This is a genomic window from Streptomyces sp. CB01373, assembly GCF_002803075.1.
GTDB lineage: Bacteria > Actinomycetota > Actinomycetes > Streptomycetales > Streptomycetaceae > Streptomyces.
Map to the genome: position 1 here is coordinate 1 of NZ_NNBK01000026.1, position 57,671 is coordinate 57,671.

At 72.0% G+C, this 57,671-nt stretch carries 49 protein-coding genes, 1 pseudogene and 1 riboswitch (1 of these 51 running past the window's edge); of the genes and pseudogenes, 31 read left to right on the plus strand and 19 right to left on the minus strand.

Annotated features, from left to right (window positions below):
- The 3 genes from CG719_RS32435 to CG719_RS32445 all read right to left on the minus strand — a co-directional run.
- The coding region (locus tag CG719_RS32435; RefSeq protein ID WP_324839245.1) for a biotin/lipoyl-containing protein at positions 1 to 358 on the minus strand (358 nt) is incomplete at its 3' end.
- Between the two features lie 62 nt (positions 359 to 420).
- Positions 421 to 1,809: a dihydrolipoyl dehydrogenase gene (gene lpdA / locus CG719_RS32440; protein WP_100572276.1), complete on the minus strand. Its 1,389-nt coding sequence runs from the start codon at positions 1,807 to 1,809 to the stop codon at positions 421 to 423.
- A gap of 350 nt (positions 1,810 to 2,159) precedes the next feature.
- The gene (locus CG719_RS32445) at positions 2,160 to 3,698 is read right to left on the minus strand and encodes a leucyl aminopeptidase (protein ID WP_100572277.1); all 1,539 of its coding nucleotides are present in this window, start codon (positions 3,696 to 3,698) and stop codon (positions 2,160 to 2,162) included.
- A gap of 339 nt (positions 3,699 to 4,037) precedes the next feature.
- Between CG719_RS32445 and CG719_RS32450 the strand changes: the two genes are divergently transcribed.
- Positions 4,038 to 4,853: an endo alpha-1,4 polygalactosaminidase gene (locus CG719_RS32450; RefSeq protein WP_442802762.1), complete on the plus strand. Its 816-nt coding sequence runs from the start codon at positions 4,038 to 4,040 to the stop codon at positions 4,851 to 4,853.
- A gap of 10 nt (positions 4,854 to 4,863) precedes the next feature.
- Here the strand turns inward: CG719_RS32450 and CG719_RS32455 are convergent, their stop codons facing one another.
- Positions 4,864 to 5,646, minus strand: a complete 783-nt coding sequence (locus tag CG719_RS32455) for an adenosylcobinamide-GDP ribazoletransferase (RefSeq protein ID WP_100572278.1) — start codon at positions 5,644 to 5,646, stop codon at positions 4,864 to 4,866.
- A 75-nt stretch (positions 5,647 to 5,721) separates the two neighbouring features.
- Between CG719_RS32455 and CG719_RS32460 the strand changes: the two genes are divergently transcribed.
- Complete coding sequence (locus tag CG719_RS32460) at positions 5,722 to 6,489, plus strand: hypothetical protein (RefSeq protein WP_100572279.1); 768 nt, start codon at positions 5,722 to 5,724, stop codon at positions 6,487 to 6,489.
- A 51-nt stretch (positions 6,490 to 6,540) separates the two neighbouring features.
- On the opposite strand, the pseudogene CG719_RS36910 reads toward CG719_RS32460, so the two are convergent.
- The 3 genes and pseudogenes from CG719_RS36910 to cobT form a co-directional block, all read right to left on the minus strand.
- Positions 6,541 to 7,215: pseudogene (locus CG719_RS36910) on the minus strand (hypothetical protein); the annotation flags it as partial.
- On the minus strand, positions 7,212 to 9,008 hold the full coding sequence (locus tag CG719_RS32470) for a phosphatidylglycerol lysyltransferase domain-containing protein (RefSeq protein ID WP_100572280.1): 1,797 nt from the start codon (positions 9,006 to 9,008) through the stop codon (positions 7,212 to 7,214). The pseudogene CG719_RS36910 and the gene CG719_RS32470, both read right to left, overlap by 4 nt.
- Positions 9,009 to 9,356: 348 nt before the next feature.
- The gene (cobT, locus tag CG719_RS32475; RefSeq protein ID WP_234375872.1) at positions 9,357 to 10,490 is read right to left on the minus strand and encodes a nicotinate-nucleotide--dimethylbenzimidazole phosphoribosyltransferase; all 1,134 of its coding nucleotides are present in this window, start codon (positions 10,488 to 10,490) and stop codon (positions 9,357 to 9,359) included.
- A 143-nt stretch (positions 10,491 to 10,633) separates the two neighbouring features.
- Between cobT and CG719_RS32480 the strand changes: the two genes are divergently transcribed.
- Positions 10,634 to 11,725 carry a class I SAM-dependent methyltransferase gene (locus CG719_RS32480; protein ID WP_100572281.1) on the plus strand — a complete coding sequence of 364 codons (1,092 nt, stop codon included), beginning with the start codon at positions 10,634 to 10,636 and terminating at the stop codon, positions 11,723 to 11,725.
- Positions 11,726 to 11,765: 40 nt separating this feature from the next.
- On the opposite strand, the gene CG719_RS32485 is transcribed toward CG719_RS32480, so the two are convergent.
- Positions 11,766 to 12,971, minus strand: a complete 1,206-nt coding sequence (locus CG719_RS32485) for a bifunctional adenosylcobinamide kinase/adenosylcobinamide-phosphate guanylyltransferase (RefSeq protein ID WP_199836871.1) — start codon at positions 12,969 to 12,971, stop codon at positions 11,766 to 11,768.
- Positions 12,972 to 13,219: 248 nt separating this feature from the next.
- Here CG719_RS32485 and CG719_RS32490 point away from each other — a divergent pair, with 248 nt between their 5' ends.
- Positions 13,220 to 13,438: a hypothetical protein gene (locus CG719_RS32490; protein ID WP_100572282.1), complete on the plus strand. Its 219-nt coding sequence runs from the start codon at positions 13,220 to 13,222 to the stop codon at positions 13,436 to 13,438.
- A gap of 42 nt (positions 13,439 to 13,480) precedes the next feature.
- Here CG719_RS32490 and CG719_RS32495 read toward each other — a convergent pair whose 3' ends face one another.
- The 3 genes from CG719_RS32495 to CG719_RS32505 all read right to left on the minus strand — a co-directional run bounded on the left by CG719_RS32495 (position 13,481) and on the right by CG719_RS32505 (position 16,093).
- On the minus strand, positions 13,481 to 14,608 hold the full coding sequence (locus CG719_RS32495; RefSeq protein WP_100572283.1) for a S1C family serine protease: 1,128 nt from the start codon (positions 14,606 to 14,608) through the stop codon (positions 13,481 to 13,483).
- 91 nt (positions 14,609 to 14,699) lie between these two features.
- The gene (locus CG719_RS32500; RefSeq protein WP_100572284.1) at positions 14,700 to 15,410 is read right to left on the minus strand and encodes a class I SAM-dependent methyltransferase; all 711 of its coding nucleotides are present in this window, start codon (positions 15,408 to 15,410) and stop codon (positions 14,700 to 14,702) included.
- Positions 15,411 to 15,493: 83 nt separating this feature from the next.
- Entirely contained in the window at positions 15,494 to 16,093 is a 600-nt protein-coding gene (locus CG719_RS32505) for a DUF3043 domain-containing protein (protein ID WP_100572351.1), read from the minus strand.
- A 295-nt stretch (positions 16,094 to 16,388) separates the two neighbouring features.
- Here CG719_RS32505 and CG719_RS32510 point away from each other — a divergent pair, with 295 nt between their 5' ends.
- The 5 genes from CG719_RS32510 to CG719_RS32530 all read left to right on the plus strand — a co-directional run bounded on the left by CG719_RS32510 (position 16,389) and on the right by CG719_RS32530 (position 23,330).
- Entirely contained in the window at positions 16,389 to 17,204 is an 816-nt protein-coding gene (locus CG719_RS32510; protein WP_234375873.1) for a PspA/IM30 family protein, read from the plus strand.
- Between the two features lie 54 nt (positions 17,205 to 17,258).
- Positions 17,259 to 17,537 carry a PspA-associated protein PspAA gene (gene pspAA, locus CG719_RS32515; protein ID WP_100572286.1) on the plus strand — a complete coding sequence of 93 codons (279 nt, stop codon included), beginning with the start codon at positions 17,259 to 17,261 and terminating at the stop codon, positions 17,535 to 17,537.
- Positions 17,538 to 18,119: 582 nt separating this feature from the next.
- Positions 18,120 to 19,340, plus strand: coding sequence for a sensor histidine kinase (locus tag CG719_RS32520; protein WP_100572287.1), 1,221 nt, complete (start codon positions 18,120 to 18,122; stop codon positions 19,338 to 19,340).
- Positions 19,337 to 20,020 (plus strand): response regulator transcription factor, encoded by a 684-nt coding sequence (locus tag CG719_RS32525; RefSeq protein ID WP_100572288.1) that lies wholly within the window; start codon positions 19,337 to 19,339, stop codon positions 20,018 to 20,020. The genes CG719_RS32520 and CG719_RS32525 overlap by 4 nt, the downstream gene beginning before the upstream one ends.
- A gap of 202 nt (positions 20,021 to 20,222) precedes the next feature.
- Positions 20,223 to 23,330, plus strand: coding sequence for an efflux RND transporter permease subunit (locus tag CG719_RS32530; RefSeq protein ID WP_100572289.1), 3,108 nt, complete (start codon positions 20,223 to 20,225; stop codon positions 23,328 to 23,330).
- Positions 23,331 to 23,421: 91 nt separating this feature from the next.
- Here the strand turns inward: CG719_RS32530 and nadA are convergent, their stop codons facing one another.
- Complete coding sequence (gene nadA / locus CG719_RS32535; RefSeq protein WP_100572290.1) at positions 23,422 to 24,627, minus strand: quinolinate synthase NadA; 1,206 nt, start codon at positions 24,625 to 24,627, stop codon at positions 23,422 to 23,424.
- A 242-nt stretch (positions 24,628 to 24,869) separates the two neighbouring features.
- Between nadA and erpA the strand changes: the two genes are divergently transcribed.
- Positions 24,870 to 25,226: an iron-sulfur cluster insertion protein ErpA gene (gene erpA, locus CG719_RS32540; protein ID WP_100572291.1), complete on the plus strand. Its 357-nt coding sequence runs from the start codon at positions 24,870 to 24,872 to the stop codon at positions 25,224 to 25,226.
- Positions 25,227 to 25,318: 92 nt separating this feature from the next.
- Here the strand turns inward: erpA and CG719_RS32545 are convergent, their stop codons facing one another.
- Positions 25,319 to 26,737 (minus strand): hypothetical protein, encoded by a 1,419-nt coding sequence (locus tag CG719_RS32545; protein WP_324839256.1) that lies wholly within the window; start codon positions 26,735 to 26,737, stop codon positions 25,319 to 25,321.
- A gap of 1,422 nt (positions 26,738 to 28,159) precedes the next feature.
- Here CG719_RS32545 and CG719_RS32550 point away from each other — a divergent pair.
- Positions 28,160 to 29,134, plus strand: a complete 975-nt coding sequence (locus CG719_RS32550) for a carbohydrate kinase family protein (protein WP_100572292.1) — start codon at positions 28,160 to 28,162, stop codon at positions 29,132 to 29,134.
- A gap of 7 nt (positions 29,135 to 29,141) precedes the next feature.
- Here CG719_RS32550 and CG719_RS32555 read toward each other — a convergent pair whose 3' ends face one another.
- A complete protein-coding gene (locus CG719_RS32555; RefSeq protein WP_100572293.1) occupies positions 29,142 to 30,524 on the minus strand; it encodes a cysteine desulfurase/sulfurtransferase TusA family protein in 1,383 nt (460 codons plus the stop codon).
- Between the two features lie 285 nt (positions 30,525 to 30,809).
- On the opposite strand from CG719_RS32555, the gene ctaC reads away from it, so the two are divergent.
- The 4 genes from ctaC to CG719_RS32575 all read left to right on the plus strand — a co-directional run bounded on the left by ctaC (position 30,810) and on the right by CG719_RS32575 (position 35,293).
- Entirely contained in the window at positions 30,810 to 31,769 is a 960-nt protein-coding gene (gene ctaC / locus CG719_RS32560) for an aa3-type cytochrome oxidase subunit II (protein WP_100572294.1), read from the plus strand.
- Complete coding sequence (gene ctaD, locus CG719_RS32565) at positions 31,766 to 33,502, plus strand: aa3-type cytochrome oxidase subunit I (RefSeq protein ID WP_100572295.1); 1,737 nt, start codon at positions 31,766 to 31,768, stop codon at positions 33,500 to 33,502. Before ctaC ends, ctaD begins: the two co-directional genes overlap by 4 nt.
- The gene (locus tag CG719_RS32570; protein WP_100572296.1) at positions 33,499 to 33,897 is read left to right on the plus strand and encodes a cytochrome c oxidase subunit 4; all 399 of its coding nucleotides are present in this window, start codon (positions 33,499 to 33,501) and stop codon (positions 33,895 to 33,897) included. Before ctaD ends, CG719_RS32570 begins: the two co-directional genes overlap by 4 nt.
- A 139-nt stretch (positions 33,898 to 34,036) precedes the next feature.
- On the plus strand, positions 34,037 to 35,293 hold the full coding sequence (locus CG719_RS32575; protein WP_100572297.1) for a L,D-transpeptidase: 1,257 nt from the start codon (positions 34,037 to 34,039) through the stop codon (positions 35,291 to 35,293).
- A gap of 78 nt (positions 35,294 to 35,371) precedes the next feature.
- Here the strand turns inward: CG719_RS32575 and CG719_RS32580 are convergent, their stop codons facing one another.
- The gene (locus tag CG719_RS32580; RefSeq protein WP_100572298.1) at positions 35,372 to 35,773 is read right to left on the minus strand and encodes a response regulator transcription factor; all 402 of its coding nucleotides are present in this window, start codon (positions 35,771 to 35,773) and stop codon (positions 35,372 to 35,374) included.
- A 212-nt stretch (positions 35,774 to 35,985) separates the two neighbouring features.
- Here CG719_RS32580 and ctaE point away from each other — a divergent pair, with 212 nt between their 5' ends.
- The 6 genes from ctaE to CG719_RS32610 all read left to right on the plus strand — a co-directional run bounded on the left by ctaE (position 35,986) and on the right by CG719_RS32610 (position 43,128).
- A complete protein-coding gene (gene ctaE, locus CG719_RS32585) occupies positions 35,986 to 36,597 on the plus strand; it encodes an aa3-type cytochrome oxidase subunit III (RefSeq protein WP_100572299.1) in 612 nt (203 codons plus the stop codon).
- A gap of 62 nt (positions 36,598 to 36,659) precedes the next feature.
- Complete coding sequence (gene qcrC, locus CG719_RS32590) at positions 36,660 to 37,469, plus strand: cytochrome bc1 complex diheme cytochrome c subunit (protein ID WP_100572300.1); 810 nt, start codon at positions 36,660 to 36,662, stop codon at positions 37,467 to 37,469.
- Positions 37,466 to 38,527: a cytochrome bc1 complex Rieske iron-sulfur subunit gene (gene qcrA, locus CG719_RS32595; protein ID WP_100572301.1), complete on the plus strand. Its 1,062-nt coding sequence runs from the start codon at positions 37,466 to 37,468 to the stop codon at positions 38,525 to 38,527. The genes qcrC and qcrA overlap by 4 nt, the downstream gene beginning before the upstream one ends.
- On the plus strand, positions 38,524 to 40,164 hold the full coding sequence (gene qcrB, locus CG719_RS32600) for a cytochrome bc1 complex cytochrome b subunit (protein ID WP_100572302.1): 1,641 nt from the start codon (positions 38,524 to 38,526) through the stop codon (positions 40,162 to 40,164). The genes qcrA and qcrB overlap by 4 nt, the downstream gene beginning before the upstream one ends.
- Before the next feature lie 148 nt (positions 40,165 to 40,312).
- On the plus strand, positions 40,313 to 41,377 hold the full coding sequence (gene trpD, locus CG719_RS32605) for an anthranilate phosphoribosyltransferase (RefSeq protein ID WP_100572303.1): 1,065 nt from the start codon (positions 40,313 to 40,315) through the stop codon (positions 41,375 to 41,377).
- 85 nt (positions 41,378 to 41,462) lie between these two features.
- Positions 41,463 to 41,579: riboswitch (SAM riboswitch) on the plus strand.
- Positions 41,580 to 41,742: 163 nt separating this feature from the next.
- Positions 41,743 to 43,128 (plus strand): aminotransferase class V-fold PLP-dependent enzyme, encoded by a 1,386-nt coding sequence (locus CG719_RS32610; protein WP_234375874.1) that lies wholly within the window; start codon positions 41,743 to 41,745, stop codon positions 43,126 to 43,128.
- A 111-nt stretch (positions 43,129 to 43,239) separates the two neighbouring features.
- On the opposite strand, the gene CG719_RS32615 is transcribed toward CG719_RS32610, so the two are convergent.
- Positions 43,240 to 43,521: an Lrp/AsnC family transcriptional regulator gene (locus CG719_RS32615; protein ID WP_100572304.1), complete on the minus strand. Its 282-nt coding sequence runs from the start codon at positions 43,519 to 43,521 to the stop codon at positions 43,240 to 43,242.
- Positions 43,518 to 44,270, minus strand: a complete 753-nt coding sequence (locus CG719_RS32620; RefSeq protein ID WP_100572305.1) for a rhomboid family intramembrane serine protease — start codon at positions 44,268 to 44,270, stop codon at positions 43,518 to 43,520. Before CG719_RS32620 ends, CG719_RS32615 begins: the two co-directional genes overlap by 4 nt.
- Before the next feature lie 155 nt (positions 44,271 to 44,425).
- On the opposite strand from CG719_RS32620, the gene CG719_RS32625 reads away from it, so the two are divergent.
- The 5 genes from CG719_RS32625 to CG719_RS32645 all read left to right on the plus strand — a co-directional run bounded on the left by CG719_RS32625 (position 44,426) and on the right by CG719_RS32645 (position 49,859).
- Positions 44,426 to 44,665 (plus strand): hypothetical protein, encoded by a 240-nt coding sequence (locus CG719_RS32625; protein ID WP_100572306.1) that lies wholly within the window; start codon positions 44,426 to 44,428, stop codon positions 44,663 to 44,665.
- 74 nt (positions 44,666 to 44,739) lie between these two features.
- The gene (locus CG719_RS32630; RefSeq protein ID WP_100572307.1) at positions 44,740 to 46,089 is read left to right on the plus strand and encodes an NYN domain-containing protein; all 1,350 of its coding nucleotides are present in this window, start codon (positions 44,740 to 44,742) and stop codon (positions 46,087 to 46,089) included.
- Between the two features lie 238 nt (positions 46,090 to 46,327).
- Positions 46,328 to 47,368 (plus strand): C40 family peptidase, encoded by a 1,041-nt coding sequence (locus CG719_RS32635; RefSeq protein WP_100572354.1) that lies wholly within the window; start codon positions 46,328 to 46,330, stop codon positions 47,366 to 47,368.
- A gap of 245 nt (positions 47,369 to 47,613) precedes the next feature.
- Positions 47,614 to 48,636 carry a C40 family peptidase gene (locus tag CG719_RS32640; protein WP_100572308.1) on the plus strand — a complete coding sequence of 341 codons (1,023 nt, stop codon included), beginning with the start codon at positions 47,614 to 47,616 and terminating at the stop codon, positions 48,634 to 48,636.
- Positions 48,637 to 48,668: 32 nt separating this feature from the next.
- Positions 48,669 to 49,859, plus strand: coding sequence for a hypothetical protein (locus CG719_RS32645; RefSeq protein ID WP_100572309.1), 1,191 nt, complete (start codon positions 48,669 to 48,671; stop codon positions 49,857 to 49,859).
- Here the strand turns inward: CG719_RS32645 and CG719_RS32650 are convergent.
- Positions 49,847 to 51,097, minus strand: a complete 1,251-nt coding sequence (locus CG719_RS32650) for a glycosyltransferase 87 family protein (protein ID WP_234375875.1) — start codon at positions 51,095 to 51,097, stop codon at positions 49,847 to 49,849. The genes CG719_RS32645 and CG719_RS32650 overlap by 13 nt on opposite strands.
- Positions 51,098 to 51,260: 163 nt before the next feature.
- Between CG719_RS32650 and CG719_RS32655 the strand changes: the two genes are divergently transcribed.
- Positions 51,261 to 52,403, plus strand: coding sequence for a glycosyltransferase family 4 protein (locus CG719_RS32655; protein ID WP_100572311.1), 1,143 nt, complete (start codon positions 51,261 to 51,263; stop codon positions 52,401 to 52,403).
- 9 nt (positions 52,404 to 52,412) lie between these two features.
- Here CG719_RS32655 and CG719_RS32660 read toward each other — a convergent pair whose 3' ends face one another.
- The gene (locus CG719_RS32660; RefSeq protein WP_100572312.1) at positions 52,413 to 54,209 is read right to left on the minus strand and encodes an AMP-dependent synthetase/ligase; all 1,797 of its coding nucleotides are present in this window, start codon (positions 54,207 to 54,209) and stop codon (positions 52,413 to 52,415) included.
- A 283-nt stretch (positions 54,210 to 54,492) separates the two neighbouring features.
- On the opposite strand from CG719_RS32660, the gene CG719_RS32665 reads away from it, so the two are divergent.
- The 4 genes from CG719_RS32665 to CG719_RS32680 all read left to right on the plus strand — a co-directional run.
- Positions 54,493 to 55,248, plus strand: coding sequence for a metallophosphoesterase family protein (locus CG719_RS32665; protein WP_199836875.1), 756 nt, complete (start codon positions 54,493 to 54,495; stop codon positions 55,246 to 55,248).
- Positions 55,249 to 55,393: 145 nt separating this feature from the next.
- On the plus strand, positions 55,394 to 55,837 hold the full coding sequence (locus CG719_RS32670; RefSeq protein WP_100572314.1) for an SRPBCC family protein: 444 nt from the start codon (positions 55,394 to 55,396) through the stop codon (positions 55,835 to 55,837).
- Positions 55,838 to 55,970: 133 nt separating this feature from the next.
- On the plus strand, positions 55,971 to 57,140 hold the full coding sequence (locus CG719_RS32675) for an ArsA family ATPase (RefSeq protein WP_100572315.1): 1,170 nt from the start codon (positions 55,971 to 55,973) through the stop codon (positions 57,138 to 57,140).
- Between the two features lie 57 nt (positions 57,141 to 57,197).
- On the plus strand, positions 57,198 to 57,671 hold the 5' portion of the coding sequence (locus CG719_RS32680; RefSeq protein WP_100572316.1) for a DUF5304 domain-containing protein. Its footprint extends 108 nt past the window's final position; the window shows 474 of its 582 coding nt (coding positions 1-474); the start codon lies at positions 57,198 to 57,200; its stop codon lies off the right edge, out of view.

Genomic DNA, 57,671 nt, shown 5'->3' on the forward strand with positions numbered 1-57,671 from the left:
CGGCCGGAGCGGCGGGGGCGGGGGCGGCCGGGGCCTCGGCCACCGGGGCCGGGGCGGGCTCGGCGGCGGGGGCCGGAGCCTCGGCGGCGGCCGGGGCGGGGGCCGCCACGGGGGCGCCGGAGCCGTCGTCGATGACGGCCAGCTCGGCGCCGACCTCGACGGTCTCGTCCTCGGCGACCTTGATGGAGGCCAGCACGCCGGCGGCGGGCGAGGGGATCTCGGTGTCGACCTTGTCGGTCGAGACCTCGAGCAGCGGCTCGTCGGCCTCGACGCGCTCGCCCTCGGCCTTCAGCCAGCGGGTGACAGTGCCCTCGGTGACGCTCTCGCCGAGCGCCGGAAGGGTTACGGAAACCGCCATGGTTTCGGTTGCTCCTAACGAATTACGGAAGTCTGTGTCGTCGCGCCCGATGACGTGAGGCGTCAGTCGTGGGAGTGCAGCGGCTTGCCGGCCAGGGCCAGGTGGGCCTCGCCGAGCGCCTCGTTCTGGGTCGGGTGGGCGTGGATGAGCTGGGCCACCTCGGCCGGCAGCGCCTCCCAGTTGTAGATCAGCTGGGCCTCGCCGACCTGCTCGCCCATGCGGTCGCCGACCATGTGGACGCCGACCACGGCACCGTCCTTGACCTGGACGAGCTTGATCTCGCCCGCGGTCTTGAGGATCTTGCTCTTGCCGTTGCCCGCCAGGTTGTACTTCAGGGCGACGACCTTGTCCGCGCCGTAGATCTCCTTGGCCTTGGCCTCGGTGATGCCGACGGAGGCGACCTCCGGGTGGCAGTACGTCACCCGCGGAACACCGTCGTAGTCGATCGGAACGGTCTTCAGACCGGCCAGACGCTCCGCCACCAGGATGCCCTCGGCGAAGCCGACGTGCGCGAGCTGGAGCGTCGGGACCAGGTCACCGACGGCGGAGATGGTCGGGACGTTGGTGCGCATGTACTCGTCGACGAGGACGTAGCCGCGGTCCATGGCGACCCCGGCCTCCTCGTAGCCCAGGCCCTGGGAGACCGGGCCGCGGCCGATGGCGACGAGCAGGACCTCGGCCTCGAACTCCTTGCCGTCGGCCAGGGTGACCTTGACGCCGTCCTGGGTGTACTCGGCCTTCTGGAAGAAGGTGCCCAGGTTGAACTTGATCCCGCGCTTGCGGAAGGCGCGCTCCAGCAGCTTCGAGGAGTTCTCGTCCTCGACCGGGACGAGGTGCTTCAGGCCCTCGACGATCGTGACGTCGGTGCCGAAGGACTTCCACGCGGACGCGAACTCGACGCCGATGACACCGCCGCCCAGGATGATCGCGGACTTCGGCACGCGGTCCAGGACGAGGGCGTGGTCGGAGGAGATGATGCGGTTGCCGTCGATCTGCAGGCCCGGCAGGGACTTCGGCACGGAACCGGTCGCCAGGAGGACGTGGCGGCCCTGGACCCGCTGCCCGTTGACGTCGACGGAGGTCGGGGAGGACAGCCGTCCCTCGCCCTCGATGTAGGTCACCTTGCGGGAGGCGATGAGCCCCTGCAGGCCTTTGTACAGGCCCGAGATGACGTCGTCCTTGTACTTGTGGACGGCGGGCACGTCGATGCCCTCGAAGCTGGCCTTCACACCGAACTGCTCGCTCTCGCGGGCCTGGTCGGCGATCTCACCGGCGTGCAGCAGGGCCTTGGTGGGGATGCAACCCCGGTGCAGGCAGGTACCGCCGACCTTGTCCTTCTCGATCAGGGCGACGTCCAGACCCAGCTGCGCCCCGCGCAGGGCCGCGGCGTAACCACCGCTGCCACCGCCGAGGATCACTAGGTCGAAAACGGTGCTGGCGTCGTTCGCCACGTCACGTCCTCCATGCATGTGCGCCGTACGCCGGTCGTCGGTGACCGGCTGGCGGCTGGTGTCCGGCCGCTTGAGTTTCGGCCCTTCGGTGGGGGCCCTGTCCTGCCGACGCCCATCTTCGCACTTGTCGGGAGTGAACGAGACGCGGGGCTGGAGTGTGATACAGGCCACGTCCACGAGCCTCCGGGGGGACCGCCGGCCGAGGAGGAGGGGCGCGGTCACGGCCGCGCCGCGCGGGCGCGGCAGGCGCCCACACGGCAGGGCCGTCGTCCGGCGGACCGGACGACGGCCGTGAATCCGGCTCAGCCGAGGTCTGACTCAGCCGAGGTCTGACTCAGGCGAGGTCTGACTCAGCCGAGGTCGCCGGCGGCGGCGAGTTCGGCGAGACGCACCAGCGTCCGGACCGCCGACCCGGTGCCGCCCTTCGGCGTGTAGCCGAACGGAGCGCTCTCGTTGAAGGCCGGGCCCGCGATGTCGAGGTGCGCCCACGTGATGCCCTCGCCGACGAACTCGCGCAGGAACAGACCGGCGACAAGACCGCCGCCCATGCGCTCGCCCATGTTGGCCATGTCGGCGGTGGGGGAGTCCATCCCCTTGCGCAGGTGCTCCGGCAGGGGCATGGGCCACGCCTCCTCGCCGACCTCCTCCGCGGCCTCGTGGATGGCGGAGCGGAACGCGTCGTCGTTCGCCATGATCCCGAAGGTGCGGCTGCCGAGCGCCAGCACCATCGCGCCGGTCAGCGTGGCCACGTCGATGATCGCGTCCGGGTTCTCCTGCGAGGCGGCCCACAGCGCGTCCGCGAGGACGAGCCGGCCCTCGGCGTCGGTGTTGAGCACCTCGACCGTCTTGCCGCTGTACATGCGCAGCACGTCGCCGGGGCGGGTGGCGGAGCCGGAGGGCATGTTCTCGGCCAGCGCCAGCCAGCCGGTCACGTTGACCTCCAGGCCGAGCCGCGCGGCGGCGACGACGGCGGCGAACACGGCGGCGGCACCGCTCATGTCGCACTTCATCGTCTCGTTGTGGCCGGCCGGCTTGAGCGAGATGCCGCCCGAGTCGTAGGTGATGCCCTTGCCGACCAGGGCAAGGTGCTTCTTCGCCTTGGGGCTGGTGTACGACAGCTTGACCAGCCGCGGGGCCGACGCCGAGCCGGAGCCGACGCCCAGGATGCCGCCGTAGCCGCCCTCGGCGAGCGCCTTCTCGTCGAGCACCTGCACCTTCAGGCCGTGCTCCTTGGCCGCCTCCTCGGCGACGGCGGCGAAGGCGGCCGGGTTCAGGTCGTTCGGCGGGATGTTGATCAGGTCGCGGGCGCGGTTGAGCTCCTCGGACAGGGCGGTGGCGCGCTCGACGGCCGCCTTGAACGCCTTGTCGTCGGACGCGCCGCCGAGCAGCACGGCCTCGCCGAGCGGGGCCTTGCCGTTGCGGGCCCCGGCGTCCTTGCCGTTCTCCTTGTAGGCGTCGAAGGAGTACGCGCCGAGCAGCGCGCCCTCGCCGATCGCGGCGGCAGCGGCGGCGTCCGCCACCGGCAGCGCGAAGCCGGCCTTCTCCGTCCCGGCGAGCGCACGGGCGGCGGCACCGGCGGCCCGGCGCAGCGCCTCGGCGTCGTAGCCGGAGTCCTTCTCGGGGCGGGGGCCGAGGCCCACCGCGAGCACGAGCGGGGCCTTGAAGCCGGAGGGCGCGGGCAGCTTGGTCACCTCGCCCTCGGCACCGGAGGCGCCGAGGGTGCCCAGGACGTCGGCGAGCTTGCCGTCGTAGGCCTCGGCGACGGCCTCGGCGCCCGGGGCTACGACCAGGTCCCCGGACTGTGATCCGGAGTCCTTGGCGACACCGACGACGATCGCGTCGGCTTCCAGGCCGGGCGCCGCGGTGGTGCTGAGAGTGAGAGCAGTCACGGTGGTGAAATCTCGCTTCCCTGTGAAAGGTGGTTGGCCGAATTCGGGTGGGTCGACCGGGCCCGACCATAAGTCCTTCATACGGTGCGGTCTTCACCCGGGCAGGCAAACACCCGGCACGAGCCTACGCGCGTCACGGGATCGCACACTCCCGCGGGTGTTCACCCGAGGGAGGCGTCGCCGTCACATGCCGGTTCCGGCACCGTGGCCGGAACCGGCGCGTGACGGCCGCGGAGCGAGGCGCCGACCGCCCGCCGGGCGGGCAACCGACGTGCGCGGCAAGGCAATCGGAGAAGATCGTCGGACGTACGTCCGTCACGGCACCCAGGAGCCCGCCCGTTGAGAGCACTGATCCCGCGCGTCCTCGCGCCGACTGCCGCACTCCTGCTGCTCGCGGGCTGCGCCGCCCGCCCGGACGGCGACGGCGGCGGCGACGCCGCGGGCCGCCCGGCCGCCGCGCGCTGGCAGCCGCGTCCGGGCACGAGCTGGCAGTGGCAGCTCAGCGGCCGCCTCGACACCTCCGTACCGGCCGAGGTCTACGACATCGACGGCTTCGACCACCCGGCGGCCACGGTCGCCCGGCTGCACCGCGAGGGCCGCAAGGTGATCTGCTACGTCTCGACCGGCGCCTGGGAGGAGTTCCGCCCGGACGCGAAGAAGTTCCCGGCCTCCGTCCTCGGCCGGGGCAACGGCTGGAAGGGCGAGCGCTGGCTCGACATCCGCCGTACCGACGTCCTCGAACCGCTGATGGCGGCCCGGCTCGACATGTGCCGCGAGAAGGGCTTCGACGCGGTGGAGCCGGACAACATGGACGGCTACAAGAACCGCACCGGCTTTCCGCTGACCGCCGCCGACCAGCTCCGCTACAACCGCCTGGTGGCGAAGCTGGCCCACGACAGGGGCATGGCGGTGGGCCTGAAGAACGACCTGGACCAGATCCCTCAGCTGGTCGCCGACTTCGACTTCGCGGTCAACGAACAGTGCGCCCAGTACGGCGAGTGCACCGCGCTGAAGCCCTTCGTCGCGGCGGGCAAGGCGGTGTTCCACGCCGAGTACGAGCTGCCGACCAGCAGCTTCTGCGCGCAGTCGGGCCGGCTGAGGCTCAGCTCGCTGCTGAAGAAGTACGAACTGGGCGTGTGGCGCCGGACCTGCTGAGCCGGACCGCTCAGCGCAGGGCCAGGAAGACCAGCGCGGTGGTGGCGGCCGTCTCGGCGAGCGCGCCGAAGACGTCGCCCGTCACTCCGCCGAAGCGGCGCGTGCAGTGGCGCAGGAGGAGTTCGGAGGCGGCCAGGGCGGCGACCACCGCCAGCGCCGTGAGCACCCAGACGTGGGCGCCGAGGAACGCGCCCGCCGCCGTGGCGGCCGCCGTGACCACGAGGGCCGCGCCGATCGCGCCCGGCACCGGCACCACTCCCGCCACCGCGGCCCCCAGCCCGTCGGGGCGGGCGGCCGGCACCCCGGTGCGGGCGGCCAGCGTCAGGGCCAGCCGGGCGACCGTGGCCGAGACCACGGCGGCGAGCGCGCCGCGGGCCCAGGAGCCGTCGTAGGCCCGGCTCAGGGCGGCCGCCTGGGCGAGCAGCGCGAACACGAGCGTGATCACCCCGAAGGGGCCGATGTCCGACTGCTTCATGATCCGCAGCGCGTCCTCGGCGGGCTTGGCGCTGCCGAGCCCGTCCGCGGTGTCGGCGAGCCCGTCCAGGTGCAGACCGCGGGTCAGCGCCGCCGGTACGGCGACGGTGCCGACGGCGGCCAGCGGCGCGCCGGCGCCGGCGAGAAGGAGCAGCAGTCCCACGGCCGCCGCCGCGGCCCCGACCACGAGCCCGGCGAGCGGCGCGCAGAGCATCCCGCCGCGTGCCGCCCCGCGGTCCCAGCGGGTCACCCTGACCGGAAGGACGGTGAGGGTGCCGAAGGCGAACCGCGGCCCGTGCGACGTGGGGATCCTGAACACGCGGGCAGACTACGGGACCTGCGCGGGGCCGCCGGCGGGCGGGCGGGCGACCGGGGAAGGCGGCACACTGCATACATGGGTCACTGGCTGGAGCGGAACATCGTCGAACCCGGCAAGCTGCCCCTGCTCCTGGCCCTGGCCGCCTTCGTCCTGACCTTCGTGGTCACCCGGGTGATCACTCGCCTGATCCGTGCCGGCAAGGGCCCCTTCCGCAACGTCAAGGCCGGCGGGCTGCACATCCACCACGCCGTGCCCGGCGTCGTGCTGACCGTTTTCGGCGGTTTCGGCGTGGTGGCCAGCAGCGGCCGGCACCAGATCGGCACGGCGGCCTTCGCGGTCGTCTTCGGCGTCGGCGCGGGCCTCGTGCTGGACGAGTTCGCGCTGATCCTGCACCTGGACGACGTCTACTGGACCGAGTCGGGCCGCAAGAGCGTCGAGGTCGTGGTGCTCACCGCGGCGCTGGTCGGCCTGGTGCTCGCCGGTTTCTCCCCGTTCGGCGTCAACGATCTGTCGCAGGCCGAGCTGCAGGACCGCGGGGCGGTCATCACCAGCGTGGTCGTGAACTTCCTCTTCTCCCTCGTGGCCCTGAGCAAGGGCAAGGGCCGTATCGCGCTGTTCGGCGTGATCATTCCGTTCCTCGCGCTGTTCGGCGCGATCCGCCTGGCCCGCCCCGACTCCTACTGGGCCAGGCGCTTCTACCGCCGCCGCCCGCGCGCCCTGGCCCGGGCCGGCCGGCGCGCCGACCGGCACGACCGCCGCTGGTCGGGCCCCCGCCGGGCGTTCCAGGACTGGATCGCCGGCAAACCGGACCAGCAGCCGGCCCGCCTGCCCGGGCGCAGATGACACCTCGCCGGGCACGGGCGGCCCCTTCACCGGCGCGGACGGCGCCTTCACCGGCGCGGATGGTGCCCCGGCGTGCGGCGCCCGGCGTCGGGCCGCCGACAGCGCGCACAGGAGCAGCACCCCGGCGATCGCCGCCAGATGCTCCTTGCCGGCCAGGTTCTGCTTCAGGCCGACCTCCAGCGCCATGGCCGCGGCCACCGCGCCCGCCGTGACGTACGCGCCGTAGCGGCAGCCGACGTAGACCGCGAGACCCACCACGGCCGCCGAGGGGCCGGTGTCCACCACGTGCGCGTCCGTGCCGGGCAGGCCGAGCGGGTGGTCCGGGCCGAGGGCGACGCCCACGCGCGCGTACAGGGTTCCGGAGAGGGTGGCGACGTAGGCGACGGCGAGGGTACGCGGCCGGCCCAGGCAGATCTCGGCGATGCCGAACACGCCCAGGACCTGCGCCAGCGCCCCCCACACCGGCAGGTCGAGGGCCGGCACGAACAACGACAGGGGAGTGCGCAGCAGCGCGAGCCACAGCGGCTCCTCCGCCCGTACGGCCCCGAGGTGCTGCACCAGGCCGTAGCCCCAGGACTGGTTCTGCACCAGCTGGAGCACCGCCGTCAGGCTCACCGCCGCGGCGGTCATCGGGACGGCCCGCAGGCGCCGCCTCAGCAGCGGCTCGCGCACGGTGGCGTACAGCAGTCCCCATTCGGCGCGGGCCCGGCGGGCGAGTGCGGTCATCCGTGCGTCTCCAGGTGCCCTCGGTGCAGCCACTTCGGCGGTCGCGGCCCCTCCAGGAACCCTTCCGCGCGCGCCGCCGCGAGGCCGATGCGCAGCAGGTCCGCGCTCTTCTCGAAGAGCAGGAACCGCGGCTCCCAGATGGGCCGGTACTTGGCGTTCGCGCGGTACAGCGACTCGATCTGCCACCAGCGGGAGAACAGTCCGAGCAGCGATCGCCACAGCCTCAGCACCGGTCCCGCGCCGAGACGCGCCCCCCGTTCGAAGACCGAGCGGAAGACGGCGAAGTTGAGCGAGACCTGGGTGATCCCGAACTCGCGGGCCCGGCGCAGCAGGTCGAGGACCATGAACTCCATGAGTCCGTTGCCGGCGTGCCGGTCGCGCCGCATCACGTCCAGGGACAGCCCGTGCGGCCCCCACGGCACGAAGGACAGCAGCGCCCTGAGTTCGCCGCGGGCGTCATGGCACTCCAGCATCACGCACTGACCGTCCCGCGGGTCGCCGAGCCGGCCGAGCGCCATGCTGAAGCCGCGTTCGGTGGGGCCGTCCCGCCAGTCGTCCGCCCGGTCGGTCAGGTACGCCATCTCGTCCGCGGGGATGTCCTGGTGCCGCCGCACGCGCACCGAGTACCCGGCCCGTCCGACCCGGTTGTAGGCCTGCCGCACGGTGCGCATGGCCCGCCCCTCCAGGGTGAAGCCGTCGACCTCGACCACGGCTTCGTCGCCCAGTTCCAGGGCGTCCAGGCCGTGCCGCGCGTACACCGTGCCGGCCTCCTCGCTCGCGCCCATCACGGCCGGGATCCAGCCGTGCGCCCGCGCCTCGGCCAGCCATCCCTCGATGGCGCCGGGCCAGGCCTCCGGGTCGCCGATGGGGTCGCCGGAGGCGAGGCTGACCCCGCCGAGGACGCGGTAGGCGACGGCCGCCTTGCCGGTCGGCGACCAGATCGCGCTCTTGTCCCGGCGCAGCGCGAAGTAGCCGAGCGAGTCGCGCTCGCCGTGCCGGGCCAGCAGCTCCCGCAGCCGTCCGTCGTCGTCGGCGGTGAGCGGGTCGACGGCGCGGCGGGAGCGGAAGGCGGCGTACAGGACGGCGAGGACCAGGACGGTGGAGAGCACGTTGATCGACACGTTCACCCAGTTCGGGGTGTCGATGCCGGGGAAGCGGGCCTCGGAGGCGGCGACCGAGACCAGCCGCAGCGTGCCGTAGTGCCAGCGCTGGAGGTATGTCGAACGGGCCGCGTCCGGCGCCTGGTTGGTGACCGTCACCAGCAGCGTGGCGAGCAGCGAGGCGACCAGGAGTCCGCCGAGGCCGACGGCGGCGGCGAGCCGCGGGTTGGCGCGGTCGCCCTTGGCGTAGAACTCGCGGCGGCCGAGCAGCAGCGCGGCGACGAAGGCGGCGGTGAGGGCCAGGGAGATCCAGTTCTGCGCGGAGCCGCGGATCTCCGGGAAGGTCATGGTGAACGCGAACAGGACGAGGAACGCCCCGGACAGGGCCAGGTTCAGGATCCAGGCGGCCCGTTTGCGCCGCCGCATGGTGATGGCCAGGAAGGCGGCGAACACGCCGGAGGCGAAGCCGGCGGTCAGCAGGTACGGCGTGAAGAGGTCCTCCTGGTTGTGCCGCCGCACGTCCCGCTCCAGGGAGACCCACACCGCGCTGAGGAAGTTGACGAACGCGGCCGCCCGCAGGTACCAGACGGCGAACGCGGCCGCCCGCCGTGAGGTCCCGCCGCCCGGCCGTCCCGCCTCGGCCACGCGAACCGGCACCCGCTCCTCACGCACGGCAATTCGGGCATCTCCCATGAACAGTGATCATATGGGCGCCTCCTGGGTGACCCTCCCTTTTCACCCGCCGTCCGTGCGCGAGGAGACGCGCCGCCGGTTGGAGGCGCCCGCACTCGCGTGGCTGATCACCGTGTCCCCGCGCGACCGACGCGGATACGCCACGCGGGCCGCGCCCGGGGCGCGGCACAGGCCCCTGCCGTGCCCGTGCCGGGCCTGGCGGGGGCCTGTGCCGGCCGTGGCCGATGTCGGTGACCGGTGGGCCGGCGGCCTGCGCGGCGGTCGTGGCCGGCGGCCCCCCCCGGCCGTGTCGGCTGCCGTGCCGGCCGGGGGTTCCGGCGAGGGGAGGATGCGCCGGTTGGCCTGCGGCTACTCCTCGGTCGTCTTCTCCTCCGCCTGCCCGTCCTCGGTCGCTGCGGCCTCGGCCGGTCCGGGCTCCGGGGCGGCCGAGGGCTTCTCCGGGCGCTCGGGGAGTTCCGCGGCCAGGGCGGCGGCGCTCTGGACCAGGGGGAGGGCCAGCAGCGCGCCCGTGCCCTCGCCGACGCGCACGCCGTGGTCCACGAGCGGTTCCAGGGCCATCCGGTCCAGGGCCTTGGCCTGGCCCGGCTCGCCGCTGTCGTGGCCGGCCAGCCACCAGTCCGGCGCCCGGAACGCCACCCGCTGGGCCACCAGCGCGCACGCCGCCGACACCACGCCGTCCAGGATCACCGGCAGCTTCCGCACCGCGCACTGCAACAGGAAGCCCGTCATCGCGGCGAGATCGGCGCCGCCCACCGTGGCCAGCAGCTGCAACTGGTCGCCGAGCACGGGCCGGGCCCGGCGCAGCGCGTCCCGGATCGCCGCGCACTTGCGCATCCACGCCAGGTCGTCGATCGGCTCGCCGCCGCGCCCCGTCACCACCGACGCGTCCGTCCCGCACAGCGCGGCGATCAGCACGGCGGCCGGCGTGGTCCCGCCGACGCTGACATCGCCCAGCACCACCAGGTCCGTACCGGAGTCGGCCTCCTCGTCGGCCACCGCCACACCCGCCCGGAAGGCCGCCTCCGCCTCCTCCAGGGTCAGGGCGTCCTCGACGTCGACGCGCCCGCTGCCGCGCCGTACCCGGTGCCGTACGACATCCTCGGGCAGCGACTCGGGCGCGCAGTCCAGCGCCATGTCGACCACCCGCACCGGCACGCCGAGCCGCCGGGCCAGCACGGACACCGGCCGGCCGCCGTCCAGTACCGCCCGTACCAGCCGTTCGGCACTGCCCGCGGGGTGGACCGACACTCCCAGTTCCGCGACGCCGTGGTCGCCGGCGAACAGCACCGCCTTCGGCCGTTCGACCGGCCGCACCGCCACGGCGGCCTGCGCCGAGGCAAGCCACTCACCCAGGTCGTCAAGGCGGCCCAGCGCACCGGGCGGCACGATCTGACGCTCCCGGCGCGCCTCGGCGTCACGGCGCACGCCGCCGTCCGGGCGCTCGATCAGATCGGTGAAGTCGTCGAGATTCAGCGAGCTCATTCGCTGAACAGTACCGGCCCCGATTCCACCGGACGGCGCCACATCGCCACCACACCCGTACGGCGTCTTTCCGGCCAAGATCCGGATCCCATACGTTCCCTTTGCAGCGACTTGTTCTCACAGTGACCCACCGGGAGCCGCCCATGCCGCCCCTGCCGTACGCCCCGGGGTTCTACGACCCGCGCCGCCTCGCCTACGCCGCCGAACTCGCCCAGGGCACCGGCCGTTTCCAGGAGCCGCCGCGCCCGGACTGCCCCTGGTGCGGCTCCCGGCGGCTGCGCACCCGGCTGCGCGCGCCGGACCTGCTCCAGCACAAGCCGGGCACGTTCGCGGTCGACGAGTGCCGCGACTGCGGCCACGCCTTCCAGAACCCCCGGCTCACGGCGGCCGGACTGGCCTTCTACCACCGGGACTTCGACGAGGCCGGCCCAGAGAGCGTCGCGGGCCTCGCGGACCCGGTGCTCATGGCCCGCCGCGGCCGCCGCCGGCACCGCTCCGACGCCCGTCTGATGAGCCACCTGGGGGAGCCGGAGAGCTGGCTGGACGTCGGCACGGGCCACGGCCACTTCCCCGGCGCGGCGCAGGAGGTGTTCCCGTACACCGCCTTCGACGGCCTCGACCCCACCCAGCGTGTGGAGCGGGCCCGCGAGCGGGGGCGGGTCGAGGAGGCCCACGTCGGGCACCTGACCGACCCGCACATCGCGGAGCGGCTGCGCGGACGCTACGACGTGGTCAGCGTCTTCCACCATCTGGCCCATGTGCCGGACCCCCGAGCGGAGTTGCGGGGCGCCCTCACCGCGCTGCGCCCCGGCGGGCACCTGCTGATCGAACTGCCCGACCCGCACTGCCTGTCCGCACGGCTGCTGGGCCGGTGGTGGCTGCCGCACGGCCAGCCGCGCCATCTGCACCTGCTGCCGCTGGACAACCTCCGCGCGGAACTGGAGTCCCAGGGCTGCGCCGTCGTCGTCACCGACCGACGCGCCCCGCACCGGCCCAACGACCTCTCGGCGGCCGCCGCCCTGCTCCTCGCCCATGTGCTGCCCGCCGCCGACGCCCCCTGGCGCGACACCCCGCCCACCGGCCTCCAGCACAGCCTGCGCACCGCCCTGACCGCCCTCACCGGCCCCCTGGTGAAGGCGGTGGCGCTCCTGGACCTGCTCCTCTCGCCCCTCTTCCGCCGCGCCCCCGGCCTCTCCAACACCTACCGAGTCGTCGCCCGCCGGGCCCCGAGCTGACACCGGCCGGTCCTCCGTCCGGCCCGCCGCCCGGACCGGGTCAGCCGCGCAGCACCAGCGCCTGGCCGGCCACCACCAGCAGGACGTGTTCGCACTCGGCGGCGAACGCGGCGTTCAGGCGGCCGAGTTCGTCGCGGTAGCGGCGGCCGGAGGCGGTGGCGGGGACGATTCCGGAGCCGACCTCGTTGGAGACCGCCACCACGGTGCGCCGGGTGGCGCGCAGGGCGCCGGTCAGGGCGGTCACCCGTTCGCGCAGGGCGCGTTCGCCGCCGCCCGCCCACTCGGCGTCGTCCCAGGCGCCGACGGAGTCCATCGCGTCCGTCAGCCACAGCGACAGGCAGTCGACGAGCAGCGGCGGGCCGTCCTGCGCGAGCAGCGGCACCAGGTCGCACGTCTCGGTCGTGCGCCACGAACCCGGCCGCCGCTCCCGGTGCGCCGCCACCCGGTCCGCCCACTCGGTGTCCCCGCCGCGGGTGCCGCCGGTGGCCACGTACAGCACGCCGGGGAAGCTCTCCAACCGCCGCTCGGCCTCCACCGACTTGCCCGAACGCGCCCCGCCGAGCACCAGCGTGCGCCGGGGAACGTCCGGTACGTCCGATTCACGCGCCCCGACCGTCAGCGTCGTACCGTCCGGCACGGCCCGCGCCCCCGCCGCCGCGAGCCGCCGGCGCAGCTCGTCACCCGGCGGCACGTCGTGGTCGAGGTGGACCGCGACGACGTCCGTGGCCGGCCCCACCGCGCCGACCGCCCGCAGCCTGGCCGACGCGTCGGGGCGCCCCAGCACGTCCGCCAGGAGCATGTCGTACGTCTCGGCGGAGCCCTCCTCCAGACCGGCCGGCGCGCCGCCCGGCGGCAGGTACAGCAGCCGCCGGCCGTCCGGGCCGGTCACCGCGTACCCGGTGCCGGGAGCGTCCAGCGCCACCGCCCGCACCCGGTGCCCGCTCGGCAGCGTCAGCTCCCGCCCGTCCGGCACCCGCCCCGGTTGCGGCAGCCCGGCCGGCACCTCGAGCGCCGGACCGTCGTGCGGGTGCGACAGCAGCACGTGCCCCACCTCGCCCAGCGAACGCCCCGCACGCGCCGCCGCGAACGCCGCGCCGGGGGTCAGGTCCAGCAGCAGGACCCCGTCCACGAGCAGCGCGGTCGCCGCCCGCGCGTCCGCGCCGAGCGCGGTCGCGCAGGCCGCGCAGGGACAGTCGGGGCGGGGCAGTCCCGCGGGGGCACCGGTGCCGAGCAGAGTCACGTCCACGGACCCGATTTTCGCCTGCCGCCGCCGGAGGCGCGCATCCGGCCGGGGTCTGTCCGGCGACGGGCGCGGAAAGCCGGCGCCCGCCGCCGGACCGCGGCGCGCATGCCGGATCCCGTGTCCTGGGCATGATCCACCGCACAGGCGGGAAGCTCGCGAGAGGCCCGCCTGCCGCGGCACTAGGCTGCGGGCAGAGGGCCGGACCGGGTCCGGCCCGCGCTGTGCAGTGTGCTCATACCAGGGAGGCGTACATGGCGGCATGGACGTGGCGGTTCGAGACGACCGACGGGACGGAGGTCCAGCCCGCGGTGCAGCCCGAGGAGTTCACCACGCAGGGCGACGCCGAGTCCTGGATCGGGGAGAACTGGAAGGCACTGGCCGACGGCGGCGCGGACCAGGTCCGGCTGTTCGAGGACGCCAAGGAGATCTACGGCCCGATGAGCCTGCACGCGGACGAGGCCTCGGCGTAGAGCCTGGGGCCCGGGCGGCCGCCGGTGGACGGCCGCCCCCGCTCACTGCTCGCCCAGCGTCACGTCCACTGTCTTCCGGTTGTTGTCGCGTGAGTACGTCACCGTCGTCCGCTGCCCCGGCCGGTCGGCGGCGAGCGCCTCCGACAGCGAGGTGATGGTGGTGATGTTCCTGCCGCCGACCTTGGTGATGATGTCCCCGGACCGGATGCCCGCGCGCGCCGCGGCCCCGCCCGACTTCACGTCCACCACCGCGACCCCGGCGGGCTCGTAGTTCACGTCGACGACGGTGCGCCCGGTGATGCCGAGCGCGGCCCGGCCGGAGTCGACGACCTTGCCGTACCGCACGATCTGGCCGGCGATCGTCTTCACCGTGGACGCCGGGATCGCGAAGCCGATGCCGGGCGCCGCGCTGCCGCCGAGCTGCGGATCGGCGGCAGCGAGTGTCGGGATGCCGATGACCTGGCCGTTCAGGTTCACCAGCGCGCCCCCGCTGTTGCCCGGGTTGATCGCGGCCGACGTCTGCACCATGCCGGCGATCGTCGCCCCCGTGCCGCTGTCGCTCTGCCCCTCGCTGACGGTGCGCCCGGTCGCCGACACGATCCCCTGGGTCACGCTCGACGACAGCCCGAGCGGTGAGCCCATGGCCAGGACGATCTGCCCGACCTCGACCTTCCCCGACTCACCGAACGTGGCCGCCTTCAGCCCGTGGGGCACCCGGTCCAGCTTGACGACGGCGAGGTCCTGGTCCGGATACGAGGAGACCAGCGTGGCCGTGAGCGACGCCTCGCTGTTCGCCGTGGTCACGCGGAACGTCTTCCCGGTCCCGACGACGTGCGCGTTGGTGACGATGTGTCCCTTGTCGTCGTACACGACCCCGGACCCGAGCTGGTTGCCGGACTGGATCTGCACGACCGACGGCAGCGCCTTCTTGATCACCCGCAGGTAGTCGCTCTGCAGGTCGTTCGCCGCGGTCGAAGCGGCCGGCCGCCGGACACCGGCGGGGTCGGGCCCACCGGAGGTGTCCGACCCGCTGGCCGCCGCCTGCGGGTCGGCCGCCGGGTGGCACCCGGACAGCACCGCGGCACAGCAGACGAGCACGGCGAGCACAGCGACCGACCGCGAAGCACGGGCACGGGCACGGGCACGGGCACGCACGGGAAAGACATCCATGCCCCGAGTCTCTCCACGCCCCGCACCCCCGGCTCCCGGTACGCACCCGAACGGGCGGCGAGCACGGGCGGCCGACGCCGGGCCCGGATCGTCAGCCGCGCACCCCGCACAGATGCAGCAGTGCCGCCACCGCGCGGTAGGGGTCCGTGCGGCCGGCTCGTTCCTCCGCTGCCAGGAGGGTTTCCAGCGTCTCGGTGTCGGCCGGCGGCTCCGCGTCGTCCGCGGCCGTGTCCGTGAAGACCCGCACGCCGTACCAGGTGCGCAGCGGCGCCCCGATCCCGGCGAGGGTCGCCGTCAGGTGGGCGAGGCGGTCCGCCCGCACCTCGAGGCCCAGCCGGTTGCGGTACGCCGTCGTGTCGAACGCCGTCAGCGCCGTCGGCCACTCGCCGGACAGTCCCGGGCGCAACGCCAGCGCGTCGCCGTTGCGCACCAGCAGCGACAGCAGGCCGCCCGGCGCGAGCATCCGGGCCAGCCCCGCGAGCAGCGGGTCCGGCTCCTCGATGTACATCAGCACCCCGTGGCACAGCACCACGTCGAAGCTGCCCGGCAGGAAGTGCACGCCGGTGTCCTGGCCGTCGCCCTCGACGATCCGCATCCGGGCCCGGATGCCCTCCGGCTCGGCGGCCAGCGCGGCACGCGCCACGGAGATCATCGTCTGGTCCCGTTCGAGACCGGTGACCTGGTGCCCGGCCCGGGCCAGCCGCAGCGCCTGCGTGCCCTGGCCCATCCCCACGTCGAGCACGCGCAGCCGCTGCCCGACCGGGTACCGCCCGGCTATCTGCTCGTCGAGCTGCCGGGCCACCAGTTCCTGTCGTACGACGTCACGCAGCCCACCCAGTTTGTTCAGCCAGGCGTCCGCGGCATCCTCGGAGAAAGCGGTCGCGCTCAGGGCCGCTCCCCGCGCTTGACCTGCGGCTTGGGCAGCCGGAGCCGGCGCATCTGGAGGGAGCGCATCAGGGCGTAGGCGACCGCGCCGCGCTTGTTCTGGTCCGGGAAGCGCTCGCTCAGGCGCTTCCTCAGCCGGAAGCCGCTGACCGCCGAGTCCAGCACGATCAGGGCGATCACCACGAGCCACAGCAGCAGCGCGATGTTCTGCAGCGCGGGCACCCGGATCATGCTCAGCACCAGGATGACCACGGCCATCGGCAGGAAGAACTCCGCGATGTTGAACCGCGAGTCGACGAAGTCCCGCGCGAACCGGCGCACCGGGCCCTTGTCGCGGGCCGGCAGGTAGCGCTCGTCGCCGCTGGCCAGCGCCTGGCGCTGCCGCTCCAACTGGACTCGGCGCTCCTCGCGCTGCCGCTTCGCGGCATCCTTGCGCGTCATCGACGTGTTGGCGACACTGCGGCGCTGGGAACGCGCCTCACTCCGCTTGGGTGTGGGGCGGCCCTTGGGGGCCTGCGGGTCGCGGGACTGCTTGGAGAAGCTCACCGGTGCCTTGTCGGCGACCGGGGCCTTCTCTTCCTTGGCACGGCTACGGAACACAAAACCCAAGGGTACGGGCTTGACCCGCATGGACCCCAGTCCCGCGGGGAACGATCCGGCAACACCGATCGTCTGTAGGGGGACAGAGGGGACGTCGCGACCGCTGTCGCCCGTCGCTCAGGGGGCAACCTCCTCCCTGCGCGGGAGCGGAAACGGACGCAGTCGTCCTTGGGGATGACCGTATCCGCTCCCGAACAGTGCGGTAATGGTCACAGGGCCCGTACTGTGGGTTCTGTCGCAGAGCTGTGAGCTGGAGTCCGTCAGAAGGGGGCGCGCGAAGCCCATGAGCGGTGTCATGAAGCGTATGGGGATGATCTTCCGCGCGAAGGCGAACAAGGCCCTTGACCGGGCCGAGGACCCGCGCGAGACCCTCGATTACTCGTACCAGAAGCAGTTGGAGCTGCTTCAGAAGGTGCGGCGCGGTGTCGCGGACGTGGCGACCAGCCGCAAGCGCCTGGAGCTCCAGCTGAACCAGCTGCAGCAGCAGTCCGGCAAGCTGGAGGACCAGGGCCGCAAGGCGCTCGCCCTGGGCCGTGAGGACCTGGCCCGCGAGGCGCTCTCGCGCCGCGCCGCGCTCCAGCAGCAGGTGACGGACCTCCAGACGCAGCACGCCACGCTCCAGGGCGAGGAGGAGAAGCTCACCCTGGCGGCCCAGCGCCTGCAGGCCAAGGTCGACGCCTTCCGTACGAAGAAGGAGACCATCAAGGCGACCTACACGGCGGCCCAGGCGCAGACCCGGATCGGCGAGGCGTTCTCCGGCATCTCCGAGGAGATGGGCGACGTCGGCCTGGCCATCCAGCGGGCCGAGGACAAGACCGCGCAGCTCCAGGCCCGGGCCGGCGCGATCGACGAGCTGCTCGCCTCCGGCGCCCTGGACGACCCGTCCGGGCTGGCCAAGGACGACATCCAGACCGAGCTGGACCGGCTCTCCGGTGGTACGGATGTGGAGCTGGAGCTCCAGCGCATGAAGGCGGAGCTGGCTGGGGGTACCTCCCAGGCTATTGGCTCTGGGGGAGGGTCGTCCGGGGACCGGCAGGCGATCGAGGGCGGCGCGGGCGAGAGCCGGAACCAGCAGCAGCCGCAGGACACCCCCCGCTTCGACAAGCAGTAGCCGCGTCGAGGCAGCCATGTCACCGACAGCCGGGGCCACGCCGAGGAGGGCGACATGATCGTACGGATCATGGGAGAGGGACAGGTGAGGCTGGCCGACGGCCACCTCGCCGACCTGAACAAGCTGGACGACGAACTCCTGGCCGAGATGGAGAAGGGCGACGGCCCCGGCTTCCGTCGCACCCTCGCGGCCCTGCTGTCCAGGGTCCGCGAACTGGGCGAGCCCGTGCCGGACGACTCCCTGGAGCCGTCCGACCTGATCCTCCCCTCCGCGGATGCCACCCTGGAGGAGGTCCGGGACCTGCTGAGCGACGACGGCCTCATCCCCGGGTGAGAACAGGCTGAGGCCGGTCGGGGCCCGGGGGAGGTCCGGATAAGGCCCCCGGTGGCGTCACGGTGACGAGCGACGGCCCGTCCGGGCGGCACGGCAGCCCCCGGGCGGGGCCCGCATCGCAGGCGGCCGCCGTCTCCGCGCCGGACACCGCCGTCCCCGTCCCGGATTCCGCGGTGCCCCGCGCCGGACGCTGCGGTCGTCCGCGTCCCGGATTCCGCGGTGCCCCGCGCCGGACGCTGCGGTCGTCCGCGTCCCGCACTCCGCCGTGCCCCGCGCCGGACGCTGCGGTCGTCCGCGTCCCGCACTCCGCCGTGCCCCGCGCCGGACGCTGCGGTCGTCCGCGTCCCGCACTCCGCCGTGCCCCGCGCCGGACGCTGCGGTCGTCCGCGTCCCGCACTCCGCCGTGCCCCGCGCCGGACGCTGCCGTCGTCCGCGTCCCGGATTCCGCCGTCTCCACGCCTCACCCTGACGTGTTCCGCGGTGCCCCGCGTCGGCCGCTGCCGTCCCCGCGCCGGACTGCGGCGTTCCCGCGTCGGACGCCCCAGTCCCCGTGCGGCGCGCCACCCCGTACCGTAGGCAGGCGTGACCACCCTCGATCGCGCCCGATGCCGGCTGAAGGCGCACCCCCTCGCACTGGACGCGGCCCTCGCGGCCGGTGTCCTCGTGTGCATGGTGGTCGGCTCCTTCGTGGGCCCGCGCGGCGACCACGTCGTCAGCTGGGGCGTGCGCAGGCCGGACCTGCTCAGCATGCTCCTCATGGTCCTGGGCGCCGCCGCCCTCGTCCTGCGGCGCCGCGCCCCCCGCGCTGTCCTCGCCGCCACCGGCACCATGTCGGTCGTCGAGTTCGTCACCGGGGATCCCCGCGCTCCCGTCGCCATGTCCGCCGTGGTCGCCCTCTTCACCGTCGCGGCCGCCACCGACCGCCTCACCGCCCTGCGCCTGGGCCTGGCCACCATGACCGTGCTGACCGGCGCCGCCATGCTCGCCGGGCCGATGCCCTGGTACGCGCAGGAGAACCTGGCGATCTTCGCCTGGACGGGGATGGCCGCCGCCGGAGGTGACGCCGTACGCAGCCGCCGTGCCTTCGTGCACGCCATCAGGGAACGCGCCGAGCGCGCCGAGCGCACCCGTGAGGAGGAGGCCCGCCGCCGCGTCGCCGAGGAACGCCTGCGCATCGCCCGCGACCTGCACGACGTCGTGGCCCACCACATCGCCCTGGTCAATGTGCAGGCCGGGGTCGCGGCCCACGTCATGGACAAGCGGCCCGACCAGGCCAAGGAGGCACTCGGGCACGTCCGGGAGGCCAGCCGCTCCGCGCTCGACGAACTGCGCGCCACCGTCGGCCTGCTCCGGCAGTCCGGCGACCCGGAGGCCCCCACGGAACCGGCCCCCGGCCTGAACCGCCTCGACGAGCTCGTCGGCACCTTCCGCAACGCCGGACTGCACGTCGAGGTCGCCCGCGCCGACCACGGCACCACCCTGCCGGCCGCCGTGGACCTGGCCGCGTACCGGGTCATCCAGGAGGCCCTCACCAATGTGCACAAGCACGCGGGCACCCGGGCGAAGGCCGAGGTCAGCGTCGTGCGCGTCGGACCGCACATCGAGATCACGGTGCTGGACGACGGGGCCGGCCGGACCGCGGGCACGCAGCCGGGCGGCGGACACGGGCTGCTGGGCATGCGCGAGCGGGTCACCGCCCTGGCCGGCACCCTCACCACCGGCCCCCGCTACGGCGGCGGCTTCCGCGTCCATGCGATCCTGCCGGTCGAGACCCGCACGCGCGCCCCGGGGGACCCCGTATGACGATCCGTGTCCTGCTCGCCGACGACCAGGCGCTGCTGCGCAGTGCCTTCCGGGTGCTCGTCGACTCCGAGCCGGACATGGAGGTGGTGGGGGAGGCGTCCGACGGCGCGGAGGCCGTACGGCTCGCCAAGGAGCAGCGGGCCGACGTGGTGCTCATGGACATCCGGATGCCCGGCACCGACGGCCTCGCGGCCACCCGCATGATCAGCGCCGACCCCTCCCTCGCCCAGGTGCACGTGGTCATCCTGACCACCTTCGAGGTGGACGACTACGTGGTGCGGTCGCTGCGCGCGGGCGCCAGCGGCTTCCTCGGCAAGGGCAGCGAACCCGAGGAACTGCTGAGCGCCATCCGGATGGCGGCGAAAGGGGACGCGCTGTTGTCCCCGCTGGCCACCAAGGGCCTGATCGCCCGCTTCCTCGCCCAGGGCGACGCGTCGGACGACGACCGCGACCGGGCCCGCCCCACCCGGCTGGACGCGCTGACCGTGCGGGAGCGCGAGGTGCTCGTCCAGGTCGCCGGCGGCTACTCCAACGACGAGATCGCCGAGCGCCTGGAGGTCAGTCCGCTGACCGTGAAGACCCATGTCAACCGGGCCATGGCCAAGCTGGGCGCCCGCGACCGGGCCCAACTCGTCGTCATCGCCTACGAGTCAGGACTGGTCCGACCCAGGCCGCAGTGAGCGGCCCCCGCGGCCGCGCCCGGCCCGGTACGTCCAGGGGTGGAGCGCCACGCACACCGCGTACTGCGCAGGGAGTAGGAGCCGCCGCGGAAATGGACCAGGGGGCTACGGATCCGCGTCCGCGCGTGCCCGAAGGTGTAGGGGTGGCGCTCCCTGTGTGCGCCCGTGCCGCCTGCCGCTCACAGAATAGAGACCCTGACCCATGTCCTGGCTGTCCAGATTCAGCCTCGCGCAACGGGCCCTGATCGGACTGATGTCGATCGTCGCGCTCGTCTTCGGGGCGATCGCGATACCCCAGCTCAAGCAGCAGCTCCTGCCCAGCATCGAGCTTCCCATCGTGTCCGTGCTGGCGCCCTACCAGGGCGCGTCCCCGGACGTCGTCGAGAAGCAGGTCGTCGAGCCCCTCGAGAACAGCATCAAGGCCGTCGACGGCATCACCGGCGTCACCTCCACGGCCAGCGAGGGCAACGCCGTGCTCATGGCGTCCTTCGACTACGGCAACAACACCAAGCAGCTCGTCGCCGACGTCCAGCAGGCCGTCAACCGGGCCCGCGCCCAGCTTCCGAGCGATGTCGAGCCGCAGGTGGTGGCCGGTTCCACCGACGACATGCCCACCGTCGTCCTCGCCGTCACCTCCGACAAGGACCAGCAGGCCCTGGCCGACCAGCTCGGCAAGACGGTCGTACCGGAGCTGAAGAACATCGACGGCGTGGGCCAGGTCACCGTCAACGGCGTACGGGACCTCCAGGTCACCGTCACCCCGGACGACAAGAAGCTCGCCGCGGCCGGCCTCGGCTCCGCCGCCCTGAGCCAGGCCCTCCAGGCGGGCGGCGCCACCCTTCCGGCCGGTTCCTTCGACGAGGACGGCGCCAACCGCACCGTCCAGGTCGGCGGCGGCTTCACCTCGCTGAAGCAGATCCAGGACCTGATGGTGGCCGGCGAGGGCGCGGGCGCGAAGAAGCCGGTCCGGCTCGGCGACGTCGCCACCGTCAAGCAGGAGCCGGCCAAGAGCGACTCCATCACCCGCACGAACGGCAGGCCCAGCCTCTCCGTCGTCGTCACCATGGACCACGACGGCAGCGCGGTCGCCATCTCGAACGCCGTCGAGGACAAGCTGCCCGCCCTGCGCGACGCGCTCGGCTCCGGGGCGAAGATCACCGTGGTCAGCGACCAGGGACCGGCCGTGGCCAAGGCCATCGAGGGCCTGACCACCGAGGGCGCGCTCGGCCTGCTCTTCGCGGTCCTGGTCATCCTGGCCTTCCTGGCCTCGGTCCGCTCCACGCTCGTGACGGCGGTGTCGATCCCGCTCTCCGTGGTCCTCGCGCTGATCGTGCTGTGGACCCGCGACCTGTCGCTGAACATGCTGACGCTGGGCGCGCTGACCATCGCCATCGGCCGGGTCGTCGACGACTCGATCGTGGTCCTGGAGAACATCAAGCGCCACCTCGGCTACGGCGAGGAGCGCCGCGAGGCCATCCTCACCGCGGTGCGCGAGGTGGCCGGCGCGGTGACCTCCTCCACGCTCACCACGGTCGCCGTGTTCCTGCCGATCGGCCTGGTTGGCGGCATGGTGGGCGAGCTGTTCGGACCGTTCAGCCTCACCGTCACCGCGGCCCTGCTGGCCTCGCTGCTGGTGTCGCTGACCGTCGTGCCGGTGCTGTCGTACTGGTTCCTGCGCCCGCCGAAGGGCACGCCCGCCCAGGCCGAGGAGGCCCGCCGCCAGGCCGAGGAGAAGGAGGCCGCCAGCCGCCTCCAGCGCCTCTACGTCCCCGTCCTGCGCTTCGCCACCCGGCGGCGGCTGACCAGTGTCCTGATCGCGGTCGTCGTCCTGTTCGTCACCTTCGGCATGACCCCGCTGCTGAAGACGAACTTCTTCGACGACGGCGACCAGAAGGTCCTCAGCATCAAGCAGCAGCTGAAGCCGGGCACCAGCCTGGCGGCGACGGACGCGGCGGCCCGCAAGGTCGAGCACGAGCTCGCCGAGGTCGACGGGGTCAAGGACTACCAGGTCACGATCGGCTCCTCCGGCTTCATGGCGGCCTTCGGTGGCGGTACGGACACCAACCGGGCCTCCTACCAGGTGATGATCGAGGACTCCGCGTCCGCCGACGACGTGCGCACCCACATCGAGGACCGCCTGCACAAGCTGTCCGGCATCGGCACCACCACGATCGCGGCCGGCAGCGGCTTCGGCGACCAGGACCTGAAGGTGGTCGTCAAGGCGGGCGACTCCGACGCGCTGCGTCAGGCCTCCGAGCAGGTCCGCAAGGCGGTCGCCGGGCTGAAGGACGTCACCGACGTCACCAGCGACCTGTCGCAGAGCGTGCCGCGCATCTCGGTGCGGGCCAACGACAAGGCGGCGGCGGCCGGCTTCACCGACGAGAGCCTCGGCATGGCCGTCGCCCGGGCGGTCAAGGGCACCAACGCGGCCAAGGCGATGCTGGACGACACCGAGCGGAACGTCGTCATCCGGTCGGCGAAGCCGGCGACGACCCTGGACGAGCTGAAGAACCTGCGGCTCGGCCCCGTGAAGCTCGGCGACATCGCGACCGTCAAGCTGGTCGACGGACCGGTGTCGATGACCCGGATCGACGGTCAGCGCGCCGCCACGATCACGGCCAAGCCGACCGGTGACAACACCGGCGCGGTCAGCGCGGACCTCCAGTCCAAGATCGACGCACTGAAGCTGCCCGCGGGCGCGACGGCCGAGATCGGGGGCGTCACCTCGAACCAGAGCGACGCCTTCAAGAACCTGGGCCTGGCCATGCTGGCGGCGATCGCGATCGTCTTCATGCTGCTGGTCGCGACCTTCCGCTCGCTGGCCCAGCCGCTGATCCTGCTGGTCTCCATCCCGTTCGCGGCCACCGGCGCGCTCGGCCTGCTGATCCTCACGGGCACGCCGATGGGCGTCCCGGCGATGATCGGCATGCTGATGCTGATCGGCATCGTGGTGACCAACGCGATCGTGCTGATCGACCTCGTCAACCAGTACCGCGAGCAGGGCTACGGAATCGTCGAGGCCGTGGTGGAAGGCGGCCGCCACCGTCTGCGCCCGATCCTCATGACGGCCCTGGCCACGATCTTCGCCCTGCTCCCGATGGCCCTGGGCATCACCGGCCAGGGCGGCTTCATCGCCCAGCCGCTGGCCGTGGTCGTGATCGGCGGTCTGATCACCTCCACCCTGCTGACCCTGCTCCTGGTCCCGACGCTCTACGCCATGCTGGAACTCCGCAAGGAGCGCCGGGCTGAGAAGCGCGCGGCGAAGCGGGCCACGGCGGAGGAGAAGGCGCTGGAAACCGCCGGCGTGTAAGCACACCGCGCGAACAACGGCGAAGGCCCGGTCCACTTGGAGTGGACCGGGCCTTTCCCGTCTCGCGAACGCCGTGCGGTGGCCGGAGCCGCTACGGCAGCGCCAGCATGCGCTCCAGGGCGAGCTTGGCGTGGCCTTCCGTCTCCTTGTCCACCTGGATGCGGTTGACCAGGTTGCCCTCGGCGAGGGACTCCAGGGCCCAGACCAGGTGGGGCAGGTCGATGCGGTTCATCGTGGAGCAGAAGCAGACCGTCTTGTCGAGGAAGACGATCTCCTTGTCCTCGGAGGCGTAACGGTTCGCCAGCCTGCGTACCAGGTTCAGCTCCGTGCCGATGGCCCACTTGGAGCCGGCCGGCGCGGCGTCGAGCTTGTTGATGATGTACTCGGTCGACCCGACGTAGTCCGCCGCGGCCACGACCTCGTGCCTGCACTCGGGGTGCACCAGCACGTTCACCTCGGGGATCCGCTCGCGGACGTCGTTCACCGAGTCCAGGCTGAAGCGGCCGTGCACCGAGCAGTGGCCCCGCCACAGAATCATCTTCGCCGCCCGCAGCTCCTCGGCGGTGAGCCCGCCGTTCGGCTTGTGCGGGTTGTAGACGACGCAGTCGTCGAGCGACATGCCCATGTCCCGTACGGCCGTGTTCCGGCCCAGGTGCTGGTCGGGCAGGAACAGGACCTTTGTTGTTGAAGGCTCCCCCTGCTGGAAGGCCCACTCCAGCGCCCGCTCGGCGTTCGACGACGTGCAGATCGTGCCGCCGTGCTTGCCCGTGAAGGCCTTGATGTCGGCGGAGGAGTTCATGTACGACACCGGGACGACCTGGTCGGCGATCCCGGCCTCGGTGAGCACGTCCCAGCACTCGGCGACCTGCTCGGCCGTGGCCATGTCGGCCATGGAGCAGCCGGCCGCCAGGTCCGGCAGGACCACCTTCTGCTCGTCGGACGTCAGGATGTCGGCGGACTCGGCCATGAAGTGCACACCGCAGAACACGATGTACTCCGCCTCCGGGCGCGCGGCCGCCTCCCGGGCCAGCTTGAAGGAGTCGCCCGTGACGTCGGCGAACTGGATGACCTCGTCGCGCTGGTAGTGGTGGCCGAGCACGAAGACCTTGCTGCCGAGCTTCTCCTTGGCCGCGCGGGCCCGGGCCACCAGGTCCGGGTCGGACGGGGAGGGCAGGTCACCGGGGCACTCGACGCCGCGCTCGCTCCTCGGGTCGGCCTCGCGGCCGAGGAGCAGGAGGGCGAGCGGGGTCGGCTGGACGTCGAGGTCCTGGGTCTGGGCGGTGGTCACGACACGCACCCTTTCTACTTTTCGTCGAACTGACGCTATATATCATAGCCGCTTCACGTCACTTTGACGATGTTCATAGTGTCCATGTGACGTGAATCCCGGCATCAGGTCCGCATTCCCACTCGTGTGCGAGCATGAAGAGGACGAGCCTGGAGAAGAGAAAAAGCACGCGCCCGGCCCGGAATGATTCCGCGGCCTTGCCGGTTGCACTCGTCGGCAAGCAGTCTCCGTACAACCCGGGAGAGATGTAGATGTCCGTATCGGACGAGACCACCACCGTCACCGACGGCATCATCCTGACCGACGCCGCCGCGTCCAAGGTCAAGGCCCTGCTCGACCAGGAAGGCCGTGACGATCTCGCCCTGCGTGTCGCCGTCCAGCCCGGCGGCTGCTCCGGCCTGCGCTACCAGCTCTTCTTCGACGAGCGTTCCCTCGACGGCGACGTGGAGAAGGACTTCGACGGGGTCAAGGTCGTCACCGACCGCATGAGCGCCCCCTACCTGGGCGGCGCCACCATCGACTTCGTGGACACCATCGAGAAGCAGGGCTTCACGATCGACAACCCGAACGCGACCGGTTCCTGCGCCTGCGGCGACTCCTTCAGCTGATCCGCGCACGGTAGGACACGAAAGGCGGCGGACCCGTTCACGGGTCCGCCGCCTTCCTGTTCTCCCTGTTTCTTCCTGTTCTCCCGAAGGCGTCAGCGGGCGAGCGAGGGCGACTCCGGCAGCCGCGCTCCCGGCCGCTCCAGAGGGATCGCCTGCCCGTCCGGGCCGACCACCTCGCGGTCGCCGAGCGGCCGGTCCAGGTGCACGGTGCGCTGGTACTCCTCGGCGATCATGATGCAGACCGTGTCCGGCCACGCGGTCTCGGTCACCGTGACCGTCACCCGGCCGGAGCTCTCCCGCACCGACGCCCGGTAGTCGGCGCACACCCCGCCCTCGAAGCGGACGGTCAGCTCCTCGCCCTCGGTGCGGTAGCCGGTCACCGTCACGGTGTGCGTGGCCGGGGCGCCGTCCGAGCCCCTCGGCGCCGGACTCGTCCGCTGCGGCTGCCCGGAGGGCGGCGGGGTCGAGGTCAGGTACTCCGGTTCGACGGCCGGGTACGCCACCGTGGAACCGGCGTCCTGCCCGGCCGGCGCCTTCACCGCGAACAGCCAGGACGGGACGAGCGTCTGCTGTCCCCCGGAGGAGTGCGCGGCCAGACCGAAGACGGCCTTGCCGATGGTGACGGCGTTGTCCGGGGCGGGAGAGTCCGCCTCCCCGCACGGTGCCTCCAGGCGGTCCTTGTGCGGTACGGGAGTGGCGCAGCCGCCGATGCCCATGCGGTGGCCGGCCCGGGGGACCCTGTTCATCAGGTCAAGCGTCTTGCGCGCGCTCAGCACGGGGTAGGTGTCGCCCTTCACCGGCGCCTTGAGCTGACCGCTGCCTCCGACCACATCGCCCTGCCGGTCGATGTTCAGGCCGGTCGTCCAGCCGTACGTGGGCAGCCCGCCGATCCGTGGATCGGCGTTGACGACCCGGAGGTCACCCATGGTCTGGGTCGCGTCCGCCTTGGCGTCGTCCTGCCCCAGGGCCTTGAGCACCGGAGCCGCCGCCTTCAGCGCCGCCGCCGTGTTCACCGGGTCGGCGGACGGGTCCGCCGGGTGGTGCATGCACAGGGCGCCCTTGCAGTCGTCGGAGCCCGGCGCGATCCGGCTGAACGTCCAGGCGCCCGGCGCCTTCCGCTCGACACGGAGGGCCGGCCCGGAACCGTCCTTCCCGGACCCGACCCGCCACGCCTCGGCGTCGGCCACCGGCGTCCCGTCGACGCCGAGCGCCTCGGCGAGCCGGGCCACCTCGTCCCGGGTGACCTCGCCCCGCGCCCGGTACACCGGCGCCGAGCCGGGGCCGTCGGGCAGCGGGCCGGCGACCCGGTACGTCGTGCCGTACGGGTTGGGCTCACCGGGGGCGATTCCGTTCGTACCGCCGGAGCCGGGGGCGGTGTAGCCGTCGAGGACGAGCGGCCGCGGCGCGCCGTGCCCGCCGGACGCCGCCGTATGCCCCCCGGGATCGGCGGCGAGCACAGCCCCGCCCCCGCCCACCAGCAACACGGCGGCGGCCACCGACGCGATCACCACAGGCGACCGCCCCCGCCTGCCCCCGGCTCGCCCCTCACCGTCCGGGGCCCCGGTGACATCCGGAACTCGCGGAATCGGCGGGGTTCCGGGGCCGTCGGCGCCCTGCGGGGCATCCGGACCGCCGACCGCCTGCGAGACCTCCTGGACCTGCGGAGCTTTCGGAGTCACCGGAACCCGGGGGGCCTCACCCGAGCCCACCAAGCCCTCCGAATCCTGCGGGATCCCCTCCGGGACCCCACCCGCCGACCCGGCCCGGGCTTCGCCCACCGACTCGGCCCGGGCCTCGACCTCAGGCTCAGTGCGCCCCGCGGGCCGGGACCCGACGCCGAAACCGGCCCGGACCTCCTGCCCGGACTCGGCCCCGGCCTCGCGTCCCGCTTCGGCTTCGGGTCCGTTCTGGTTCTTGGGGTCGGCCTCGTCTGCGGGCCGGGTGTGAGCTTCGGGCTTGGACTGGCCGGTCCCGGCTTCGCCTCCGGTGTCAGCCTGGGCCGCCGGCCGCGCTTCGGCCTCGGGTCCGGTCTGGTTCTTGGGGTCGGCCTCGTCTGCGGGCTGGGTGTGAGCTACGGGCTTGGACTGGCCGGTCCCGGCTTCGCCTCCGGTGTCAGCCTGGGCCGCCGGCCGCGCTTCGGCCTCGGGTCCGGTCTGGTCCTTCGGGTCGGCCTCGTTCGCGGGCTGGGCTTGAGCCTCGGGCTTGGATCGGACGCCGGAACCGGACCCGGCTTCGCCTCCGGACTCGGTCCGAACCTGGGCCCCCGCGTCGGCCCCGGGACTGGCCTTGTCCTCGGACCTGGGTTCAGACCCGGCTCCGGATGAGGACCCGGCCCCGTCCTCGGACGCGGACGGGCCCTTGAGCTCGGATTGAGTCCCGGACTCGGGCCCGGCCTCCGACTCGGGCCCGGCCCCGGTCCCGGCCTCGGTGTCAGCCTCCGTGTCGGGCTCCGACCGTTCCCCGGGCGCGGAGCGGGTCCCGGTCCCGGCCTGGGCCTCGGGCCCGGGCCGGGCGTCTGACCGGGTCTCCGGGGCCGGGGCCTCCGGCCCGGGCTCCTTTCCCCGGGTCCGGGATTCCTCGGCGGTGTCCGGGGACTCGTTGTCGTGGTCGGGTCGCTCGGTGTTCACCGCATCGCTCCTTCGCCTGCACAGGTGCTGTTCCACGTCGTAGCCCGCATCCCCCGGGTGGGGGACGGCGATGGGACGCGGCGGGGGAGCGCGCGGTTCCCTGCCGTACGCCGGTCGGGTCACGGCCGTACACCGGTCGGGGCGCGGGCGGTGGAACGCCGGCCCGGTCGGGTGTCGTCAGCAAGAGGGCATCCGTGGGGATATGGCGGGCGCGGCCCCGGCGCGGCGAGCGGCGGCGTGGGCAGCGACCGCAGGAGCGGGTAGCGTGAACTGTCAATCCCCCCTGACTCCAGGAGCGTCCACGCCGTGCGCATCGCAGTCACCGGCTCCATCGCCACCGACCACCTCATGACCTTCCCCGGCCGATTCGCCGACCAGCTCGTCGCGGATCAGCTGCACACGGTCTCGCTCTCCTTCCTGGTCGACCAGCTGGACGTCCGGCGCGGCGGAGTCGGCGCCAACATCGCCTTCGGCATGGGCCAGCTCGGCACCCGGCCGGTCCTGGTCGGCGCCGCCGGACCCGACTTCGGCGAGTACCGGGCCTGGCTGGACCGGCACGGCGTCGACACCTCCTCGGTCCGCATCTCCGAGACCCTGCACACCGCCCGCTTCGTGTGCACCACCGACGCCGACCACAACCAGATCGGCTCCTTCTACACGGGCGCGATGAGCGAGGCCCGCCTCATCGAGCTCAAGACCGTCGCCGACCGTGTCGGCGGTCTCGACCTGGTCCTGATCGGCGCGGACGACCCGGAGGCGATGCTCCGGCACACCGAGGAGTGCCGCTCGCGCAGCATCCCGTTCGCCGCCGACTTCTCCCAGCAGATCGCCCGGATGAACGGCGACGAGATCCGGATACTGCTGGACGGGGCGACGTACCTGTTCTCCAACGAGTACGAGAAGGGCCTCATCGAGTCCAAGACCGGCTGGAGCGACGCCGAGATCCTCGACCGCGTCGGCCACCGGGTCACCACCCTCGGCTCGCGCGGCGTCCGCATCGAGCGCGCCGGCGCCGACCCGGTCGAGGTCGGCTGCCCGGACGAGGAGCGCAAGGCCGACCCGACGGGCGTCGGCGACGCCTTCCGCGCCGGGTTCCTCTCCGGCCTCGCCTGGGGCGTCTCCCAGGAGCGCGCCGCCCAGGTCGGCTGCATGCTGGCCACGCTGGTGATCGAGACCGTGGGCACCCAGGAGTACCAGCTCCGCCGCGGCCACTTCATGGAGCGCTTCACCAAGGCCTACGGCGACGACGCGGCCCGCGAGGTCCGCACCCACCTCGCCTGACGAGACCCTAGGAGACCCGGCGGACGACGTAGGCCGAGCCCTCGTCCGCCGGCTCCTCGCCCACGTACTCCTGCCCGCGCATCTCGCACCACGCCGGAATGTCCAGCCGCGCCGCCTCGTCGTCGGACAGGACGCGCACCGTGCCGCCGACCGGCACGTCCCCGAAGACCTTGGCCAGCTCGATCACCGGGATCGGGCAGCGCCTGCCGAGGGCGTCCACGACCAGCGCGTCCTCCCGCACGGCGGCCGGTGCCGCCGCGGCCGGCGCGCCGAGCTTCTCCCGCACCCCCGCCACCGCGCCCGGCAGGACGGCCAGGAACCGCTCGACCTCCTCCTCCGGAGTCCCGGACGGCAGCGACACCCGCACATTGCCCTCGCTCAGCACGCCCATCGCCTTCAGGACATGGCTCGGCGTCAGCGTGCTGCTCGTGCAGGACGAACCGGAGGAGACGGAGAAGCCCTCGCGGTCCAGTTCGTGCAGCAATGTCTCCCCGTCGACATAGAGGCAGGAGAAGGTGACGACGCCCGGCAGACGGCGGACCGGATCGCCCACGACCTCCACGTCCGGTACCAGTCGCGGCACCCGCGCCCGGATGCGCTCCGTCAACTCCCGCAGCCGTACCGCCTCCTCGGCCGCCTCCGCCCGTACCGCCCGCAGCGCGGCCGCCGCCGCGACGATCGCCGGGATGTTCTCGAACCCGGCCGCCCGGCCCGACTCCCGCTCGTCCACCGGCCCGCGCGGCGCGAACCGCACCCCCTTGCGCACGACGAGCAGCCCGGTCCCGGACGGCCCGCCCCACTTGTGGGCGCTCGCCGTCAGCAGCGACCAGTCGCCGCCGACCGGGCCCCAGGCCAGCGACTGCGCCGCGTCCACCAGCAGCGGGACGCCAGCCGCCCGGCACACCGAGGCCACCTCGGCGACCGGCTGCTCGGTGCCCACCTCGTGGTTGGCCGACTGGAGGCAGGCCAGCGCGGTGTCCTCCCGCAGCACCGCCTCGTACGAGCCCACGGCCACCCGGCCCCGCCGGTCGACCGGCACCCGCGTGACCGACCCGCCGTCCGCCTCGTGCGCCTCGGCGGAGTGGAGCACCGAAGAGTGTTCGACCTCTGACACGATCAGGTGGCGTCCGACCCGGCGGCGACCCGCCAGCGCCCCCGCGATCCCGCTGTGCACGGCACGCGTCCCGGACGAGGTGAACGTCAGCTCGTCGGCCCGGCAGCCCACCGCCTCCGCGGCCGCCTCCCGGGACGCGTCCAGCAGCAACCGGGCCCGGCGGCCCTCGCGGTGGAGGCGAGCGGGGTCGGCCCACCCCTCGTCGAGGGCGGCCAGCAGCGCCTGCCGGGCGACGGGATGAAGGGGAGCACTGGAAGCAGCGTCGAAGTAGGCCACACGTCAACGCTAAGCGCTGCCGGGGACATCCAGTCACGACAAAGGGTGCATACGCTCCTCATCGGGCGCCCCGAAGCCCCCTCACAAACCGGTCCACGCAGGGGTATCCCACCCCTTCGGAGCGACCCGCCGCGCGTATGGCACCCTCCCCGCGACCCGCCCGAAGGCGTCCAGTAGGGTTTGGTCCGCATAAACATCCAAACCCCTGCCCGACGCAGGGCCGCGACCGACCAGCGAGAAGGCCGCAGCCGAACAGCGCGGGCGAGACTCTCGGGAAGGCGCTACGTGAGTCCCAACGGCTCCGACCGCTCGCCGCGGCGCCCGATGCGGCGGAAGCTGCTGCAGGCACTGACTGCGGGCCTGGTCCTGGCGACCGCGACCGGTTGCACATACAAGGACTTTCCCCGGCTGGGTATGCCCACCCCGACCACGGAGGAGGCTCCCCGGATCCTCTCGCTGTGGCAGGGGTCCTGGGCGGCCGCGCTCGCCGTCGGCTGCCTGGTGTGGGGTCTGATCCTGTGGAGTGCTTTCTTCCACCGGCGCAGCCGCACCAAGGTGGAGGTTCCTCCGCAGACCCGGTACAACATGCCCATCGAGGCGCTGTACACGGTGGTCCCCCTTGTCATCGTCTCGGTGCTCTTCTACTTCACGGCCCGTGACGAGTCCAAGCTCCTGGACCTCTCCAAGAAGCCGGACGTCACGGTGAACGTCGTCGGCTACCAGTGGAGCTGGGCCTTCAACTACATCGAGCCGGTCGCCGGTTCGTCGGGCGACGCGAAGACCGACAAGAACCTGAACGCGATTCCGGACCGGTTCAAGGCGGACTTCCCGGCGAACGCCGGCGGCGTCTACGACTACGGCATCCCGGGGACGCGGAACCCGCAGAACGGCAACCCCGGCCCCACCATGTGGCTGCCCAAGGGCAAGACCGTCCGCTTCATCCTCACCTCGCGCGACGTCATCCACTCGTTCTGGGTGCTGCCGTTCCTGATGAAGCAGGACGTCATCCCCGGCCACACCAACTCCTTCCAGGTGACCCCCACCATGGAGGGCACCTTCCGGGGCAAGTGCGCCGAGCTGTGCGGCCAGGACCACTCCCGGATGCTGTTCAACGTGAAGGTCGTCTCGCCCGAGCGCTATGAGCAGCACCTCAAGGACCTCGCCAAGAAGGGGCAGACCGGTTACGTTCCCGCAGGCATCGCGCAGACGAGCCACGAGAAGAACCGGGAGACGAACAAGCTGTGAGCATCCTCAACGAACCTCAGGGTGCCGCGGCAGCTGAGGACTCTTACGAGAGCGAGCTGCCGGTCCGGCGCAGGCAACCGGGCAATCTCGCGGTGAAGTGGCTGACGACCACCGACCACAAGACGATCGGAACGCTGTACCTGGCGACGTCGTTCGCGTTCTTCTGCATCGGCGGCGTGATGGCGCTCCTCATGCGCGCCGAGCTGGCCCGTCCGGGCCTGCAGATCATGTCGAACGAGCAGTTCAACCAGGCGTTCACGATGCACGGCACGATCATGCTGCTGATGTTCGCGACGCCGCTGTTCGCGGGCTTCACGAACTGGATCATGCCGCTGCAGATCGGCGCCCCGGACGTGGCCTTCCCGCGGCTGAACATGTTCGCCTACTGGCTCTACCTGTTCGGCTCGCTGATCGCGGTGGGCGGTTTCCTCACCCCGCAGGGCGCGGCCGACTTCGGCTGGTTCGCGTACGCCCCGCTGTCGGACGCGGTGCACTCGCCGGGGCTTGGCGGTGACCTGTGGATCATGGGTCTGGCCTTCTCCGGCTTCGGCACCATCCTCGGCTCGGTCAACTTCATCACCACGATCATCTGCATGCGCGCGCCGGGCATGACCATGTTCCGCATGCCGATCTTCACCTGGAACGTGCTGCTGACCGCGGTGCTGGTCCTGCTGGCCTTCCCGGTCCTGGCGGCGGCCCTGTTCGCCCTCGAGGCGGACCGCAAGTTCGGTGCCCACGTCTTCGACGCGGCCAACGGCGGTGCGTTGCTGTGGCAGCACCTGTTCTGGTTCTTCGGGCATCCCGAGGTGTACATCATCGCGCTGCCGTTCTTCGGCATCGTCAGTGAGATCATCCCGGTCTTCGCCCGCAAGCCGATGTTCGGTTACATGGGCCTGATCGGCGCGACCATCGCCATCGCCGGTCTGTCGGTGACGGTGTGGGCGCACCACATGTACGTCACGGGTGGCGTGCTGCTGCCGTTCTTCTCGTTCATGACCTTCCTGATCGCGGTCCCGACCGGTGTGAAGTTCTTCAACTGGGTCGGCACCATGTGGAAGGGAAGTCTCTCCTTCGAGACGCCGATGCTGTGGGCGACCGGCTTCCTGATCACCTTCGTCTTCGGTGGTCTGACCGGTGTGATCCTGGCCGCGCCGCCGCTGGACTTCCACATCTCGGACTCGTACTTCGTGGTGGCGCACTTCCACTACGTCGTCTTCGGCACCGTGGTGTTCGCGATGTTCGCCGGATTCCACTTCTGGTGGCCGAAGTTCACCGGCAAGATGCTCGACGAGCGCCTCGGCAAGATCACCTTCTGGCTGCTGTTCATCGGCTTCCACGGCACCTTCCTGATCCAGCACTGGCTGGGCGTGGAGGGCATGCCGCGCCGGTACGCCGACTACCTGGCGGCCGACGGCTTCACCGCGCTGAACACGGTGTCGACGATCTTCTCGTTCGTGCTCGGCCTGTCGGTCCTGCCGTTCTTCTACAACGTCTGGAAGACCGCCAAGTACGGCAAGCCGGTCGGCGTCGACGACCCGTGGGGCTACGGCCGCTCCCTGGAGTGGGCGACCTCCTGCCCGCCGCCGCGGCACAACTTCCTCACCCTGCCGCGGATCCGCAGCGAATCCCCGGCGTTCGACCTGCACCACCCCGAGATCGCCGCGCTCGACCAGCTCGAGAACGCCGGTCACGGCGAGAAGGCCCTCGCTGGCGGCAAGGAGGCCGGCAAGTGAAGATCCAGGGCAAGATGTTCATGTGGCTGAGCGTCTTCCTGCTCGTCACCGCCATCGTCTACGGCGTGTGGTCGAAGGAAGCGGTCGGCACGACGGCGCTCTTCATGGCCTTCGGCCTGTCCATCATGATCGGCTTCTACCTGGGCTTCACGGCCCAGCGGGTCGACGTGGGCGCCCAGGACAACAAGGAGGCGGATGTCGCCGACGACGCCGGCGAGCTGGGCTTCTTCAGCCCGCACAGCTGGCAGCCGCTCGGCCTCGGCATCGGCGGCGCGCTGGCCTTCCTCGGCATCGCGGTCGGCTGGTGGCTCGTCTACTTCGCGGCGCCCATCATCATGATCTCCGTATGGGGCTGGGTCTTCGAGTACTACCGCGGCGAGAACCGCACCCAGTGACCCTCGCGGGACACCGCTGAACACCAGGGAGTCCGGACTCTCCACCTGGAGAGTCCGGACTCCCTCTTTTGGCCGAGCGATTCCCTCGGATGGGTGATCCACCGTGCCGGAGGTGACGAAGCTCCCTAGCGTGAGGGCCATGACCACCACTGTGATTTCCCGTGGAGCGGGAGCCGCCCTGCTGGTCGCCGCCCTCGGCGCGAGTGCCACCGCCTGCGGGTCGGACGGCAACCCGCTGGCCGCCTACCCGTACGACGCGGCGGACCAGATCTCCTTCAGCGGGCCCAAGGAGGCCGGGAAGAAGGCAGACCCGGACAAGCCCCTGGAAGTCACCGCTCAGGGTGCGGACGGGCGGATCACGGACGTCACGGCCATGGACGCCACGGGGCGCCACGTCTCCGGCGAACTGGCCGCCGACGGAAGCCGATGGCACAGCACCTCACCGCTCGCCGCCGGCACCCACTACACGGTCCGCGTGAGCACCGAGGACGAAGCCGGAAAACCCGGCCGCAAGGTCCTCATGTTCGACACGGACAAGCCCGAGGGTCAGCAGCGCCTGAACGTCACGTTCGGCCCGGAGGCGGGCACCTACGGCGTCGGGCAGCCCATCACGGCCGAACTCGACCAGCCCGTCAAGGACAAGGCCCAGCGGGCCATCGTGGAGCGCGGTCTCAGGGTCGACTCCAAGCCCTCCGTGCAGGGCTCCTGGTACTGGGTCAGCGACAAGGAGCTCCACTACCGCCCGCAGGACTACTGGCCCGCCAACGCCACCGTCGAGGCGCACAGCAACCTGGAGAACATCAAGATCAGCGACCGGTTGCGGGGCGGCGCGGCCAAGCCGCTGAAGATCACCACGGGTGACCGGATCGTCGCGCTCACGGACGCCGCCAAGCACCTGATGACGGTCTACCGGAACGATGAGAAGATCAAGGAGATCCCCATCACCACCGGCAAGCCCGGCTTCGCGACCCGCAACGGGATCAAGGTCGTCCTCGCCAAGCAGTACTTCGTACGGATGAAGAGCTCCACCGTCGGCATCGCCGAGGGCTCCAAGGACTCGTACGACCTGCCCGTGTACTACGCCACCCGTGTCACCTGGAGCGGCGAGTACGTCCACGCCGCCCCGTGGTCCGTCGGCTCGCAGGGCGCGGCCAACGTCAGCCACGGCTGCACCGGCATGAGCACCCCCAACGCCTCCTGGTTCTTCAACACCATCCACGAGGGCGACCTGGTCCAGGTGGTCAACTCGGCCGGCGGGGACATGGAGCTGTTCGACAACGGCTTCGGCGACTGGAACATGCCCTGGCAGAAGTGGCTCCAGGGCAGCGCCATCGCCTCCGACGAGGGCGGCGTCGGGGCGCAGAACAAGCCGCGGCTGAGCCCGCAGAGCGTGTGAGCGGGGCGAGGGGGCGCAGGGCGGCCCGTGGTCGCGCAGGACGCGGGCCGCAGCCCGCCCGGCCTCGCCCCGGGGGGCTCAGACGCCGCTCAGCGCCTTCTTGCGCAGCAGGGACGCCAGCGCGGCCGCGAACTCCACCGGCTCCATCGGGAGGGTGACCGCCGCGTCCGCCCGGCTCCACGTGGCCAGCCACGCGTCCTGCGGCCGTCCGATGAGCAGCAGCACCGGAGGGCAGTTGAAGACCTCGTCCTTGATCTGCCGGCACATGCCCATGCCGCCCATGGGCACGGCCTCGCCGTCCAGGACACAGACGTCGATGCCGCCCCGGTCCAGCTCCGTGAGGACCGCGGCGGGCGTGGCGCACTCCAGGAACTCCACCACGGGGGCGTCCGGAGCCGGCCGCCGGCCGCAGGCCAGCCGCACCTGCTCCCGGGTGTTGGCGTCGTCGCTGTAGACCAGCACCGTGGCGGTCGCCTGCATTGTTCCTCCGCGTCGTTGGTCGGGGAGAACCCCGTCGGGAACTGTCGGGAACTTCCGGGTACCGATGGCGCGGATGCTACCCCCTTCAACTCCTGGTAGACAGCGGTTGGAACAGCCCTTCGGTGAGCTGTACGGGCACAGCACACCCCCGGGACACTCCGAACGGCACCCCCCGGGGTGAGGGCGGGATAAGCGACCGACATAATGTCGGCGTGGCGACAGCAACGACAGTAGAAACCGGGCACGCGCACCCGTCGGTCAACCGACCGAACCTCACCAGCGTCGGAACCATCATCTGGCTGAGTTCCGAGCTGATGTTCTTCGCGGCCCTCTTCGCGATGTACTTCACCCTGCGATCGGTGACGGGTCCGGCGCACTGGAAGGAGATGGCGGGCGCTCTCAACGTCCCCTTCTCGTCGGTGAACACCACGATCCTGGTGCTCTCCTCGCTCACCTGCCAGCTCGGCGTGTTCGCAGCCGAGCGCGGTGACGTGAAGAAGCTCCGGGGCTGGTTCATCGTCACCTTCATCATGGGTGCGATCTTCATCGGCGGTCAGATCTTCGAGTACACCGAGCTGGTGAAGAAGGACGGCATCTCGCTGTCCTCCGACCCGTACGGCTCGGTGTTCTACCTGACCACCGGCTTCCACGGGCTGCACGTGACGGGCGGTCTCATCGCCTTCCTGCTGGTCCTCGGCCGCACCTACGCGGCCCGGAGGTTCACCCACGAGCAGGCGACCGCGGCCATCGTCGTGTCCTACTACTGGCACTTCGTCGATGTCGTCTGGATCGGACTCTTCGCCACGATCTACCTGATCAAGTAGCCGACGAACCGATCCAAGTCCGCAAAGCATCGACGCAGAAGATCCTGACACCGGGGTAATCCGTGAAAAAGCTCTCCGCACGACGACGCCATCCGCTGGCGGCGGTCGTCGTCCTACTCTTCGCGCTGGCGGCCACTGGGGGGCTGTACACCGCGTTCGCGCCCGCGAGCAAGGCGAAGGCCGAGGACACCGCCCAGTCCCTCACCATCGAGGAGGGCAGGAAGCTCTATCTGGTCGGCTGCGCAAGCTGCCACGGCACCGGTGGGCAGGGCACCACTGACGGTCCCAGCCTGGCGGGCGTGGGCGCCGCGGCGGTCGACTTCCAGGTGGGCACCGGCCGTATGCCAGCCCAGCAGCCGGGCGCGCAGATCCCGCGCAAGAAGGTGATCTACAACCAGGCCGAGATCGACCAGCTCGCCGCGTACATCGCGTCCCTGGGCGCCGGCCCCAACGTGCCGACGGCGAACCAGTACAGCCCCGAGGGCGCGGACGCCGCCAAGGGCGGTGAGCTGTTCCGCACCAACTGCGCCCAGTGCCACAACTTCACCGGCAAGGGCGGTGCGCTGACGCACGGCAAGTACGCCCCGGACCTCACGGGTGTGAGCAACAAGCACATCTACGAGGCCATGCAGACCGGCCCGCAGAACATGCCTTCCTTCCCCGACACGCTGCTGCCGGAGAAGAACAAGAAGGACATCATCGCGTACCTCGACGCGGTCAACGGTGACGAGACCACGACCCCGGGCGGTATGGACCTGGGTGGCCTCGGACCGGTCACCGAGGGTCTGTTCGCCTGGATCTTCGGGCTGGGTGCCCTTGTCGCGGTCGCCGTCTGGGTCGCCGCTCGGACCGCAAAGGCCAAGAAGTCATGAGTAGCCAAGACATTCCTGAAGAGAACCTGCCCGCAGAGCAGGCAGCCCACGGGCGCGGCGCGGTCTCCGTGGCGGACGAGCGGGCTCCGTTCGCCGACCCGGGACTGCCGCCCCACGAGCACCGCATCCAGGACATCGACGAGCGGGCCGCCAAGCGGTCCGAACGCGCCGTCGCCCTGATGTTCACGGTGTCGATGCTGGCCACCATCGGCTTCATCGCCTCGTACGTGACGATCCCGCACGACAAGTCGATCTTCGTCTTCCCGCTCGGGCACATCAACGCGCTGAACTTCGCGCTCGGCCTCACGCTGGGCGTGGCGCTGTTCGCGATCGGCGCGGGCGCGGTCCACTGGGCCCGCACCCTGATGTCCGACGCCGAGGTCGCCGACGAGCGTCACCCGATCGAGGCGCCCCCCGAGGTCCGTGCGAAGGTCCACGCGGACTTCAAGCAGGGCGCCAAGGAGTCGGCGATCGGCCGTCGCAAGCTGATCCGCAACACGATGCTCGGCGCGCTCACGCTGGTGCCGCTGTCCGGCGTCATGCTGCTGCGCGACCTGGGCCCGCTGCCCGGAACCAGCATGCGCCACACGCTGTGGGCCAAGGGCAAGCGCCTCGTCAACATGAACACCAACCTTCCGCTGCGTCCCGAGGACGTCTCGGTCGGCTCGCTCAGCTTCGCGATGCCCGGCGGTCTCAAGGAGACGGACGAGGACTTCGCCAACGAGATCGCCAAGGCCGCACTGATGATCATCCGGCTCGAGCCGGGCGACATCAAGGACAAGCGCGAACTCGACTGGGGACACGAGGGCATCGTCGCCTTCTCGAAGATCTGCACCCACGTGGGCTGCCCGATCTCCCTGTACGAGCAGCAGACGCACCACGCCCTGTGCCCGTGCCACCAGTCCACCTTCGACCTCTCCGACGGTGCCCGAGTGATCTTCGGCCCCGCCGGCCACGCTCTGCCGCAGCTGCGCATCGGCGTGGACAGCGAGGGTTACCTCCAGGCGCTCGGCGACTTCGAGGAGCCCGTCGGTCCTGCATTCTGGGAGCGCGGATGAGTACATCAGCAGCCAACGAGTCCCGCGGGTCTCGCGGGAAGGCACCGGCCGGCGAGCGGATCGCCGACTGGGCCGACGGCCGGCTGGGGATCTACTCCCTGGCCAAGGCCAACATGCGCAAGATCTTCCCCGACCACTGGTCGTTCATGTTGGGCGAAGTCTGCCTGTACAGCTTCATCATCATCATCCTCACGGGTGTGTACCTGACGCTGTTCTTCCACCCCTCGATGAACGAGGTGGTGTACAACGGCGCCTACGTCCCGCTGCAGGGTCAGCTGGTGTCCGAGGCGTTCAACTCGACCATGCACATCTCCTTCGAGGTGCGCGGTGGTCTGCTCATCCGGCAGATCCACCACTGGGCCGCGTTGATCTTCCTCGCCGGCATGTTCGTGCACATGATGCGCGTGTTCTTCACCGGCGCGTTCCGCAAGCCGCGTGAGATCAACTGGCTGTTCGGCTTCCTGCTGTTCGCCCTGGGCATGTTCACCGGTTTCACCGGTTACTCGCTCCCGGACGACCTGCTCTCCGGCACCGGTGTCCGCTTCACCGAGGGTGCGATCCTGTCCATGCCGATCGTCGGCACGTACATCTCGTACTTCCTCTTCGGCGGCGAGTTCCCCGGCCACGACTTCGTGGCGCGGTTCTACTCGATCCACATCCTGCTGCTGCCCGGCATCATGCTGGGCCTGGTGGTCGCCCACCTGATCCTGGTCTTCTACCACAAGCACACGCAGTTCGCGGGTCCCGGCAAGAGCAACAAGAACGTCGTGGGCATGCCGCTGCTGCCGGTGTACATGGCCAAGGCCGGCGGCTTCTTCTTCCTGGTCTTCGGTGTCCTCGCGGTCATCGCGGCCATCGTGGAGATCAACGCGATCTGGGTGATCGGCCCGTACCGTCCGGACCAGGTGTCCACCGGCGCCCAGCCCGACTGGTACATGGGCTTCGCCGAGGGTCTGGTCCGCTTCATGCCGGGCTGGGAGGTCAACTTCTGGGGCCACACGCTCGTCCTGGGCGTGTTCATCCCGCTGGTCCTCTTCGGCCTGGTGCTGGCTGCGCTGGCGATGTACCCGTTCATCGAGTCCTGGATCACCGGCGACAAGCGCGAGCACCACATCCTGGACCGCCCGCGCAACGCCCCGACGCGTACCGCGTTCGGTGTCGCCTGGATCACGATGTACATGATCACGCTGGTCGGCGGCGGCAACGACCTGTGGGCCACGCACTTCCACCTGTCGATCAACGCGGTCACCTGGTTCGTCCGGATCGGCTTCTTCGTCGGACCGGTCATCGCGTTCGTCGCCACCAAGCGGATCTGCCTCGGCCTCCAGCGCCGCGACAAGGACAAGGTGCTGCACGGCCGCGAGACCGGCATCATCAAGCGCCTGCCGCACGGTGAGTTCATCGAGGTGCACGAGCCGCTGAGCCAGGAGCAGCTCTTCACGCTCACGGCGCACGACCAGTACGAGCCGGCCGAGATCGGTCCGGCGGTCGACGAGAACGGTGTCGAGCGCAAGATCAAGGGCTCGGAGAAGCTCCGCGCCAAGCTCAGCAACGCGTACTACGGCGAGGACAACCAGATCCCGAAGCCGACCGTCGAGGAGTACAGGGAGATCACGAGCGGCCACGGCCACCACTGATCACTGACCGCTGAGCGTCGCCACGCCACGGTCGAAGGGCCCCGTCCGATCTTCGGACAGGGCCCTTCGCGGTGTCCGGGGCTGGATAGGGTGGACCTGTTCGAGACTCGCGTCCCCGCAGTACGGGACACCGACCCAGGAGCGGCATATGAACGCTGTGACCCCCGCTGGAGGCGACACCGCGGCGGGCCGCTCCTGGCCCGCCCTGCTGAACGGCCTGCTGGACGGCCGTGACCTCACCGCCGACGAGACCGCCTGGGCGATGGACCTGATCATGCGCGGCGAGGCGACCGACGCGCAGATCGCCGGGTTCGTGGTGGCCCTGCGGGCCAAGGGCGAGACGGTGGAGGAGATCACCGGCCTGGTCCGCACCATGTACGAGCACGCCAACGTGATCGAGGTGCCCGGCGCGACCGTCGACATCGTCGGCACCGGCGGCGACGGCGCGAAGACCGTGAACATCTCCACCATGTCCTCGATCGTCGTGGCCGGCACCGGCGCCAGCGTCGTCAAGCACGGCAACCGGGCCGCGTCCTCCGCCTCCGGGGCCTCGGACGTGCTGGGAAAGCTCGGCGTCAATCTGGAGCTGACGCCGCGGCGGGTCGCCGAGGTGGCGCAGGAGGCGGGCATCACCTTCTGCTTCGCGGTCAAGTTCCATCCGGCGCTGCGCCACGTGGGCGCCGCCCGCGGCCAGTTGGCCATCCGCACGGTGTTCAACGTGCTCGGCCCGCTGACCAACCCGGCCAGGGTTCGGGCACAGGCCGTCGGGGTCGCTGACCCGCGCATGGCACCGGTCGTCGCCGGCGTCTTCGCCGAACGCGGCCACTCCTCCCTGGTCTTCCGGGGAGACGACGGCCTCGACGAGCTCACCACGACCGCCACCTCCCAGGTCTGGATCGTCCGGGACGGGGAGGTGACCCAGGAGCGCTTCGACCCGCGGGACGTCGGCATCGAGCTGGTGCCCGTGGAGGCGCTGCGGGGCGGGGACGCCTCGTACAACGCCGAGGTGGCCCGGCGCCTGCTGGACGGCGAGGAGGGGCCCGTACGGGATGCCGTCCTGCTGAACTCCGCGGCGGCGCTGGTGGCGTTGCAGCCGGGACCGGGCACCCTCGCCGAGCAGATCCGGGCGGGCATGGACCGCGCGGCGGAGTCGATCGACTCCGGGTCCGCCAAGCGCACGCTGGAGCGCTGGGTGGCCGCCAGCAACGCCTGATACTCACGTTTCCCCTCGCAGGGCGCAGTCCACGATCCGGACTGCGCCTTGCGCGTGGAAGACCGTGTGGCAGGATGCTGAACCAGGTCATGAGTGACAGCCATGTGGCCCCGGCCGGCTGTCCGGCAACCCTCCGTCCGTGGCGGGGTGCCCCGGGTGAGGACCAGGCCGTAGGCAGCGAGGCCTACGGCAAGCGCGGACCCCTCGCATCACCAGGGGTCCTGGTCGTACGAGGGAGCCTTCCGTGAGCAAGCGAATGCGTTAGGGCGTAGAGCCCCGCCTCCGCATCCCCCTTTCACCCTTCTCCACGCTTGAGCCGTGTCCGCTCGCGTGGCGATGCCGCCTGCTTCCACGGGAGTTCACCCATGTCCGTGTCCACGTCCGTGCCCACCGTTCCCGCCGACCAGTCCGTTCGCCGTGACATCCCGGAGCCGCTGCCCGTGCTGGGCCGCGACGTCACCGTCCCCCTCGTCACAGGCGGGGAGGTCACCTACGCGGCGCTCGACTACGCGGCCAGCGCGCCCGCCCTCCAGCGGGTCTGGGACGACGTCGCCGCGTACGCGCCCTACTACGGCAGCGTCCACCGAGGCGCCGGCTACCTCTCCCAGCTCTCCACCGACCTGTTCGAGAACGCCCGCGGGACGGTCGCGGAGTTCCTGGACTGCCGTGCGGAGGACCAGGTGGTGTTCACCCGGTCCACCACCGACTCCCTCAACCTGCTCGCCCGCGCGCTGCCCACGGACTGCCAGGTCTTCGTCTTCGAGACCGAGCACCACGCCTCGCTGCTGCCGTGGCGGGACGCGCGGGTGACGTACCTCGACGCCCCGCGCACCCCGGAGCGCGCGGTGGCAACCCTGGAGAGGGCCCTCGCCGACCGCGACCCCCACGGCCCGGCCCTGGTGTGCGTCACCGGCGCCTCCAACGTCACCGGCGAACTGTGGCCCGTACGGGAACTGGCCGCCGCCGCCCACGCGCACGGCGCCCGGATCGTCCTGGACGCCGCCCAGCTCGCCCCGCACCACCCGGTGTCCGTCCGCGACCTCGACGTCGACTGGGTCGCCTTCTCCGGTCACAAGCTGTACGCGCCCTTCGGCTCAGGCGTCCTGGCCGGTCGTGCCGACTGGCTGCGCGAGGCCGAGCCGTACCTCGCGGGCGGCGGCGCCAGCCGCACGGTGGCGCGGCGCGCCGACGGTGCCGTGGACGTGCGCTGGCACGAGTCGGCCGCCCGTCACGAGGCCGGCTCCCCGAACGTCATCGGCGCCTACGCCGTCGCCTCGGCCTGTGCGGCGCTGACCGAGGCCGGCTTCGACGACCTCGTCGCGCGCGAGCGGTACCTGATCCGCAAGGTGCGGGCCGGTCTGGCCGAGGTGCCCGAGGTCAGGGTCCTGTCCCTGTTCGGCGACGACGCCCCGCGGGTCGGCGTGATCTCCTTCGTCGTGGCGGGCTGGAACAGCTCCCACTTCGCCGCCGCCCTCTCCGCCGAGTACGGCATCGGCGTCCGCGACGGCCTCTTCTGCGCCCACCCCCTGGTCCGCACGCTGCTGGGCGGCGATCCGCAGAGCCAGGGCGAGTGCGGCGCGCCCGAGGCCGCCCCGGGCGAGAAGTCCCTCAACGCCATCCGGGTGAGCTTCGGCGCGGGCACGCCCGACGAGCATGTGGACCGCTTCGTGGCCGCGGTGCGGGAACTGGTCCGCGAGGGCGCGAAGTGGACGTACCGCACGGAGGACGGCCGCTGCGTCCCCGCGGTGTGATCCGCCCGCTCAGGAGCCCCGGGCGCTGAGGAGCCCGGTGCGGTCGGACGTCCGGAGACTCCGGGCGTCCGTGGTGGTCAGGCGTTCGTCGTGGTCCGGCGCTCGCGCCGGTCAGGAGTCCAGGCCGATGGCGAACGCCGCCTCCAGGTCGTGCTGCGAGTACGTGCGGAAGGCCACGTGCGTGTCCGTCCCCTCGACGCCCGGGATCTTGCTGATCCGCCCCGGGATGACCTCCGCGAGGTCCTCGTGCTGCCGCACCCGGACCATGGCGATCAGGTCGTACGTGCCGGTGACGGAGAAGACCTCGCTGACCGAGTCCAGTGAGGCGATCTGCTCGGCGATCTCGGGGATCCGGTCCACGCTGGTCTTGATGAGGACGATCGCGGTGATCACGGTTGGTTCTCTCCCTCGGGGGCCGGAGCAGGGGCGGGCTTCACTCTAGTCTTCCGGCCGGACCAGGCCCACGCGCAGGCGAAGCCCAGGGCGAAGCCCACCACATGGGCCAGGTAGGCGACCTGCGGTCCCTCGGCGGCGCGTCCCGCGGCCAGCCACTGGAGGGCCGCCCAGAAGGGCAGTACCACCCACGCGGGAAAACGCAGCGGCAGGAAGAACAGGAACGGGAAGAGACTGGTCACCCGGGCGCTGGGGAACAGAAGGAGAAACGCGCCGAGGACCGCCGAGATCGCGCCCGAGGCTCCCACCAGGCTCTGCCCGGAGGCGGCGTTGGCGGCCGCGTAGCCCACCAGGGCCAGGTAACCGCAGCCGACGTAGAACAACGTGAACCGGACGCGGCCCATGCGCTCCTCTGTCATCGCCCCGAAGACGTAGAGGAAGAGCATGTTGCCGAGCAGATGCACCCAGCTGCCGTGCACGAACAGGGCCGTCGCGGGAGTGAGGGCGGCTCGCGGTGAGCCGGTGAACAAGTCGGCGGGGATCACGCCCCACCGCCGGAAGTAGGCCCGCTGGGCGAGCAGCAGCGCGTCCCCGGTGCCGTAGGAGGGATTGAGACCCGAGGCCGGGCCGGTCACGAAGATCAGGCAGCACAGGACGATCAGGGCGCACGTCACCGGCGCCTGCATGCTCCGTACCGCCCTGGCCGCCTCGATCGTCCGGGCGGTCACCGTGTACCTGTTGCCGATCATGTGTACAGAGCATGGCGTAAGGGGACGCAACCGCACAGACCGCCTCGCCGCCGTGGATGGACCGGCGCCGAGTCCCCGCCAGGCCGTAGGGTTACGTGCCACACGCCCAGGGAAACTGGCGCGTCACGGACCACAGAAGGAAGCGAACAGTCACGATGACGGTTCCCCTGCCGACCGCCACGACGCGGTGGCGCTGCACCTTGTGCGGCAATCTCACCCGTTTCGACGTGACCCGCTCGTCGAAGGTTGTCGAGTACGTGCACCTGGACCTGGCCGGAGAGCCGCAGGTCGAGGAGCGCGAGGTGGTCAGTGAGACGATCGAGTCAGTGCGTTGCCGCTGGTGCAACGCCGTGGACCAGGTGGAACTCGTGGACAGGCCGGGCGCCGGCTCCTGAGTGGAACGGGCCCGTACGGGCGACCCCCGCGGGAGGCCGCGGGGTATCGAGGCATTGAGGCATTGGGGTGACGGATGGCGGAGACACAAGGCGGGGGGCCGGGCGACGGCGCCGCCGAGGTGCTCGACCGTCCCCTGCCCGACGGAGTGCGCCGCCGGGTCGTCCAGATCGTCTCCGACTCCTTCGGGGCACTGACGTTCGGGGAACTGCCCGCGCAGCTGCGGCAGTACGCCCGGTTCACGCCCAGCCGCCGGGCGAAGTTCGCCGGCAACGCTATGGCGGCCGCGCTCGAGACCGATCCGCTGTTCCGCCAGCGCGTCGGCGACAAGTTCAAGGAGGCCCAGCCGGAGCTGTCGGCCGCCCTCGACTCCGGCTCGCCGCCCCCGGCCGCGGACCCGCTCGACGTGGCGGCCGCGGCCTACGTGCTGCGCCCGCCGGGCTGGGTGAAGCTGGTCGCCGCCGCGGGCGAGGAGGCCCAGCGGGCGGACGCCGAGCGCGCCGACGAGGAGAGCCGGGCCGAGCTGGAACGGCTGCGCGCCGAGCTGGCGGCGGCCCGTGAGCAGAACCGGGCCGACACCGAGCGGCTGCGCGCCGAGCTGGACGCCGTCCGGAAGGAAGCCGAGTCGCTGCACCGCAGGCTGCGGGCCGCGCACAGCGACGTCAAGCGCGGTGAGGCCGCGTTGCGCAAGGCGCGGGGCGCGCTGGAGGCCGCGCGGGCCGAAGGGCAGGCGCAGGTGTCCGGCGCCGAGAGCGAGACCCGCCGGCTCAAGGCGCGCCTGGGGGAGACGGAGGCCGCGCTGGAGGCCGCCCGCCGGGCGGCCCGCGAGGGGCGCAGCGTGGAGGACATGCGGGTGCGGCTGCTGCTGGACACCGTCCTCGACGCCGCCCAGGGGCTGCGCCGGGAGCTGGCGCTGCCGCCGGTGTCGGTGCGGCCGGCGGAGACCGTGGACGCGGTGGAGCCGGGCCGGATGACCCCCAAGGACATCGCCGCCCGCGCGCTGTCCGAGCACGATCCGGCGATTCTCGACCAGTTGCTCGCGCTGCCGCAGGCGCATCTGGTCGTCGACGGCTACAACGTCACCAAGACCGGCTATCCGCAGATGCCGCTGGAGAAGCAGCGGCTGAGGCTGCTGGGGCAGCTCTCGCAGCTCGCCGCGCAGACCGGCGCCGAGGTCACCTGTGTCTTCGACGGGGCCGAGCTGGTCGCGCCGGTGCTTCTCGCGCCGCCGCGCGGTGTGCGGGTGCTGTTCTCCAAGCCGGGGGTCACGGCGGACGAGCTGATCCGTCAGCTGGTGCGGGCCGAGCCGCCCGGCCGGCCGGTGATCGTCGCCTCGACCGACCGCGAGGTCGCCGACGGGGTCGCGAAGGCGGGGGCCCGGCCGGTGGCCTCGGTGGTGCTCCTGAAGCGGCTCTCGCGCGGCTGAAAACGGACTTAGGGCTGCGAAAAGCCTCAAGCGCAACATACAGGCTGCATTCCCGAATTGGCCGGAAGCGTCACGCGACGCAGGGTCAATAGGTCCTCACTGCTGGTGAGTTATGGGCAAAGAATGCAGCGAGTGGTGGGATTTTCCGCCGCAGGATTTGAATTCATCACGATGAGGTCACTAGGGTCGAGCTCGAACCTCCGAGCGGGTGATCACTCAGAAGAAGGAGCTCGCTTCCGTGGCGTCCCACCGTCGACCCAAGCAACCCAGCCGTACGCGTGTGACTGTGCTCACCACCGCGGCGGCAGCGGCCGTAGCGATCAGTGCCCAGGCCGCCAACGCAGCCCCGAGCGCGAAGCCGAGCAAGGACGAAGTCAAGTCCAAGGTCGACGCTCTCTACGAGCAGGCGGAGCAGGCCACCGAGAAGTACAACGGGGCCAAGGAGAAGCAGGAGAAGCTCCAGAAGGAGATCTCCACCATCCAGGACAACGTCGCCCGCGGCCAGCAGGATCTCAACAAGCTGCGCGACGGCCTCGGTTCGCTGGCCGCAGGCCAGTACCGCACCGGTGGCATAGACCCCTCGCTCCAGCTCTTCCTGTCCTCCGACCCGGACGACTACCTCGACAAGGCCTCCACGCTCGACCAGTTGAGCGGCCAGCAGGTCGAGGCGCTGAAGAAGATCCAGGACAAGCAGCGCGAGCTCGCCCAGGAGCGGTCCGAGGCATCCTCGAAGCTGAAGGACCTCGCCGCCACCCGCACCGAGCTGGGCAAGAAGAAGACGGAAGTCCAGGGCAAGCTCGCCGAGGCGCAGCGGCTCCTGAACAGCCTCACCGCCCAGGAGAAGGCCGCCCTCGACGCCGAGCAGGAGCGGGCCAGCCGGGCCTCCGCCGACCGTGTGCAGCTGGGCAACGCCGCCGCCGCCCCCGCCTCGGGCCGGGCCGGCGCCGCGTTCGCCGCCGCCCAGTCCAAGATCGGCTCGCCCTACGTCTACGGTGCCACCGGTCCGTCCTCCTACGACTGCTCGGGTCTGACCTCGTGGGCGTACGCCCAGGCCGGTGTCAGCATCCCGCGCACCTCCGAGGCGCAGGCCAACGCGGGCACCCGGATCTACTCGCAGAGCCAGCTCCAGGTCGGCGACCTGATCATCTTCTACGGTGACCAGCACCACGTCGGTCTGTACGCGGGCAGCGGCCAGGTGCTGCACGCCCCGCGCACCGGCACCGTCGTGCGCTACGAGCCGATCAGCAACATGCCCTTCCAGTTCGGCGTCCGCATCTGACGTCTCTCCGGGAGAGCCCCTCTCCCACTCGCCCGAACGGGCGAATCCCGGCACCCCACGGTGACCCCGCGCCCCGCCCTGACCTGCGTCAGAGGCGGGGCGGCCGCGTTCGGTGCCCCCTCGGCGGCTTTGGCCGCGGTGTGTCCGCGCGGCTACTGTCTGGCGCGTTTCCCGCAGGCCGGGCGCTCGGCGCCCCGGTCACGGGAAGCGGTCAGTGTCCGCCAGTGGAGGGAGTACGGCTTCCCGTGGGGTCTCATCGCCGCCCAGCACCGTCCGGGTTCGACCGTGGCGCGGGCGCAGCGTTCTGCGTTCTGTCCGTCGCCGCCGCCGCTCTCGGCGCCGTACCGGCCACCTCGGCCGTCGCCGCTCCGCACGGCGACGCCCGGTCCGAGGTCGACCGCCTCTACCAGGAGGCCGAGAAGGCGACCGAGGCCTTCGACAAGGCAGGTGAGCGAGCCGACCTCCTGCGCACCCGGGTGCACGACCTGCAGGACCGCATCGCCCGGCGGCAGCAGCGCGTCAACGACCTCAGGGAGTCGCTGGGTTCGCTGGCCGGAGCCCAGTACCGCTCCGGCTTCGACCCGTCGATCGCCCTGCTGTTCTCCCGCGACCCGGCCGACTACCTCGACAAGGCCGCCACGCTCGACCGGATCACCGACCACCAGACCGGCGAGCTGAAGGCCCTGCGGCGGGTGCTGCGCGAACTCTCGCAGGACCGCATCGAGGCCACCGGCTCCCTCGCCGAACTGGACAGGAACCGCAAGGCGGCCGCGACCCACAAGCGGACGATCGAGCGGAAGCTCGCCCGGGCCCGGCAACTCCTCTCCGCCCTGCCCACGTCGGAGCGCGCGGACTACGACAGGTCCTCCCGGTCCGGCCGCGAGGACCTCTTCCCCGGTCCCGACGCCGGCCCGGCCGCCTCCGGCCGCGCGGCCGCCGCCTTCGCCGCCGCCCGCTCCGCCCTCGGCCGTCCCTACGTCTGGGGCGCCAACGGGCCCACGGGATTCGACTGTTCGGGCCTGATGCAGTGGTCGTACGGGCAGGCCGGAGTGCATCTGCCGCGCACCTCTCAGGAGCAGCGCAACGCGGGCCGGCGGATCCCGCTGTCCGAGGCCCGGCCCGGCGACCTGGTCGTCTACCGCTCAGACGCCGGCCATGTCGCGATGTACGCGGGCAACGGCCGGGTGATCCACGCGCCCCACCCGGGCGCGCCGGTGCGCTACGACCCGGTGAACATGATGCCGATCTCGTCGGTGACCAGGGTCTGACGGCCGTCCCGGTGCCGCCGTACGATCGGGAAATGGCTGGTCGTGGGCAGGCGTCGAAATCCTTGGTGATGGCGGTGTGCCTGCTGCTGGCGTCCCTGACGGCCTGCGGCGGGCCGTCCGCGGCCGACACCGCGAGGGCCGAGGTGCAGCGGGTACTCGACCGGCGGGCGTCGGCGGTCCTCCATCACGACCCGGCGGCGTACGCGGCCACCGGGACCCGGGACCCGTACGCACGGGTGCGGGCCGTCCCGCTGACGGACTGGACCTACCGGCTGGAGAGCCTGCGCCGCAGCGGCGACACCGCGGTCGCGCAGGCCGAACTGCGCTACCGGGTCACCGGATACGACAAGGCGCCCGTCACCGCGGGCCGCACGCTGACCCTGTCCACCGGCGCCGACGGGAAGTGGTATGTCGACTCCGACCGGCCGCGGAGCAAGGCCGCCGAGCAGTTGTGGGACCAGGGCACGGTCTCGGTGGTCCACGGGCGCGGCAGCCTCGTGCTCGGCGTCGGACACGGCGACGCGGACCTGCGCGGTTACGCCCGTCTGGCCGACCGCGCGATACCCGCGGTGTCGGACGCCTGGGGCACGGACTGGAGCCGGCACGTCGTCCTGCTGGTCCCCGGGTCCCTCGAGGGCATGGCCGGACTGCTCGGCTCGCCCGCGTCCAACTACCGCGGCATCGCCGCCGTCACCACGGGCGAGACCGGGGGCGCGGGCCGGGCGCCCGCGGACCGGATCATCGTCAACCCGGCCGCGTACGGCATGCTCGGCCCGCTCGGCAAGCAGGTCGTCCTCACCCACGAGACGACCCACGTCGCCACCCGCGCCCACACCAACGCCGCCACCCCGCTGTGGCTGTCCGAGGGCTACGCGGACTGGGTCGGCTACCGCGGCACCGGCCGCACCGCGGAGGAGGCCGCGCCCGAACTGCGACGGGCCGTGACCGGCGGGGACGTCCCCGCCGCCCTGCCGGCCGACGGTGACTTCGGCTTCGCCGGCGATCCGGCCCGGCTCGCCCGGGCCTACGAGAGCGGCTGGACGGCCTGCCGCATGATCGCCGACCAGTGGGGCGAGCGGCGCCTGGACGACTTCTACCGTGCCGTCGGCGCGCACGGCGTCCGCGAGGGCGCGGTCGAGAACGCCCTGCGAAAGGTCCTCGGCACCACCCTGGAACGGTTCACCGAGCAGTGGCGCGCGTATCTCGTGCGTCAGCTGGGCTGATCGAGCCGGGCGGTGGGCCGGGCGGTCCGCTCCGGCGAGCGGGTCCGGGGCGCGGCGGTGACCGTCGAGCGCCACAGGGCCCGGCAGGCGGTCACGGCCGCGGCCACCAGCAGGCCGTTGCGCAGCAGCAGGAGGGTGACGCCGAGGAGGTCGCTCGCGACGACGTGCCCGAAGTGCACCGGGAACTCCAGGACCGTCACCGGGGCCGCCGCCAGGACGAGGCCGGCCGGCAGCCGCATGCCGTCGTCCCGGAAGCACAGGCGGACGGCGGCCAGCCCGATCAGCCACACCAGGTACTGGGGGCTGAGGACCCGGCTGGTCACCGTGAACAGCAGTACCGCCGCGAACGCCGCGTCGGCGGACGTGTGCGGACGGAAGCGGCGGGCCCGTCGCCGCCACAGCAGCAGCCAGCCGAGGGCGGCTACGGTCAGGGCCAAGGACGCGGTGCTCACGACGTCGGTGTACGGGCCGGCGAACTCCAGCGAGCCGTAGGTGAGCAGCACCTGTCCGTGCCAGCCGAAGTGCCGGGCCAGGTGCAGGACGAGCGCGGCCGGCGCCTCCACCTCCGTGCCCCGGTCACGCTGCGCGGTCAGGAAGGACAGGGCGCCGGGCATGGTGAGCGCGAACAGCGAGACGAGGGCGACCGCGGTCACCGCTGCCGCCGTCCACGCCCGGCGCCCGGCCGCGCCCCGCAGGCCCGGCAGCAGCAGGACCGGCCACACCTTGAGCAGCGCCCCGAAACCGGCCAGCGCGCCCATGGCTCGCGGGTGCCGGGCGCCCGCGAGCAGCGCGGCCACGGCCACCGCGGTCACCATCACGTCGTAGCGCGCGTACAGGACCGGGCCGAGCAGGGGCGCGCCCGCCGTCCACACCCAGGCGCCGCGCAGCGGCCGGCCGGGCCGCCGGCCGGCGCACAGCAGCAGGCACAGCACCGCCAGATCGGCCAGCAGGGCCAGCACGTGGAAGGCCGCGGTGTAGCCGAGGAAGGGCAGGGCGGCGGGGGAGAGGATCGCCAGCGCGGCGGCGGGCGGGTACTGCCAGGTCACGTCGCCGACCGGGAACCCGCCCTGCCGCAGCACCTCGTACCAGCCCTGATACGTCACCGACACATCCACCGTGACGTCGTCCGGCCCCGGAAAGCCGATCACCTTGAACACGAGGAGCAGCAGCACGACCCGGCTGACTCCCCAGACCACCAGCACCCCGGCGAGCCCCCACCGGGTACCTGTCCCGTCCACTCCTCTCCTCTCCCGCAGTCCCGACCGGTCCGTCCGGTCCGCACGATTCATGCGCTTCGTGCGTTTCGTGTCGCGGGGCACATGATCCCGCGACCGGCCGTCGCGGGGCGGGCGGCACGGCCGTGGGCCGTGGCGCCGGGCTGGTTCGGTAGGGTCGGCGGTTGTGCGCAAGACCCTCATCGTGACCAACGACTTTCCGCCCCGGCCGGGCGGGATCCAGGCGTTTTTGCACAACATGGCACTGCGTCTCGACCCGGAGCGGCTGGTCGTCTACGCCTCCACCTGGAAGCGGGGCCGGGAGGGCGCCGAGGCGACGGCCGCGTTCGACGCGGAGCAGCCCTTCACCGTCGTGCGCGACCGTACGACGATGCTGCTGCCGACCCCGGGCGCGACCCGGCGCGCGGTCGGGCTGCTGCGCGGACACGGCTGCACCGCCGTGTGGTTCGGGGCGGCGGCGCCGCTCGGTCTGATGGCGCCGGCCCTCAGAAGGGCGGGCGCCGAGCGGCTCGTCGCCACCACCCACGGGCACGAGGCGGGATGGGCGCAACTGCCCGCCGCCCGCGGACTCCTGCGCCGTATCGGGGAGTCGACGGACACGATCACCTACCTCGGCGAGTACACCCGCTCCCGGATCGCCACCGCGCTCACCCCCGAGGCGGCCGGACGGATGGTGCGACTGCCCCCGGGCGTCGACGAGAAGACGTTCCACCCCGGCTCGGGCGGCGACGAGGTGCGGGCCCGGCTCGGGCTCACCGACCGGCCGGTGGTCGTGTGCGTCTCACGGCTGGTCAGGCGCAAGGGGCAGGACACGCTGATCCTGGCCATGCCGCGGATCCTGGCCGCCGAACCCGACGCCGTCCTGCTGATCGTCGGCGGCGGACCGTACGAGAGGGAGCTGCGCGCCCTGGCGGAGCGGACCGGGGTGTCCGGCTCCGTGCGCTTCACCGGCGCGGTGCCCTGGGCCGAGCTGCCCGCGCACTACGGCGCCGGTGACGTCTTCGCCATGCCCTGCCGCACCCGGCGCGGTGGACTCGACGTCGAGGGCCTCGGCATCGTCTACCTGGAGGCGTCCGCGACCGGACTGCCCGTCGTCGCCGGGGACTCCGGCGGCGCGCCCGACGCGGTACTCGACGGCGAGACCGGCTGGGTCGTGCGCGGAGGCTCCCCCGAGGAGGCCGCCGACCGTGTCGTCGCGCTCCTGGGGGACCCCGCCCTGCGCCGCCGCATGGGGGAGCGGGGACGCTCCTGGGTCGAGGAGAGGTGGCGCTGGGACCTGCTGGCCCGGCGGCTGGAGGAACTGCTCTAGGGGGGTGCGCTACTTGGCGTAGAGCGCCTCGATCTCGCCCGCGAAGTCCCGCGCCACCACGTTGCGCTTGAGCTTCATCGACGGCGTGACGTGCCCCGACTCCTCCGTGAGCTGGGAGGACAGGATGCGGAACTTGCGCACCGACTCCGCCTTCGACACCGCGGCGTTGCCGTCGTCGACCGCCGCCTGGACCGCCGCGTTCAGGTCGGGGTCGTCGCGCAGCGAGGCCGCGGTGGCGTCCGCCGGCTTGCCGTGCTCGGCGCACCAGCGGCGCAGGAACTCCTCGTCGAGGGTGACCAGCGCGCCCACGAACGGCCGCCCGTCGCCCACCACCATGCACTCCGCGACCAGCGCGTGCGCCCGGATGCGGTCCTCGATCACGGCCGGGGCGACGTTCTTGCCGCCCGCGGTGACGATGATCTCCTTCTTGCGGCCGGTGATCCTGAGGTAGCCGTCCTCGTCGAGGGTGCCGATGTCACCGGTGTGGAACCAGCCGTCGGCCAGCGCCTCCCGCGTCGCGCCGGGGTTGTTCCAGTACTCCTTGAACAGGTGCTCGCCGTGCAGCAACACCTCCCCGTCGTCCGCGATCCGGATCACCGAGCCGGGCAGCGGCTGGCCGACCGTGCCGATCTTCTGCCGGTCCCAGGGGTTGAAGGCGGTCGCCGCGCAGGACTCGGTCAGGCCGTAGCCCTCAAGGACCGTGAAGCCGATACCGCGGTAGAAGTGCCCGAGGCGCTCGCCGAGCGGGGCGCCGCCGGAGATGGCGTACTCGCCGCGCCCGCCGAGCACCGCGCGCAGCTTGCCGTAGACCAGCTTGTCGAACACCTTGTGCCTGATCCGCAGACCGAGCGAGGGGCCCGAGGGGCTGTCCAGCTCCTTGCTGTAGGCGATCGCCGTGGCGGCCGCCTTGTCGAAGATCCGGCCCTTGCCGTCGGCCTGCGCCTTGGCGCGTGCCCCGTTGTAGACCTTCTCGAAGACCCGCGGGACACCGAGGATCAGCGTGGGGCGGAACGCGGCCAGCTCGTCGGTGAGGTTCTTGATGTCCGGGACGCAGCCCAGCTTGATCGGCGCCATCATCGGGGCGACCTGGACCAGCCGGCCGAAGACGTGCGCCAGCGGCAGGAAGAGCAGCACCGAGCACTCGCCGGTGCGGAACAGCGGGCGCAGCCGTTCCACGACGTTGCCGCACTCGGCGAAGAAGGCCCGGTGGGTGAGCACACAGCCCTTGGGCCGGCCGGTGGTGCCGCTGGTGTACACGATGGTCGCCGGGTCGTCGGCCTTCGCCAGCGAGCCGCGCTCCTCCACCGCCGCGTCGCTGATGTCCCGGCCGTCCCGGCCGAGTTCCTCGACGCCTCCGGCCTCGATCTGCCAGACGTTCTTCAGCGCGGGCAGCGTCTCGCGCACCGACTCGACGGCGGCCGCGTGCTGGTCCAGCTCCACCACGCAGGCGGTCGCGCCCGAGTCGCCGAGGATCCACCGCACCTGCTCCGGCGAGCTGGTCTCGTACACCGGCACCGTGATCGCGCCCGCGCTCCAGATCGCGAAGTCCAGCAGCGTCCACTCGTACCGCGTACGGGACATGAGGCCCACCCGGTCGCCGGGCTGGATGCCGGAGGCGATCAGGCCCTTGGCGGCGGCGTGCACCTCGGCGAGGAAGGCCCGTGCCGTGACGTCCTGCCAGGCGCCGTCCACCTTGCGCGCGATGACGGCGACGTCGGGATGCTGCGCGGCGTTTCTGCGGACGATGTCGGTCAGATTCCCGTCCGCAGGGACCTCGTACAGAGCCGGAAGGCTGAACTCGCGCAAGACTGCTGCTCCTCATAGGGCGCCGGCGCCATGACGTTGTTGAAATCCAGAGAGGACTGGACGGGCCGGACGTTACCCGCCGGTATGGTTCTTCGACAGGGGGACCCGGCGAGATGTTCGCTGCGTCACACGGATCGATGTTCCCCTGCGCACAGTAGTCGACCCGCCGAATGACCGGCCAGTAACGGCGTTTCCGGCCGCCACTGTTCACGTATGCCACGCCCGCCTACGCTTGATCGCCATGGCACCCACATCGGCCCGTCACAGCAGAACGCGCATCCATGTGGTCAGCGACGTGCACGGCAACGTGCGCGACCTGGCCCGGGCCGGAGAGGGCGCCGACGCCCTGGTCTGCCTCGGCGACCTGATCCTCTTCCTCGACTACGCCGACCACTCGCGCGGCATCTTCCCCGACCTGTTCGGCGTGGAGAACGCCGACCGCATCGTCGAGTTGCGCACCGCCCGCCGCTTCGCCGAGGCGCGCGAGCTCGGCGCCCGGCTGTGGGCGGGCATCGACGGCGACCGGGCCACGGTGATGGAACAGGCGGTGCGCAAGCAGTACGCGGAGCTCTTCGCCGCGTTCCCCAGCCCCACGTACGCCACCTACGGCAACGTCGACATGCCGACCCTGTGGCAGGAGTACGCCCGCGAGGGCACCACCGTGCTCGACGGGCAGCGGGTGGAGATCGGCGGCCGTGTCTTCGGCTTCGTCGGCGGCGGCCTGCGCACCCCCATGCGCACCCCGTTCGAGATCGGCGACGAGGAGTACGCGGCGAAGATCGAGGCGGTCGGCGAGGTCGACGTCCTCTGCACGCACATCCCGCCCGAGGTGCCGGACCTCGTCTACGACACCGTCGCGCGCCGCTTCGAGCGCGGCAGCCGCGCCCTGCTGGAGGCCATCCGCCGCACCCGCCCCCGGTACGCCCTCTTCGGCCACGTCCACCAGCCGCTGGTACGGCGGATGCGGATCGGCGCGACCGAATGCGTGAACGTGGGCCACTTCGCCGGGAGCGGCCGCCCCTGGGTGCTCGAATGGTGAGGGATCCGGCCGATCGCGCAGGTGGGGGTGGAGTCCGGCGGCCGGGCGCGCGGTAGCCTTCACGCTGCACACACATGCGCACGAGGAGCGCACCACCGGCCTCACCCGGCCGCACTACCGGCCCGCATCTGGAGGAGCCACGGCGATGGCGGAACACACCAGCTCGAGCATCACGATCGAGGCGCCACCGGCCGACGTCATGGGGGTGATCGCCGACTTCGCCCGCTACCCGGACTGGACCGGCGAGGTGAAGGAGGCCGAGGTCCTCAAGACGGACGACCAGGGCCGTGCCCAGCAGGTCCGCCTCGTCATGGACGCGGGCGCCATCAAGGACGACCAGACCCTCGGGTACACCTGGACCGGCGAGCACGAGGTCTCCTGGACCCTGGTGAAGTCCCAGATGCTGCGCTCCCTGGACGGCTCCTACGTCCTCAGGCCCGCGGGCGCGCACGGCACCGAGGTGACCTACCGCCTCACCGTGGACGTCAAGATCCCCATGCTCGGCATGATCAAGCGCAAGGCCGAGAAGGTCATCATCGACCGCGCCCTGGCAGGCCTGAAGAAGCGCGTGGAGTCGGGCGAGAAGTAGGGGCGCGCGGACGGCGGTCCGCGGGCGGCCCGGGGCCGGGGACAGGGACCGACGGCAGGGGTCCACTCAGGGCGCGTGTCCCCGGGCGGCGACCGGTCCGTCGACCCGGTCGGATCCACTACCGTTCAGCATCATGCGCACCCTCCTGATCACGGGCCCGGGCGGCAGCGGCCGTACGACCGTTTCCGCCGCCACCGCACTGACCGCCGCCCGTGACGGCGTCGAGACCCTCGTGCTCAGCGCCGACCGTACGGACTCCCTCGGCGCGGCGCTCGGGGTGCCGACGGGTGCGGAGCCGGTGTCCGTCGCGCCGCGCCTGACCGCCTGGCGCCCCGACGCGGCGGCCGGCTTCCGGTCCGACCTCACCGCCTTCCAGGACCGCGCGCGCAACGTGCTCGACCTCCTCGGAGCCTCCCGTCTGGACCCCGAGGAGGTCACCCCGCTGCCGGGCGCCGAGGAGCTCGCCCTGCTGCGCGCGCTGCGCGACGCGGCCCTGTCGGAGCGGTTCGAGCTGCTGGTCGTCGACCTGCCGCCGGCGCCGCAGGCACTCGCCCTGCTCGCGCTGCCCGAGGAACTGCGCCGCTATCTGCGCCGGCTGCTCCCGCCGGAGCGGCAGGCGGCCCGCGCCCTGCGGCCGGTGCTCGGCCGGCTCGCCGGTGTCCCCATGCCGGCCGAGTGGCTGTACGAGACGGCGGCACGCTGGGACGTCGAACTCGCCGCCGTCGCCGCGGTCGTCGCCGACCGCGGCACCCGTGTACGCCTGGTCGCCGAGCCGGGACCGGCCGGCGCCGACGCCGTCCGGAACGCCGCCCTGGGCCTGGCCGTGCGGGGCCTGGCCGTGGAGTGCCTGGTCGCCGGACGGGTCCTGCCGGAGACCGCCGCGGACTCCTGGCTGGCCGGCCCGGTCGCGCAGCAGCGCAAGACCCTCGACGAGTGGCGGGAGACGTACGCCGTCCATCCGGCCGCCCACCTGGGCCGGGACCCGCGCGGCCTGGACGACCTCGCCGCCCTCGCCGTGCCCGGCGCGACCCCGGCGGCCGCCCCGGTCGAGTGGCCCGTGACCGACCGGCTCGCCGAGGACGGAGTCCTCGTGTGGAACATCCCGCTGCCCGGTGTCATACGCGAAGAGCTCGACCTCATCCGGCTCGGCGACGAACTCGCGGTCACCGCCGGGCCGTTCCGCCGGGTCGTGCCGCTGCCCTCGGCGCTGCGCCGGTGCACCGTCGACGGGGCCGCCCTGCGTGACGGCGAGCTGCGGATCCGGTTCGCGCCGGACCCCGCGCTGTGGCCCCGCGAGAGATGAAGCGCGTACCCCCGTTCGGGTAACGTCGTAAGGACGAACCGTAGTCAGGAGCCCGCCATGAGCGAAGAGCGCCCACCGTCCGACGCCGCTCGGGACGACGCAGCTCAGGAGGAGCCCGGCGGCCGCGAGGGCACCGCCCGTCCGAGCGAGGCCGGGGATCCGGGGGAGCGGCGCGCCACGGACGCCGACGCCTGGTCCACGGCCTGCGCCGAGGACCTCGCGGCGGAGCAGGCCCGCCGCCGCGCGCGGTACGGCCCGCCGCCCGGCTCGGCCGCCGAGGAGCTGCGCAAGTTCGTCGACACCGTCGCCGACAAGCTGTCGTCGATCCAGGGGCCGCTGCTCGGTGCCCTCGCCGGACCCGCGGCCGAGCAGGCGGTGCGGCAGATGGTCCAGCAGGCCAAGGCGGCCGTGGAACCGGTCGTGGAGCGCAACCCCGAGGTGTTCGAGCACCTGGCGGCGGCCGGCGGCGAACTGCTCGCCGCGTACCGCTCGGCCGTCGAGTCCGAGGAGCGCCGCTGGACGTCGTCCCGC

Excerpts from the sequence above, each read along its gene's own strand:
- CG719_RS32460 (WP_100572279.1), top strand. The coding sequence starts at position 5,722 with ATGGGTCACTGGCTGGAGCGGAACATCGTCGAACCCGGCAAGCTGCCC.
- CG719_RS32470 (WP_100572280.1), bottom strand. The coding sequence starts at position 9,008 with ATGGGAGATGCCCGAATTGCCGTGCGTGAGGAGCGGGTGCCGGTTCGC.
- cobT (WP_234375872.1), bottom strand. The coding sequence starts at position 10,490 with ATGAGCTCGCTGAATCTCGACGACTTCACCGATCTGATCGAGCGCCCG.
- CG719_RS32480 (WP_100572281.1), top strand. The coding sequence starts at position 10,634 with ATGCCGCCCCTGCCGTACGCCCCGGGGTTCTACGACCCGCGCCGCCTC.
- CG719_RS32490 (WP_100572282.1), top strand. The coding sequence starts at position 13,220 with ATGGCGGCATGGACGTGGCGGTTCGAGACGACCGACGGGACGGAGGTC.
- CG719_RS32495 (WP_100572283.1), bottom strand. The coding sequence starts at position 14,608 with ATGGATGTCTTTCCCGTGCGTGCCCGTGCCCGTGCCCGTGCCCGTGCT.
- CG719_RS32510 (WP_234375873.1), top strand. The coding sequence starts at position 16,389 with ATGAAGCGTATGGGGATGATCTTCCGCGCGAAGGCGAACAAGGCCCTT.
- pspAA (WP_100572286.1), top strand. The coding sequence starts at position 17,259 with ATGATCGTACGGATCATGGGAGAGGGACAGGTGAGGCTGGCCGACGGC.
- CG719_RS32525 (WP_100572288.1), top strand. The coding sequence starts at position 19,337 with ATGACGATCCGTGTCCTGCTCGCCGACGACCAGGCGCTGCTGCGCAGT.
- CG719_RS32530 (WP_100572289.1), top strand. The coding sequence starts at position 20,223 with ATGTCCTGGCTGTCCAGATTCAGCCTCGCGCAACGGGCCCTGATCGGA.
- erpA (WP_100572291.1), top strand. The coding sequence starts at position 24,870 with ATGTCCGTATCGGACGAGACCACCACCGTCACCGACGGCATCATCCTG.
- CG719_RS32575 (WP_100572297.1), top strand. The coding sequence starts at position 34,037 with ATGACCACCACTGTGATTTCCCGTGGAGCGGGAGCCGCCCTGCTGGTC.
- CG719_RS32580 (WP_100572298.1), bottom strand. The coding sequence starts at position 35,773 with ATGCAGGCGACCGCCACGGTGCTGGTCTACAGCGACGACGCCAACACC.
- qcrA (WP_100572301.1), top strand. The coding sequence starts at position 37,466 with ATGAGTAGCCAAGACATTCCTGAAGAGAACCTGCCCGCAGAGCAGGCA.
- qcrB (WP_100572302.1), top strand. The coding sequence starts at position 38,524 with ATGAGTACATCAGCAGCCAACGAGTCCCGCGGGTCTCGCGGGAAGGCA.
- trpD (WP_100572303.1), top strand. The coding sequence starts at position 40,313 with ATGAACGCTGTGACCCCCGCTGGAGGCGACACCGCGGCGGGCCGCTCC.
- CG719_RS32610 (WP_234375874.1), top strand. The coding sequence starts at position 41,743 with ATGTCCGTGTCCACGTCCGTGCCCACCGTTCCCGCCGACCAGTCCGTT.
- CG719_RS32620 (WP_100572305.1), bottom strand. The coding sequence starts at position 44,270 with ATGATCGGCAACAGGTACACGGTGACCGCCCGGACGATCGAGGCGGCC.
- CG719_RS32625 (WP_100572306.1), top strand. The coding sequence starts at position 44,426 with ATGACGGTTCCCCTGCCGACCGCCACGACGCGGTGGCGCTGCACCTTG.
- CG719_RS32630 (WP_100572307.1), top strand. The coding sequence starts at position 44,740 with ATGGCGGAGACACAAGGCGGGGGGCCGGGCGACGGCGCCGCCGAGGTG.
- CG719_RS32645 (WP_100572309.1), top strand. The coding sequence starts at position 48,669 with ATGGCTGGTCGTGGGCAGGCGTCGAAATCCTTGGTGATGGCGGTGTGC.
- CG719_RS32670 (WP_100572314.1), top strand. The coding sequence starts at position 55,394 with ATGGCGGAACACACCAGCTCGAGCATCACGATCGAGGCGCCACCGGCC.
- CG719_RS32675 (WP_100572315.1), top strand. The coding sequence starts at position 55,971 with ATGCGCACCCTCCTGATCACGGGCCCGGGCGGCAGCGGCCGTACGACC.